General features: G+C 68.1%; 63 protein-coding genes (2 of these 63 cut by a window edge). 31 read left to right on the top strand and 32 right to left on the bottom strand.

Annotated elements, in window-relative coordinates; genetic code table 11:
• From AB0M24_RS26720 to AB0M24_RS26710, 3 genes are all read left to right on the top strand, one after another.
• Positions 1–878, top strand: partial view of a sigma-70 family RNA polymerase sigma factor gene (locus AB0M24_RS26720; RefSeq protein WP_363773289.1) — the 3' portion only. The gene continues 1,324 nt to the left of window position 1, outside the view; the window shows 878 of its 2,202 coding nt (coding positions 1,325–2,202); its start codon lies beyond the left edge, outside the window; it ends in the stop codon at positions 876–878.
• 144 nt (positions 879–1,022) lie between these two features.
• Positions 1,023–1,601, top strand: a complete 579-nt coding sequence (locus AB0M24_RS26715) for a GtrA family protein (protein ID WP_363773444.1) — start codon at positions 1,023–1,025, stop codon at positions 1,599–1,601.
• Positions 1,531–2,064 (top strand): GtrA family protein, encoded by a 534-nt coding sequence (locus tag AB0M24_RS26710; RefSeq protein ID WP_363773286.1) that lies wholly within the window; start codon positions 1,531–1,533, stop codon positions 2,062–2,064. The genes AB0M24_RS26715 and AB0M24_RS26710 overlap by 71 nt, the downstream gene beginning before the upstream one ends.
• Here the strand turns inward: AB0M24_RS26710 and AB0M24_RS26705 are convergent, their stop codons facing one another.
• Complete coding sequence (locus AB0M24_RS26705; protein ID WP_363773284.1) at positions 2,065–3,339, bottom strand: ATP-binding protein; 1,275 nt, start codon at positions 3,337–3,339, stop codon at positions 2,065–2,067. It lies immediately after the preceding gene.
• Complete coding sequence (locus AB0M24_RS26700; RefSeq protein ID WP_363773281.1) at positions 3,339–4,013, bottom strand: response regulator transcription factor; 675 nt, start codon at positions 4,011–4,013, stop codon at positions 3,339–3,341. The genes AB0M24_RS26705 and AB0M24_RS26700 overlap by 1 nt, the downstream gene beginning before the upstream one ends.
• 31 nt (positions 4,014–4,044) lie before the next feature.
• Between AB0M24_RS26700 and hisN the strand changes: the two genes are divergently transcribed.
• Positions 4,045–4,824, top strand: coding sequence for a histidinol-phosphatase (gene hisN, locus AB0M24_RS26695; RefSeq protein WP_363773278.1), 780 nt, complete (start codon positions 4,045–4,047; stop codon positions 4,822–4,824).
• On the opposite strand, the gene AB0M24_RS26690 is transcribed toward hisN, so the two are convergent.
• Genes AB0M24_RS26690 through AB0M24_RS26675 form a run of 4 tightly spaced genes read right to left on the bottom strand, consistent with a single transcriptional unit; the run spans position 4,805 to position 8,442 of the window.
• Positions 4,805–5,059: a hypothetical protein gene (locus AB0M24_RS26690; RefSeq protein WP_363773275.1), complete on the bottom strand. Its 255-nt coding sequence runs from the start codon at positions 5,057–5,059 to the stop codon at positions 4,805–4,807. The two genes, hisN and AB0M24_RS26690, sit on opposite strands and share 20 nt — an antisense overlap.
• On the bottom strand, positions 5,056–7,644 hold the full coding sequence (locus AB0M24_RS26685; RefSeq protein WP_363773272.1) for a glycohydrolase toxin TNT-related protein: 2,589 nt from the start codon (positions 7,642–7,644) through the stop codon (positions 5,056–5,058). Before AB0M24_RS26685 ends, AB0M24_RS26690 begins: the two co-directional genes overlap by 4 nt.
• A 1-nt stretch (position 7,645) precedes the next feature.
• Positions 7,646–7,960, bottom strand: a complete 315-nt coding sequence (locus AB0M24_RS26680; protein WP_363773269.1) for a hypothetical protein — start codon at positions 7,958–7,960, stop codon at positions 7,646–7,648.
• Positions 7,957–8,442: a YbaB/EbfC family nucleoid-associated protein gene (locus tag AB0M24_RS26675; protein ID WP_363773266.1), complete on the bottom strand. Its 486-nt coding sequence runs from the start codon at positions 8,440–8,442 to the stop codon at positions 7,957–7,959. The genes AB0M24_RS26680 and AB0M24_RS26675 overlap by 4 nt, the downstream gene beginning before the upstream one ends.
• A gap of 96 nt (positions 8,443–8,538) precedes the next feature.
• Between AB0M24_RS26675 and AB0M24_RS26670 the strand changes: the two genes are divergently transcribed.
• Positions 8,539–8,976 (top strand): MaoC family dehydratase, encoded by a 438-nt coding sequence (locus AB0M24_RS26670; protein ID WP_363773263.1) that lies wholly within the window; start codon positions 8,539–8,541, stop codon positions 8,974–8,976.
• Positions 8,977–9,461: 485 nt separating this feature from the next.
• Here AB0M24_RS26670 and AB0M24_RS26665 read toward each other — a convergent pair whose 3' ends face one another.
• Complete coding sequence (locus AB0M24_RS26665) at positions 9,462–10,241, bottom strand: 5-oxoprolinase subunit PxpA (protein ID WP_363773260.1); 780 nt, start codon at positions 10,239–10,241, stop codon at positions 9,462–9,464.
• A 96-nt stretch (positions 10,242–10,337) separates the two neighbouring features.
• Between AB0M24_RS26665 and AB0M24_RS26660 the strand changes: the two genes are divergently transcribed.
• The 5 genes from AB0M24_RS26660 to AB0M24_RS26640 all read left to right on the top strand — a co-directional run bounded on the left by AB0M24_RS26660 (position 10,338) and on the right by AB0M24_RS26640 (position 15,181).
• Positions 10,338–11,030: a GntR family transcriptional regulator gene (locus tag AB0M24_RS26660; protein ID WP_363773257.1), complete on the top strand. Its 693-nt coding sequence runs from the start codon at positions 10,338–10,340 to the stop codon at positions 11,028–11,030.
• Positions 11,031–11,128: 98 nt separating this feature from the next.
• On the top strand, positions 11,129–11,395 hold the full coding sequence (locus AB0M24_RS26655; RefSeq protein WP_363773254.1) for a DUF3311 domain-containing protein: 267 nt from the start codon (positions 11,129–11,131) through the stop codon (positions 11,393–11,395).
• Positions 11,395–13,029 (top strand): monocarboxylate uptake permease MctP, encoded by a 1,635-nt coding sequence (gene mctP / locus AB0M24_RS26650; protein WP_363773252.1) that lies wholly within the window; start codon positions 11,395–11,397, stop codon positions 13,027–13,029. The genes AB0M24_RS26655 and mctP overlap by 1 nt, the downstream gene beginning before the upstream one ends.
• Before the next feature lie 71 nt (positions 13,030–13,100).
• Positions 13,101–14,342 carry a hypothetical protein gene (locus AB0M24_RS26645; RefSeq protein ID WP_363773250.1) on the top strand — a complete coding sequence of 414 codons (1,242 nt, stop codon included), beginning with the start codon at positions 13,101–13,103 and terminating at the stop codon, positions 14,340–14,342.
• Complete coding sequence (locus AB0M24_RS26640) at positions 14,339–15,181, top strand: septum formation family protein (protein WP_363773247.1); 843 nt, start codon at positions 14,339–14,341, stop codon at positions 15,179–15,181. The genes AB0M24_RS26645 and AB0M24_RS26640 overlap by 4 nt, the downstream gene beginning before the upstream one ends.
• 261 nt (positions 15,182–15,442) lie before the next feature.
• Here the strand turns inward: AB0M24_RS26640 and AB0M24_RS26635 are convergent, their stop codons facing one another.
• The 4 genes from AB0M24_RS26635 to AB0M24_RS26620 form a co-directional block, all read right to left on the bottom strand.
• The gene (locus AB0M24_RS26635; protein WP_363773245.1) at positions 15,443–15,655 is read right to left on the bottom strand and encodes a hypothetical protein; all 213 of its coding nucleotides are present in this window, start codon (positions 15,653–15,655) and stop codon (positions 15,443–15,445) included.
• 74 nt (positions 15,656–15,729) lie between these two features.
• Positions 15,730–17,541, bottom strand: coding sequence for a phosphoenolpyruvate carboxykinase (GTP) (locus AB0M24_RS26630; protein WP_363773242.1), 1,812 nt, complete (start codon positions 17,539–17,541; stop codon positions 15,730–15,732).
• A gap of 305 nt (positions 17,542–17,846) precedes the next feature.
• The gene (locus AB0M24_RS26625; RefSeq protein WP_363773239.1) at positions 17,847–18,533 is read right to left on the bottom strand and encodes a hypothetical protein; all 687 of its coding nucleotides are present in this window, start codon (positions 18,531–18,533) and stop codon (positions 17,847–17,849) included.
• A 42-nt stretch (positions 18,534–18,575) separates the two neighbouring features.
• Entirely contained in the window at positions 18,576–18,812 is a 237-nt protein-coding gene (locus tag AB0M24_RS26620) for a hypothetical protein (protein ID WP_363773237.1), read from the bottom strand.
• Between the two features lie 103 nt (positions 18,813–18,915).
• Between AB0M24_RS26620 and AB0M24_RS26615 the strand changes: the two genes are divergently transcribed.
• The 3 genes from AB0M24_RS26615 to AB0M24_RS26605 are packed head-to-tail and all read left to right on the top strand — an operon-like array spanning position 18,916 to position 20,493.
• Positions 18,916–19,776 carry a helix-turn-helix transcriptional regulator gene (locus tag AB0M24_RS26615; RefSeq protein WP_363773235.1) on the top strand — a complete coding sequence of 287 codons (861 nt, stop codon included), beginning with the start codon at positions 18,916–18,918 and terminating at the stop codon, positions 19,774–19,776.
• 8 nt (positions 19,777–19,784) lie between these two features.
• Positions 19,785–19,958, top strand: coding sequence for a DUF397 domain-containing protein (locus tag AB0M24_RS26610; RefSeq protein ID WP_363773441.1), 174 nt, complete (start codon positions 19,785–19,787; stop codon positions 19,956–19,958).
• A 40-nt stretch (positions 19,959–19,998) separates the two neighbouring features.
• Positions 19,999–20,493, top strand: a complete 495-nt coding sequence (locus AB0M24_RS26605) for a hypothetical protein (RefSeq protein ID WP_363773233.1) — start codon at positions 19,999–20,001, stop codon at positions 20,491–20,493.
• Here the strand turns inward: AB0M24_RS26605 and AB0M24_RS26600 are convergent.
• From AB0M24_RS26600 to AB0M24_RS26590, 3 genes are read right to left on the bottom strand one after another with little or no spacing between them, the layout of a single operon-like run.
• Positions 20,490–22,310: a dynamin family protein gene (locus AB0M24_RS26600; RefSeq protein WP_363773231.1), complete on the bottom strand. Its 1,821-nt coding sequence runs from the start codon at positions 22,308–22,310 to the stop codon at positions 20,490–20,492. The genes AB0M24_RS26605 and AB0M24_RS26600 overlap by 4 nt on opposite strands.
• Positions 22,307–22,672 carry a nucleotide exchange factor GrpE gene (gene grpE, locus AB0M24_RS26595; RefSeq protein WP_363773228.1) on the bottom strand — a complete coding sequence of 122 codons (366 nt, stop codon included), beginning with the start codon at positions 22,670–22,672 and terminating at the stop codon, positions 22,307–22,309. Before grpE ends, AB0M24_RS26600 begins: the two co-directional genes overlap by 4 nt.
• The gene (locus AB0M24_RS26590) at positions 22,629–24,170 is read right to left on the bottom strand and encodes a dynamin family protein (RefSeq protein ID WP_363773225.1); all 1,542 of its coding nucleotides are present in this window, start codon (positions 24,168–24,170) and stop codon (positions 22,629–22,631) included. Before AB0M24_RS26590 ends, grpE begins: the two co-directional genes overlap by 44 nt.
• Positions 24,171–24,224: 54 nt before the next feature.
• Between AB0M24_RS26590 and AB0M24_RS26585 the strand changes: the two genes are divergently transcribed.
• Positions 24,225–24,662 carry a hypothetical protein gene (locus AB0M24_RS26585; RefSeq protein WP_363773222.1) on the top strand — a complete coding sequence of 146 codons (438 nt, stop codon included), beginning with the start codon at positions 24,225–24,227 and terminating at the stop codon, positions 24,660–24,662.
• Here AB0M24_RS26585 and AB0M24_RS26580 read toward each other — a convergent pair.
• Genes AB0M24_RS26580 through AB0M24_RS26570 form a run of 3 tightly spaced genes read right to left on the bottom strand, consistent with a single transcriptional unit; the run spans position 24,647 to position 26,385 of the window.
• A complete protein-coding gene (locus AB0M24_RS26580; protein ID WP_363773220.1) occupies positions 24,647–25,015 on the bottom strand; it encodes a GntR family transcriptional regulator in 369 nt (122 codons plus the stop codon). The genes AB0M24_RS26585 and AB0M24_RS26580 overlap by 16 nt on opposite strands.
• Positions 25,012–25,689: a hypothetical protein gene (locus AB0M24_RS26575; protein ID WP_363773217.1), complete on the bottom strand. Its 678-nt coding sequence runs from the start codon at positions 25,687–25,689 to the stop codon at positions 25,012–25,014. The genes AB0M24_RS26580 and AB0M24_RS26575 overlap by 4 nt, the downstream gene beginning before the upstream one ends.
• Positions 25,690–25,707: 18 nt before the next feature.
• Positions 25,708–26,385, bottom strand: a complete 678-nt coding sequence (locus AB0M24_RS26570; protein WP_363773214.1) for a hypothetical protein — start codon at positions 26,383–26,385, stop codon at positions 25,708–25,710.
• Positions 26,386–26,496: 111 nt separating this feature from the next.
• Here AB0M24_RS26570 and AB0M24_RS26565 point away from each other — a divergent pair, with 111 nt between their 5' ends.
• Positions 26,497–27,675 carry a sensor histidine kinase gene (locus AB0M24_RS26565; RefSeq protein ID WP_363773211.1) on the top strand — a complete coding sequence of 393 codons (1,179 nt, stop codon included), beginning with the start codon at positions 26,497–26,499 and terminating at the stop codon, positions 27,673–27,675.
• A 9-nt stretch (positions 27,676–27,684) separates the two neighbouring features.
• Positions 27,685–28,341, top strand: a complete 657-nt coding sequence (locus tag AB0M24_RS26560; protein ID WP_030465720.1) for a response regulator transcription factor — start codon at positions 27,685–27,687, stop codon at positions 28,339–28,341.
• Here AB0M24_RS26560 and AB0M24_RS26555 read toward each other — a convergent pair.
• From AB0M24_RS26555 to AB0M24_RS26545, 3 genes are read right to left on the bottom strand one after another with little or no spacing between them, the layout of a single operon-like run.
• Positions 28,338–29,258 (bottom strand): SDR family oxidoreductase, encoded by a 921-nt coding sequence (locus AB0M24_RS26555; RefSeq protein WP_363773207.1) that lies wholly within the window; start codon positions 29,256–29,258, stop codon positions 28,338–28,340. The genes AB0M24_RS26560 and AB0M24_RS26555 overlap by 4 nt on opposite strands.
• A complete protein-coding gene (locus AB0M24_RS26550) occupies positions 29,242–29,721 on the bottom strand; it encodes a pyridoxamine 5'-phosphate oxidase family protein (RefSeq protein WP_363773204.1) in 480 nt (159 codons plus the stop codon). The genes AB0M24_RS26555 and AB0M24_RS26550 overlap by 17 nt, the downstream gene beginning before the upstream one ends.
• The gene (locus AB0M24_RS26545; RefSeq protein ID WP_363773201.1) at positions 29,721–30,248 is read right to left on the bottom strand and encodes a TetR family transcriptional regulator; all 528 of its coding nucleotides are present in this window, start codon (positions 30,246–30,248) and stop codon (positions 29,721–29,723) included. The genes AB0M24_RS26550 and AB0M24_RS26545 overlap by 1 nt, the downstream gene beginning before the upstream one ends.
• 48 nt (positions 30,249–30,296) lie before the next feature.
• Between AB0M24_RS26545 and AB0M24_RS26540 the strand changes: the two genes are divergently transcribed.
• A complete protein-coding gene (locus AB0M24_RS26540) occupies positions 30,297–31,079 on the top strand; it encodes an HAD family hydrolase (RefSeq protein WP_363773198.1) in 783 nt (260 codons plus the stop codon).
• Here the strand turns inward: AB0M24_RS26540 and AB0M24_RS26535 are convergent.
• A complete protein-coding gene (locus AB0M24_RS26535; protein WP_363773195.1) occupies positions 31,024–31,914 on the bottom strand; it encodes a LysR family transcriptional regulator in 891 nt (296 codons plus the stop codon). The two genes, AB0M24_RS26540 and AB0M24_RS26535, sit on opposite strands and share 56 nt — an antisense overlap.
• Positions 31,915–31,989: 75 nt before the next feature.
• Here AB0M24_RS26535 and AB0M24_RS26530 point away from each other — a divergent pair, with 75 nt between their 5' ends.
• Positions 31,990–32,343 (top strand): darcynin family protein, encoded by a 354-nt coding sequence (locus AB0M24_RS26530; RefSeq protein ID WP_363773192.1) that lies wholly within the window; start codon positions 31,990–31,992, stop codon positions 32,341–32,343.
• Here the strand turns inward: AB0M24_RS26530 and AB0M24_RS26525 are convergent.
• Positions 32,340–32,774, bottom strand: a complete 435-nt coding sequence (locus AB0M24_RS26525; protein ID WP_363773189.1) for a PPOX class F420-dependent oxidoreductase — start codon at positions 32,772–32,774, stop codon at positions 32,340–32,342. The genes AB0M24_RS26530 and AB0M24_RS26525 overlap by 4 nt on opposite strands.
• Before the next feature lie 132 nt (positions 32,775–32,906).
• On the opposite strand from AB0M24_RS26525, the gene AB0M24_RS26520 reads away from it, so the two are divergent.
• The 3 genes from AB0M24_RS26520 to AB0M24_RS26510 all read left to right on the top strand — a co-directional run bounded on the left by AB0M24_RS26520 (position 32,907) and on the right by AB0M24_RS26510 (position 35,562).
• Entirely contained in the window at positions 32,907–33,818 is a 912-nt protein-coding gene (locus AB0M24_RS26520; RefSeq protein WP_363773185.1) for an ATP-binding cassette domain-containing protein, read from the top strand.
• Between the two features lie 5 nt (positions 33,819–33,823).
• Positions 33,824–34,573, top strand: a complete 750-nt coding sequence (locus AB0M24_RS26515; protein WP_363773182.1) for a hypothetical protein — start codon at positions 33,824–33,826, stop codon at positions 34,571–34,573.
• 86 nt (positions 34,574–34,659) lie between these two features.
• Positions 34,660–35,562 carry an ABC transporter ATP-binding protein gene (locus tag AB0M24_RS26510; RefSeq protein WP_363773179.1) on the top strand — a complete coding sequence of 301 codons (903 nt, stop codon included), beginning with the start codon at positions 34,660–34,662 and terminating at the stop codon, positions 35,560–35,562.
• On the opposite strand, the gene mycP is transcribed toward AB0M24_RS26510, so the two are convergent.
• The gene (mycP, locus tag AB0M24_RS26505; protein ID WP_363773176.1) at positions 35,528–36,676 is read right to left on the bottom strand and encodes a type VII secretion-associated serine protease mycosin; all 1,149 of its coding nucleotides are present in this window, start codon (positions 36,674–36,676) and stop codon (positions 35,528–35,530) included. The two genes, AB0M24_RS26510 and mycP, sit on opposite strands and share 35 nt — an antisense overlap.
• Before the next feature lie 263 nt (positions 36,677–36,939).
• Between mycP and AB0M24_RS26500 the strand changes: the two genes are divergently transcribed.
• The 6 genes from AB0M24_RS26500 (at position 36,940) to AB0M24_RS26475 (ending at position 42,489) form a co-directional block, all read left to right on the top strand.
• Positions 36,940–37,344: a hypothetical protein gene (locus AB0M24_RS26500; RefSeq protein WP_363773174.1), complete on the top strand. Its 405-nt coding sequence runs from the start codon at positions 36,940–36,942 to the stop codon at positions 37,342–37,344.
• 68 nt (positions 37,345–37,412) lie between these two features.
• Complete coding sequence (gene trmB / locus AB0M24_RS26495; protein WP_363773438.1) at positions 37,413–38,057, top strand: tRNA (guanosine(46)-N7)-methyltransferase TrmB; 645 nt, start codon at positions 37,413–37,415, stop codon at positions 38,055–38,057.
• Between the two features lie 132 nt (positions 38,058–38,189).
• Positions 38,190–39,296, top strand: a complete 1,107-nt coding sequence (locus AB0M24_RS26490; protein ID WP_363773171.1) for a nitric oxide synthase oxygenase — start codon at positions 38,190–38,192, stop codon at positions 39,294–39,296.
• Positions 39,297–39,588: 292 nt separating this feature from the next.
• A complete protein-coding gene (locus AB0M24_RS26485) occupies positions 39,589–40,746 on the top strand; it encodes a histidine kinase (protein ID WP_363773168.1) in 1,158 nt (385 codons plus the stop codon).
• A gap of 107 nt (positions 40,747–40,853) precedes the next feature.
• Positions 40,854–40,976: a hypothetical protein gene (locus AB0M24_RS26480; RefSeq protein WP_363773165.1), complete on the top strand. Its 123-nt coding sequence runs from the start codon at positions 40,854–40,856 to the stop codon at positions 40,974–40,976.
• Between the two features lie 199 nt (positions 40,977–41,175).
• Positions 41,176–42,489, top strand: coding sequence for an amidohydrolase (locus AB0M24_RS26475; RefSeq protein ID WP_363773162.1), 1,314 nt, complete (start codon positions 41,176–41,178; stop codon positions 42,487–42,489).
• A 30-nt stretch (positions 42,490–42,519) separates the two neighbouring features.
• On the opposite strand, the gene AB0M24_RS26470 is transcribed toward AB0M24_RS26475, so the two are convergent.
• The gene (locus tag AB0M24_RS26470; protein ID WP_363773159.1) at positions 42,520–43,197 is read right to left on the bottom strand and encodes an SDR family oxidoreductase; all 678 of its coding nucleotides are present in this window, start codon (positions 43,195–43,197) and stop codon (positions 42,520–42,522) included.
• 14 nt (positions 43,198–43,211) lie between these two features.
• Between AB0M24_RS26470 and AB0M24_RS26465 the strand changes: the two genes are divergently transcribed.
• Positions 43,212–44,387: an MFS transporter gene (locus AB0M24_RS26465; RefSeq protein WP_363773156.1), complete on the top strand. Its 1,176-nt coding sequence runs from the start codon at positions 43,212–43,214 to the stop codon at positions 44,385–44,387.
• Here AB0M24_RS26465 and AB0M24_RS26460 read toward each other — a convergent pair.
• The 5 genes from AB0M24_RS26460 to AB0M24_RS26440 all read right to left on the bottom strand — a co-directional run bounded on the left by AB0M24_RS26460 (position 44,360) and on the right by AB0M24_RS26440 (position 51,148).
• A complete protein-coding gene (locus tag AB0M24_RS26460) occupies positions 44,360–44,896 on the bottom strand; it encodes a DUF3455 domain-containing protein (protein ID WP_363773153.1) in 537 nt (178 codons plus the stop codon). The genes AB0M24_RS26465 and AB0M24_RS26460 overlap by 28 nt on opposite strands.
• Before the next feature lie 124 nt (positions 44,897–45,020).
• The gene (locus AB0M24_RS26455) at positions 45,021–45,563 is read right to left on the bottom strand and encodes a DUF3455 domain-containing protein (RefSeq protein WP_363773150.1); all 543 of its coding nucleotides are present in this window, start codon (positions 45,561–45,563) and stop codon (positions 45,021–45,023) included.
• 120 nt (positions 45,564–45,683) lie between these two features.
• Positions 45,684–47,780: a PhoX family phosphatase gene (locus AB0M24_RS26450; protein ID WP_363773147.1), complete on the bottom strand. Its 2,097-nt coding sequence runs from the start codon at positions 47,778–47,780 to the stop codon at positions 45,684–45,686.
• Between the two features lie 129 nt (positions 47,781–47,909).
• On the bottom strand, positions 47,910–49,925 hold the full coding sequence (locus tag AB0M24_RS26445; protein WP_363773144.1) for a PhoX family phosphatase: 2,016 nt from the start codon (positions 49,923–49,925) through the stop codon (positions 47,910–47,912).
• 56 nt (positions 49,926–49,981) lie between these two features.
• A complete protein-coding gene (locus AB0M24_RS26440; protein WP_363773141.1) occupies positions 49,982–51,148 on the bottom strand; it encodes an MFS transporter in 1,167 nt (388 codons plus the stop codon).
• Positions 51,149–51,215: 67 nt separating this feature from the next.
• Between AB0M24_RS26440 and AB0M24_RS26435 the strand changes: the two genes are divergently transcribed.
• Together AB0M24_RS26435 and AB0M24_RS26430 are read left to right on the top strand one after the other, a co-directional pair.
• Entirely contained in the window at positions 51,216–51,842 is a 627-nt protein-coding gene (locus tag AB0M24_RS26435) for an HAD family phosphatase (RefSeq protein ID WP_363773138.1), read from the top strand.
• 9 nt (positions 51,843–51,851) lie between these two features.
• Positions 51,852–52,598: an SDR family oxidoreductase gene (locus tag AB0M24_RS26430; RefSeq protein ID WP_363773135.1), complete on the top strand. Its 747-nt coding sequence runs from the start codon at positions 51,852–51,854 to the stop codon at positions 52,596–52,598.
• On the opposite strand, the gene AB0M24_RS26425 is transcribed toward AB0M24_RS26430, so the two are convergent.
• Positions 52,576–53,025: a hypothetical protein gene (locus tag AB0M24_RS26425; RefSeq protein WP_363773132.1), complete on the bottom strand. Its 450-nt coding sequence runs from the start codon at positions 53,023–53,025 to the stop codon at positions 52,576–52,578. The two genes, AB0M24_RS26430 and AB0M24_RS26425, sit on opposite strands and share 23 nt — an antisense overlap.
• A gap of 112 nt (positions 53,026–53,137) precedes the next feature.
• A complete protein-coding gene (locus AB0M24_RS26420) occupies positions 53,138–53,269 on the bottom strand; it encodes a hypothetical protein (protein ID WP_363773129.1) in 132 nt (43 codons plus the stop codon).
• A 147-nt stretch (positions 53,270–53,416) separates the two neighbouring features.
• Between AB0M24_RS26420 and AB0M24_RS26415 the strand changes: the two genes are divergently transcribed.
• Complete coding sequence (locus AB0M24_RS26415; RefSeq protein ID WP_363773126.1) at positions 53,417–54,151, top strand: SDR family oxidoreductase; 735 nt, start codon at positions 53,417–53,419, stop codon at positions 54,149–54,151.
• Positions 54,152–54,192: 41 nt separating this feature from the next.
• Here the strand turns inward: AB0M24_RS26415 and AB0M24_RS26410 are convergent, their stop codons facing one another.
• On the bottom strand, positions 54,193–54,641 hold the 3' portion of the coding sequence (locus AB0M24_RS26410) for an inositol-3-phosphate synthase (protein WP_363773123.1). Its footprint extends 634 nt past the window's final position; 449 of the gene's 1,083 nt are visible here — the last part of the coding sequence; the start codon falls outside the window, past its right edge; its stop codon occupies positions 54,193–54,195.

Raw genomic sequence — 54,641 nt, 5'->3', positions numbered from 1 at the left:
CCGCCGACCAGACGGTGAACTGCCCGGCAGGCGGCGGCACCATCACGTGCGCCACCCCGCAGGGCATCGCGCCGGGTGGGCAGGCGACGTTCCTCTTCCGTTTGAAGGCGACTCCGGACGCCCTGCCGGGGACGATCACCGGCACGATCTCCGCGGGCGCCTCGATCTCGGTCGACGTCAGCATCGAGGTCAACGTGCCGCCGATCAACGACGACATCGAGCTCGCCGTGCAGACGCGGCAGGAGCAGCTGTACTGGCACTGGCACCCGCGCGTGGACGTGGGGGTGCGCAACAGGGGTCCGCGCGCGGGCACGATGAACCTCGACGTGTCGGCCCCCTCGAACATCGTCATCTTCACCCCCTTCCGCCAGTGCTCCCGGACGGGTGCGAACTCGATCCGCTGCGTCGCCGACCTGGCCAAGGACGAGAAGTTCTGGATGTCCTTCTGGGCGTTCGGGCGCCAGGGCGGGAGCATCGAGGTCACGGCGACGCTGGGCAACGCGAAGAAGTCCGTGACGGTGCCGGTGAAGGGCTGGCCGGGCCACCCGCCGGTCGACGACCTGCCGAAGCCGCCGCCGTCGGAGACGCCGAAGCCTGACCCGACGACGGTGCCGCCGACCACGACGACGCCTCCGGTGAAGCCGACGCAGCCGACCGAGCCCACGAAGCCGGGCACGCCGACGTTGCCGCTCCCGTTGCCCACGCCGGAGCTGCCGACCGTGCTGCCGCCGTCGACGGGCACGCCCACGCCGTCCGTGCCGCCGTCGACGTCGGTGCCGACCGCGCCGCCTCGCACGGAGGACCCCTGCGAGCCCGGTCTGCTCCCGTGGTTGCTCCCGGACCTGCTGGGCAAGCCGTGCCCGCCCGCGCGAAGTTGATCAAAAGTTGATCTTTACCAAGATCGATACCGTCACTGAACGTGCAGGTCAGATGCCTCTGGGTGGCGTTTGGTAACACCCGGAGGCAGGCGCCGTTACCTTGATCCGTAAGCTGGCGCGGTGCTGCCAGTCGTTCGCCGTGCCATGAGCCGGATGCCAGAACCACTCCAGTTCCTGCTCCACAAGCACCGCGAACTGATCAGGTTTGCCCTGGTGGGCGGCACAACGTTCCTCATCGACAACGGCGTCTGGTACGCGCTGAAGCTCACCGTGCTGACGGACAAGGTCGTCACGGCGAAGGTCATCGGCGTGCTGGTGGCGATCATCGCCTCGTACGTGCTGTCGCGCGAATGGTCGTTCCACACCCGCGGCGGCCGCGAGCGCCACCACGAGGCCGCGCTGTTCTTCCTGGTCAGCGGCCTGGGCGTGGGCATCAACATCCTGCCGCTGTACCTGTCGCGGCACCTCTTCGGCCTGCAGGCCCCGTTCGTCTCGGCGTTCACCGAGGAGATCGCGGACTTCGTCTCGGGCTCGATCATCGGCATGCTGCTCGCCACGGGCTTCAAGTTCTGGGCGATGCGGCGCTGGGTGTTCCCGGACGCAGGTGCACGACCTGACCGGCGCGTTCACCCGATCTCCGTAGACTCACCCCGTGTCCCTAGCCGAAACAGTGGTCTCCAGATTTCCGGAACCGATCCGGTCGATCGCGCTGAAGCATCGTGAACTAGTCAAGTTCGCCCTGGTCGGGGGCACCTGCTTCGTGATCGACACGGTCCTGTTCTTCGGGATCAAGACCATCATCCTGCCCAACAACCCGGTGACGGCGAAGATCATCGCGACCCTCGTTGCGACGATCGTGTCGTACATCCTCAACCGGGAGTGGTCGTTCCGCACGCGCGGTGGTCGCGAGCGGCACCACGAGGCAGCGCTGTTCTTCCTGATCAACGGGGTCGGCATCGTGCTGAACTCGGTGCCGCTGTACGTCTCGCGGTACCTGTTCCACCTGCAGGAGCCGCACGTGTCGCGGTTCACCGAGGAGGTCTCGGACTTCCTCGCCGCGCAGATCATCGGCACGCTCGTCGCGATGGCCTTCCGCTGGTACGGGTACAAGAAGTGGGTGTTCCCCGAGGAGGGCGCGCGGGGGCCGCGGCCGCTGGACGAGGAAGAAGCGCTCGGCCACTCCTGATCAGCGGGGTGTGCTCGGCGCCTTCCACGGGATGCCGACCACGTCCTGAGCCTTCGGGACGGGCAGGAACACCGCGAACGTCGCCGGCCGTGCCGTCGACAGCTCCAGCCGTCCGCCGTCCGCGTCGACCAGTGCTCGGGCGAGTGCCAGACCCACGCCCGTCGAGCCGCCGCCGGACACACCGCGCTCGAAGATGTGGGCCGCGAGCTCGTCGGGCACGCCCGCGCCGCCGTCGCTGACCTCGACGACAACCGTGCCTTCCTCGCTGCGCGCGGAGACAACCACGGGGCCTTCGCCGTGGCGCAGCGCGTTGTCGAGGAGCACGCCGATGGCTTCGCGCAGCCGGGCCGGGGTGGCGCGGGCCAGCAGACCGTCCGGGACGCGGACTCTCAGCGTGCGGCCGTGGCTCTTCACCTGCTCGCGCCACTCCTCGGCGATGAGGTTCAGGGCCGGGCGGAGCTCCAGCGGTTCGGCGCCCACGGCTCGGGCGGCGCGGGCGGCGGCGAGGAGCTCGTCCAGCACCGCGGCGAGGCGTTCGGCCTGTTCGAGGGCCGCGCGGGCTTCGGCTGCCGTGTCGGGTTCCGGGTGCTCGGCCAACGCCTCCAACCGCAGCTGAAGGGCGGTCAGGCGGCTGCGCAGCTGGTGGGAGACGTCGCCGACCAGTTCGCGTTCGCGTTGGACGAGACGGGCCAGGGCTGTGGCGGACGTGTCGAGGGCCTCGGAGACCGCGTCCAGCTCGGAGATGTTGTAGCGCTGGTCGTCGATGCGGAAGTCGCCGGCACCCAGGCGGGACGCGCGGGCGGCGACGTGGCCGAGCGGCTTGGCAAGCGTTTGCGCCGTCACGAGGGCGACGACCGTGCCGGTGCCCACGGAGAGCGCGAGCAGGAGCAGGACAAGGCCCGCCACCTGGGCCTGGGTGGTGTGCATCGGGCCGGACGGGATCTCCAGCCGAACCGTGCCCTGCTGGGCGATCGGCAGTTCCGCGGCGAGCGGGTCGTCACCCGGTGAGGGGCCGCTGACCGTCGTGGCGCCACCGGACACCACTGTCAGGCGGCCGTCGGTCGGGATGGCGATCCGGACCGCCTCGATGTCGATGCCCTGCTGGTTGGCGAGCTGGTTGTCGAGGTCCGTCGCGATGCGCTGGGCCTGTTCGGTGAGGGCGCCGCGCGCCTGGTCCTCGACGAGCGTCAACGCCGAGTAGCCCAGCGGAAGGCCCAGGACGATGCCCGTGACGGCGACGGCGAGCAGGATCGCCCGCAGAATCCGGCGGCGCATCAGTCGGCGTTGAAGCGGAAACCGCGGCCGCGCACGGTCGCGATGCGCTTCTCGGCCGAGTTCGGGGTGCCGTCGCCGAGCTTCCTGCGCAGCCACGACATGTGCATGTCCAGCGTCTTGCTGCCCTTGAGATCCGGGTCGTTCCAGACCTCCGACAGGATCTCGTCGCGGCTCACGACCTGGCCCGCGCGCTGGATGAGCACCTTGAGGAGCTCGAACTCCTTGTTCGCGAGCTGGATCTCGCCACCGTCGACCGTGACGCGACGGGCGGCCAGGTCGACGCGCACGCCGTTGACCTCCAGCGTGCCGGGCGCGCGGCGGCGCAGCAGAGCCCGGATGCGGGCCATCAGCTCGGCGAGCCGGAAGGGCTTGGCCACGTAGTCGTCCGCGCCCGCGTCGAGCCCGACCACGAAGTCGACCTCGTCGGCACGAGCGGTGAGCATCAGCACCGGGATGCCTCTGCCGTTCTGCCGGAGTCTGCGGCACACCTCCAGGCCGTCCATGCCCGGCAGGCCGAGGTCGAGGACCAGCAGGTCCATCCCGCCGACCATGGCCGCGTCGAAGGCACTGGGTCCATCGGTGACGACCTGCACCGAATAGCCCTCCCGCGTCAGCGCGCGGGAGAGCGGTTCCGCGATGGCCGGGTCGTCCTCGGCCAGCAACACCACGCTCACGGCCCCAGCGTATTCGTGGAACGATCGCCGCGTGTCACGCCACGATGCTGATCTCGAACTCGCCCTCCGCCTCGCCGACGCCGCCGACGCGATCACCTCCGCCCGATTCCGCGCCCACGACCTCGCGGTGGAGCGCAAGCCGGACCGCACGCCCGTCACCGACGCCGACGTCGCTGTCGAGGACGCGGTGCGCGCGGTGCTCGCTGCCGACCGCCCGGACGACGTCGTCATGGGCGAGGAACGCGGCGGCACGCTGGACGCCCAGCGCGTCTGGGTGCTCGACCCGATCGACGGCACCAAGAACTTCCTGCGCGGCGTGCCGGTCTGGGCGACGCTGATCGCGCTGGTCGAGGACGGTGTGCCGGTGGTCGGCGTCGTGTCGTCCCCCGCTCTCGGGCGCCGCTGGTGGGCGGCTGCCGGTGGGGGCGCCTTCATGTCGGATCACGCCGGTGAGCGCGCCATCTCCGTCTCGGGCGTGCGCGCTCTTGAGGACGCGTACGTGTCGACCACCGACCTCAAGTCGTGGGTCGAGTACCACACGCGCGATGCGTTCCTGCGGCTCGTGGACGCCACCTGGGAGAGCCGTGCGTTCGGCGACTTCTACCAGCACTGCCTGGTCGCCGAGGGCGCACTCGACCTCGCGGCCGAGTGCGTGGCGAACCCGTGGGACATCGCCCCGTTCCAGGTGCTGGTGACGGAGGCGGGTGGCCGTTTCACCTCACTCGCGGGTGAGGAGCGCTACGACGGCGGTGACGTGCTGTCGTCGAACGGCCACCTGCACGACGCCGCGCTCAAGCTGGTTGGACGCTGAGACTTCCGCGCGCGACCTGGGCCCACGCCAGCCGTCCGAAGAGGTAGTGGCACGCCACGCTCTCGTCGTCGAACCGGGCCCAGTCGTAGCGGTTGCCCTGCTCCTGCCAGAACACCTCGTGACCGTTGTCGTCGGTGAGGAGGCACCAGCGCTGGTCCGCCTCCTCGCCGATGCTGACGACGTCGTCCGGCACGCCGATCTTCGTCAGCCACTCGGGCAGCGTCTCGACGTTCATGCGGTGATCTCCGTGAGGTAGCCGAGCGCGACGAGGTCAGCGACGGGGTAGGTGGTGCGGTACCTGCTTCCGCCGCCGGGCTGGCCGAACCAGGGTGCGCTGATGGTGCGGTGGACGGGCAGGTCCTTCGTGACGCGATACCTGCGGTAGCCCTCGTCCGCGGCCTGCGGGGGCAGCGAGCGTTCCTTGAACGGGGTGCCGGCCTTGGACAGGACGCGGCCTTCCTCCGTGCCGAACCTGTCGAGCTCGGCGCCCGCCTTGAGAACCTCGGGCTGGCTGTCCTCGTAGCCGCCTTCGCGCTCGACCGGCCAGCGCGGGGTGCCGTCCTCGTGCTGGAACAGGCTTTCCCAGTCGCGCTCGTGCATGCCCGCCTGGGGGTCGTAGTTCTCCAGGAGCGCCTGCACGGTCGGGTGGTCCTTGCCGAGGCCTTCGGAGTGGGCCTTGGGTTCGGAGGTCCGTGGATCGACCAGGTCGGCCTGCGGGTGGTCCTGCGGGGCGAACCTGGGAATGACCTGCTCTGGCTGCTGCTGCGGCGGCGGGAGCTGCCTGGCGGGCTTCGGGGCGAGGCGCGGGGCACGGCCCGTCGACAGGAAGATCGCCATGAACCAGCTGCCCGCCGCGGCGGCGGTGTAGGTGTGGCGGGCGACGTCGAACGCGACGCCGGACAACGCCTGGTTGTGCTCGCGGCTGTCGAGGCGGTCGGTGAGGGAACCGCTCTGGTGGCCGCCGCTCAGGTCCACACCGGCCATCGGGGCCGAGGTGACGGTCTGGCCCAGATCCACACCCGCACCAGGGGCGGAAGGTGCGGCGATCGTGTCGCCCACCTTCTGCGTGCCTGAGCCTTCAGTCTCGAAGTCGGCGAGCGTCGGGTCCTTGAGGAGCGCGTCCTTGGCAGGGTCCTTGGCGAGTGCGTCCTTGCCGCCTGGCTGGGCCTGGCCGGGAGCCTGGTTACCGCTCTGCGACTGGCCCGGCTGACCTGGGGTCTGGCTCTGCTGGCTGACGGCGGAAGCCTGTCCGCCCGGCGAAGTCGGCCCCGCCTGACCACCCAATGCCTGGCCTGCGGACGACACCGCACCTGGCACACCGGTCTTGCCCGCCGTGGCCTGTGCACCCTGCTTGGCCTCGCCGACCTTGGCTTCCGAGGCAGCCTTGGCGTCCGCGGCCTTGCCCGCCTGCTGGCCGGCCTGGCCCTGCTGAGCGGCCTGTCCTTGCTGCCCCGGACCCTGCTGGCCGACAACAGCACCGACCTGAGCACCGGCCGCGGGAGCAGCCGACGGAACACCGCCGAGCGCGCCACCCACCGCACCACCGACGGCACCGACCGCGCCACCCACCGGACCACCCATCGGAGCGCCGCCGCCCATCGGGTTGCCGAGGGCCGGACCCGCCTGAGCAGCGGGAGCCGCAGGAGTGGCGCCGGGCGCCGCGGCCGCCTGGCCGGGCACTTCGCCGCCGCGGATCAGCGGCTGGTCCAGCACGGCGGCCGAAGCCTGGGTCGTGCCCTCGGCGACCGGGCCGAGGGTGCCCTGGACGCTCGGAATCGCGTCCGCCACCGGAGCGACTGCGGGCTGGACGGTCTGCGCGACCTCGGCGACCAGGCCCGGCAGCACCTGAGGACCGCGACCGGAACCTTCACCACGGCCAGGACCATCGCCGGGGCCTTCGCCGTGACCAGGGCCGTCGTGGCCCTTGCCGGGACCGTCCACGGCGTCGAACACAGGACCGGTAGCTTCGCGGCCGCCGGGCACCGCGTCGACGACCGGCTGCACGATGGCGGCGGCGGGCGCGGTCGCGGGCTTGGCGGCGTCCAGCACGGGCGCGGCGGCATCGGTCACGGCGCCGACCACCGGCGCGACAGGTCCAGTCGCGGCATGAACGACAGGCGCGATCGGGGCGGTCGCGGTGTGCACGACCGGGGCGACCGCTTCGGTGACCGGAGCGACGACCTGGGCGACCGGCTCGACGACCGGCGCGACGATACCCGCGACCGGAGCCAGGACGCCGGGGAGCACACCACCGCCGCCGCCGCCGGGGCCGTGGGCGCCCGGCGCGGTGTTGACCGGCGGGTTGGCCTGGCTCATGTCCACGCCGCTGCCGAGGTTGATGGCCGAGGAAAGAGTGTTGTGGAGGTTCGCGACGTTGGCCGCGGTACCCCTGGTCAGCGTGTCGAGGCCGAGCAGCGCGTTGGGGTTGCCGGTGGAAGCCGAGGCCTGGGCCGCGTCGTTGTTCTTGGCCAGCGTGACCAGCTCGCGCACGATCTGGACCTTCGCGGCACCCACCTGCTGGGCGGCGTGGTCCAGCCGGTCGGCGGCGGCGTGGCAGCCCCGCGCGGCCCGTTGCAGGTCGCCGTCCGGTGCCACGACCTTGGCCCAACGGCCACGCGCGGCGTCACCGGTCCCGCCCTTCACGCCTTCGAGGGCGCGGTTCGCAGCCCCGTCGGAAGACGTGCCGAGAGTCTTGATCTTGTCGCCCGCGTCGCGCCAGGCCGTGGCGCTGGAGCGCAGCTTGTCCTCGTCCGCCTTGGGCCACGACACACCGGCCTTGGCCGCGACCTCGGTGAGTTCGACGGGAAGCTCGATGCCCATGTCAGCCGTCCAACCTTCTCATCGCGGACGCGTTGCTCTGCTCGACGTGCCGGTACGTCTCGGCCGTGGCGGCGAGCTTGTCGCCCACATCCCCCAACGTCGTCGAGAGCCCCGACAACGCCCCTGCCGCATCACCGGAAGGCTTCTCGTGCGTAGCGGCAAAACTCCGCCCCACCGCGTCATCCCCCCAGCAAGCCCCGAACCCGGCCAGCGCCCGATCCAGCGCGCCCGCGATCTCCTTGGCCTGCCCGGCAAACCCGCGCAACTCCCGCGCCCCGGCGTCCAACCGCTCGAGATCGGCCTCGTACCCGGTCATCGAACCCTCCTGTTGATGAGCTCGGAGTCGAGCCAGCTCTCCCGCTGTTCGTTGTCCTCGTCGTCATCCACCCGACGCCGGAACGGCTGCCGCCCCAAATCCACAGTCTCGGTGTCGTCCGCCTCGTACTCGGCGGGCTTCAAGTCCGCAGTACCGGCGACCAGAGCCGCAGGATCCGTCGAGGGAGGCAACACCGCGCTCAACGTCTGATACGTACCTTCCGCAGCAGAAGCAGCAGCCGCAGCAACAGTCCGCACGATCAACTCGGCCAACTGCTCGGGCCGATGCCGCCGATACGCCAACTCGGACAGCTCCAGACCAGCGAGCTTCCCCCCGGCCCCCACGACCGCGGTGACCGTCCCATCCGGACTGGACGCCGTCCCGGACACAGCAGCGAGCTCGCGCTGAACCGACGCCAGCTGCTCACGGCTGCGCCGGTAGTCGGCGAGCAGCTCCTCGACCTGCGCACGGTGGTCGTCCACCGAGTCCCCCTCACACGCATAGCCCTGGGCTCGGGCTCTTGGACGCCGTCGCCCTTAGATCGGTTCCCAGCGGATTCAGTTACGTACGATCAACGCGTGATCGCGTTCGAGGATCTGCCCGCAGGCCGAATCATCCCGCTCGGCGAGGTAATCGTCGACCGGAACGACATGGTGGACTTCGCGAGAAAGTTCGACCCGCAGCCGTTCCACTTGGACGAGGAAGCGGGCCAAAACTCGATTTTCGGCGGTTTGTCCGCCTCAGGCTGGTACACGGCCTCCCTGTGGATGCGCAGCTGGGTGGACGCCGTCCTGTCCAACTCCACCTCGCAAGGCTCGCCGGGCGGCCGCGAACTCTCCTGGCTGGCCCCGGTCTACGCAGGCGACAAACTCACGTTCGCCGCCGAGGTGCTGAGCGCGCGCCTGTCGAAGAGCAGGCCAACCCTGGGCCTGGTGGAGTTCGCGGGCACGGCGCACCGGGCTGACGAGCTGGTCTACAAGTTCGTAGCCACAGGAATGTTCACAGCGCGCGGCTGACCAAGCGAAGGCGAAGCCGAGCCAGGCGACGCCGAAGGCGAGCTGCCTGGGCGATGGCGAAGCCGAGCTGCCCTGGCGACGCCGAAGGCGAGCTGCTTGAAACGTGCGCTCCGGCGGGCCCCGTCACGAGTCGTGGCTGAACGTTTGCCGCGCCGGGGAGGGGAGGTCAAGTCGACACGCTTTTCGTCGACTTGACCTCCCCTCCCTGGTGTGGCTCGCTCGGACGCGACTCGTGACGGGACCCACCCCACCACCGCAACCAACAACGCAACCGGCAGCCGCCCAACGCAACAGGCGTGCCATCAACCCGCGAGCGGCGCTGGTGGGTCTTTGATCAGATTGGCGGGGTCTGGGGCGGAGCTCCCAGAAAGCAACCGCCAGATACGCACGGCACGCGCCCACCTACGGACACGAAACAGGCAGACGCCAACCCAACAGGGAGACGGCAACGGCAACCGGAGCGCGCGCCGCCAGGCGCCCCAACCTCAACCAACCTGACGAGCGTGCCGCAGCGGCGACTCCACCCGCGCCACCACAACTCCCGCTGCCTCCAAAGCCACCCGAACCGCACGAGCAATCTCCACAGCATTAGGCGTATCCCCGTGGACGCAGATCGAGTCGGCTGCAATGCGCACCGGACGCCCACTGACGCTGCGGACCCAGCCCTCGGTCGCGAGCTGGACGCAACGGGCCGCGATCTCGGCAGGGTTGCGCAGGACAGCGCCAGGTTCGCCACGCGGCACCAGCGTTCCGGCCGACGTGTAGGCGCGGTCCGCGAAGGCCTCGTGCCAGACGCGCAGGCCGGCGACCGAGGCGCGTTTTAGCCAGACTGCGCCCGGCGGGCCTAGTACTGCCAACGTCGGATCGAACAGACGAACCGCATCCACCACAGCGTCAGCCTGCGCCTCATGCCGAACCAGCGCGTTGTAAAGAGCCCCATGCGGCTTCACGTAAGACACGCGCGTACCACCAGCGCGAGCAAAGACCGACAGAGCTCCGAGCTGGGCCAACACCTCGTTCGTCAGAGTGTCCGGAGCGACGTCGATGAACCGACGCCCAAACCCGGCCAGATCGCGATATCCGACGTGCGCCCCCACAGCCACCCCCGCGGAAGCAGCAGCGGCACACACCGACCGCATCGTGTCGGCATCACCGGCGTGGTAGCCACATGCAACGTTTGCGCTGGTCACGACCTCGAGCAACGCCCGGTCGTCGCCCAACGTCCAGTGGCCGAAGCCCTCGCCGAGGTCTGCGTTCAGGTCCATGGCCACCCTCCAACACGTGCAGGTTTGTTGGATCGTAGGATTGTTGAACGATTTGACGATACTGCAATCGAACGATCCTGCAAATAGACTTGGCAGGTGACCGAGACGTGGGTGTCGACGCTGGCACAGGGCAAGGCGGGCCTTGAGCGCGCGAGCACCGCGCAGAAGGTCGCGGACATGCTGCGCGAACGGGTCCTGGACGGCGAGCTCGCGCCAGGTCTGAGGCTGAGCGAAGAAGCCATCGGCGGAGCGCTGGGGGTCAGCCGCAACACGCTGAGGGAAGCGTTCCGGCTGCTCACCCGCGACCGGTTGCTGGTGCACGAGCACAGCCGGGGCGTCTTCGTGCGCAGGCCCACCGGCGACGACGTCCGCGACCTCTACGCCGCGCGGCGGGTGATCGAATGCGGTTCGCTGAGGTTGTGGAACGACGTCACCGAGGCTCAGCGCGAAGCCGTGCGGGCGCCGGTCCGGCAGGCTGTCGCCAGGGCGGAGAAGAACGACTGGACCAGGGCCGGTCAGGCGAACATCCAGTTCCACCGCGGCATCGTCGGACTCGCGGGCAGCACCCGGCTCAGCGACGAGTCGGACCGGCTCTTCGCCGAGTTGATGCTCGCCTTCCGGGTAGCTCAGGAGATCAACGACTTCTACCAGACGTACGTGCCGTGGAATCGCAGGATCGTTGAGTTGTTGAACAATGGGGAGATTCAACAGGCCGTCGACCAGCTGGCGGAGTACTTCGACGCCGCCGAAGAGGACCTCGTCGGCCGCCTGGAAGTTGAGCAGTCCTAAGGGACTGTTAAGCAGAGTGCAACGATGCGATCTCGACGCTGACGACACGTGTGATCAGGCCTAACATCCGCGCAACACCGCGTACACGGAGGGCCACCATGCCGTCGGATCACAAGACCGGCTTGCGCTGGAGCAACTGGAACCTGCTGCTGATAGTCCCGCTGCTCATGCTCATCACGCCGTGGTTCAACCAGGACGAGCCCCGCCTGTTCGGGCTGCCGTTCTTCTACTGGTACCAGTTCGCGTTCGTGCCTCTCGGCGTGCTCTGCGTCGGCCTCGTCTACCTCAAGACCAAGGACGAGCCCGTCGTCACCGGCAAGCCCGACAAGCTCGGCGTCGACGACCTGGACGAGGGAGCGAAGTGATGCAGTGGACCGAGCTGATCGTTTTCAGCGTCCTCTTCCTGCTCGTCACGGTCATGGGCTTCGTGGCGGCGCGGTGGCAGAAGGGCGAGACCCTCGACCACCTCGACGAGTGGGGCCTCGGCGGCCGGAAGTTCGGCAGCTGGATCACGTGGTTCCTGGTCGGTGGTGACCTCTACACCGCGTACACGTTCGTCGCGGTGCCGGCACTCATGTTCGGCGCGGGCGCGACCGGCTTCTTCGCCCTGCCGTACACGGTGATCCTCTACCCGATCGTGTTCCTTCCGCTCGTGCGCATGTGGTCCGTCAGCCGCGTGCACGGCTACGTGACGCCGGCGGACTTCGTGAAGGGCCGCTACGGCTCGCACTGGCTGGCGCTGATCATCGCCGTCACCGGCATCGTCGCGACCATGCCGTACATCGCGCTGCAGCTCGTCGGCCTCGAAGCCGTCCTGCGCAGCATGGGCCTCAACGGCGGCGGCATCCTCGGCCACCTGCCGCTGTTCATCGCCTTCGTGATCCTCGCGCTGTACACCTACAACTCGGGTCTGCGGGCGCCGGCGCTGATCGCGTTCGTCAAGGACATCCTGATCTACATCGTCATCCTCGTGGCGATCGTCTACCTGCCGTCGAAGTTCGGTGGCTGGGGCGAGATCTTCGGTGACGCGCAGGCGAAGTTCGACGCGACGCCGAGCAAGACCGACGGCATCCTGCTGACCGGCACGAACCAGCTGCAGTACGCGACGCTGGCGCTGGGCAGTGCGCTCGCGCTGTTCCTGTACCCGCACTCGCTGACCGGCATCCTCGCGAGCCGCGGCCGCAACGTCATCAAGCGCAACATGGTCGCGCTCCCGGCGTACTCGCTGGTGCTGGGTCTGCTGGCGCTGCTGGGCTTCGTGGCGATCAGCGCGGGCACCAAGCCGATCGTCAACCAGGCGACCGGCCGTCCCGACACCAACACGATCGTGCCGGAGCTCTTCGGGCAGAACTTCCCGAGCTGGTTCGCGGGCATCGCGTTCGCGGCCATCGGCATCGGCGCGCTGGTGCCGGCGGCGATCATGTCGATCGCGGCGGCGAACCTGTGGACGCGCAACGTCTACAAGGAGTACATCAAGAAGCACGCCAGCCCGGCCGAGGAAGCCAAGCAGGCCAAGCTCGCGTCGCTGGTCGTGAAGTTCGGCGCGGTGGCGTTCATCGTGTTCGTCGACCCGCAGTTCTCGATCGACCTGCAGCTCATCGGCGGCGTGATGATCCTGCAGACGCTGCCGGCCGTCGCGATCGCGCTGTACACGCGCTGGTTCCACATCTACGGCCTGGTCGCGGGCTGGGTCGCGGGCATGGGCTACGGCATGTGGCTGCTCTACAACATCGCCAACCCGGCCGTCGGCAAGCAGCACTTCGCCGGTTCGGCACTGCCGCTCGGCAACATCTCGATCCTGGGCTGGCACCCGTTCGGCGGTTCGACGACGCAGATCTACGTCGGCATCGTCGCGGTCGTCGTCAACCTGCTGGTCGCGGTGATCGTCACGCTGATCGCCAAGCAGGCCAAGGTGTTCAACGGCACGGACCAGACCGATCCGTCCGACTACCACGTCGACGAGGACAGCCCGCGGGTCAAGCCCGTCGCGACCCACTGAGACGCAGCAGTTAACGGTATGGGCCACCCGTCGGTTTCGACGGGTGGCCCTTTTCCGTTGAGATGGAGACCGTGAAAATCATCGCCGGACTCGTGATCGCGGCAGGGCTCGCGGTCGTGCCGGGCGTCGCCCACGCCCAGGACGCCAACTGCTACGACACCTCCGTCGGGCTGACCGTCGAGGAACAGCGGCTCGACGACACCCTCGTGGCCGGTGGTCCTGCCGTCGGTCCCGCGCTCGTGAAGCTCGCCGGGTTCGACGGCCGCGTCACCGAGTTCACCTCGAAGCTCTGCCGTCAGATCGTCCTCAAGCAGGCTCAGCAGTTCGCCGAACGCGAGGGCAACGCGCTGTGGAAGGCCGCTGTCGCCCGCGCGCAGAGCACGAAACCGTTGGCACACGACGCTTACGACGACCGCCCGCTCTACTGGGCCCGGCTGCAGCTCTCCACCGCGTTGCGCCAGTGGAAGCCGAAGTTCGCGCTCTCGGTGCACGACCGCGCTCAGCTGATTCAGAAGTTCGACTGGGCCTCGCGCGGACTGAGCGACTCGGCATTCCCAGCGAAGCCCGGCGTGCGCAAGATCGCAGTGACCGGCTTCGACCCGTTCCAGCTCACCGGAACGAACGTGCGGCGCGCCAACCCGGCCGGTGCGGCGGCGCTGCAGCTCGACGGCAGGGAGATCACCACTCCGCAGGGCAAGGTCGTCCTTCAGGCCGCGGTGCTGCCGGTGCTGTGGGGCGGCTTCGACGAGGGCGTCGTGGAGCGGTTCTACGGTTCGGCGTTGGAGCAGAAGCCGGACGCGTTCGTGACGATCAGCCAGGGCAGGCCAGGCAAGTTCGACATCGAGCGGTGGGCGGCGCGTTGGCGGGGTGGCTTCCCGGACAACAACAACGCCAGCTCCTACGGCACCGTCCCTGACGCCGGCGGGTGGCCGCAGCCGACCACCGAGTTCATCGAGACGTCGCTGCCGTTCCAGAAGATGATCGACGCGGGCACCGGTCCGTTCCCGGTGACGTTGAACCGGAGCTTCTGCGAATGGGTCGTCGTGGGCTCACAGCAGGACTGCCGCACCGACGACCCGACGCCAGGGCGTGTCGCGGCTGTCGGCGGCGGCGGCAACTACCTCTCCAACGAGAGCATGTACCGGGCCAACCGCATCCGAATCGGTTACGGCGCAACGAATGTCCTCGGCGGACACCTCCACACGCCGGTGCTCGGACAGCCCGCCGACCCGGCCGCGCTGACGGACGCGGCGTTCGAAAAGCAGCGTCGGGACATCGCCGATCAGGTCAAGGCCCTAGTCTCTGTGGTGTGAATCGTGTGCGGCTGGCGGTGGCAATCATCCTGAGCGCGAGTGCCCTCAGCGGGTGCGCCATCCAGGTCGGAGGTCAGGCCATCCCAGGCCCGATGCCGTCCACCGCCGCCGCAGACGCACCGACACTGCCGAAAGTGGGGCAGTGCATGAACTCCTCGGAGCTCAAGCCGGTCGACTGCGCCGCGAGCCACGACGCCGAGGTGATGAACGTCGGCGAGATGAGCGGCCTGCCGACGAGCTACCCGGACTCGCAGGCGCTGCGCAAGGCCGCGCTGCCCCCGTGCTACGGCGCGATCAACGACTACCTGGGCAGCGCGGACGCCGGCGCGACCCGCCTGCAGGTGTGGGCGTTCTGGCCGAACGAGGCGGGCTGGAAGAAGGGCGAGCGCTGGCGGCTGTGCACCGTCGTCGAACTCGCCCCCGAAGGAAAAGCCCTGGCGCGCAAGGGAAGCCTGAAGGGCGTCCTCAAGGACGCGAGCTTCAACACGTACCAGATCTGTCTCGGCGGCTCGCCGTCCAAGGACCCGGACGTGAAGCCGACCGCGTGCAACGGCACGCACATGGCCGAGGCCGTGCCGGCCGGCATCGTGCCGCTGGGCAACTACAAGGACCCCGCGCCGTCCAAGGACCAGATGAGCGACGTCGCCAAGGACAAGTGCACCAAGGCCGTGCACGACTACGTGGGCTCGGACAAGCGCACCGACGTCTTCCCCGCCTGGCGCATGCCCGGATCCCAGGGCTGGTCAGAGGGTTGGACGTACGCCATCTGCTATGCGGAGGCCACCAGGGCCTTCGGCGGCACGCTCCTCGGCCTCCGCGACAACCCGCTCCCGAACTGATCCGGCGACCACGACCATCAGCACCGCGGCGAGGGACAGCACCAGCATCGCGATTCCAGCGATCCCCACGGCACACCTCCCTACCGTCCGGTGACGATCTTTGTGACCGCCATCACATACCTAAGACGTTCCCGGTAGGGGTCAGGTTCATTCCTGGTTCAAGACCTTTTTCGGCTTGTCCACAGCTATCCACAACATGTGCACAGAGCCGTCCACACCTGTGGACAACTTCGTCTCAAATGGACGGTGAGCTGCACCGATTCACAAGAAATTGCTGCACAGGACGACGCCCGCAGCGGTGCCGATCGCCAAACCGAGGACGAAGACGACCGTGTACCGCCACCACGGGGTGCGGGCCGGCGGGGCGGGCGGCACGGGGTAGTAGCGCACGATGCCCGTCGTGGGACCGACCTCGACATCGCGCTTGGTGCCGTCGAAGTGGAGTCCGCCGAGGAAGTCCTCGTCCTGCGTCACACCACTAGTAGTACCTCAAAAAGGTGACCCACCGGTCGCCGTTGACCGGTAGGTCACCAAACACCTCAGAAGAATCAGCCGAGGCGCTGCTTCAGGGCCGCCAGCTGGTCGCGCAGCGTGGTCGGGACCTTCTCGCCGATCTTCGCGAACCACTCCTCGACCAGCGGGATCTCGGCACGCCACTCGTCGGCGTTGAACTCCAGCGAGGCCTCGATGTCCTCACGCGACGCGTCCAGGCCCTCCAGGTCCAGGTCGTCCGCGGTCGGCACGTAACCGATCGGGGTCTCCTGAGCGGCGGCCTTGCCCTCGATGCGCTCGATGGCCCACTTCAGCACGCGCGAGTTCTCGCCGAATCCGGGCCACAGGAAGCGCTTGTCGTCACCGCGGCGGAACCAGTTGACGTAGAAGATCTTCGGCAGCTTGTCGGCGTCGGCGCGCTTGCCGAGGTCGACCCAGTGCTGGAAGTAGTCACCGGCGTTGTAGCCGATGAACGGCAGCATGGCCATCGGGTCACGACGCACGACGCCGGTCTTGCCGACCGCGGCGGCCGTGGTCTCGGACGACAGCGTGGCGCCCATGTAGGTGCCGTGCTGCCAGTCGCGCGACTCGGTGACCAGCGGGATCGTCGTGGCGCGGCGGCCACCGAAGAAGATCGCGCTGATCGGGACGCCGTTCGGGTCCTCCCACTCCGGCGCCTTGATGTCGCACTGCTCGATCGGCGTGCAGTAACGGGAGTTCGGGTGCGAGCTGAGCTCCTCGCTGTCCGGCGTCCAGTCCTGGTGCTTCCACGAGGTGAGGTGGGCCGGGGGCTCGCCCATGCCCTCCCACCAGATGTCGCCGTCGTCGGTCAGCGCGACGTTCGTGAACAGCGAGTTGCCCTTGGCGATGGTGCGCATCGCGTTCGGGTTGGTGTGGTAGTCGGTGCCGGGCGCGACGCCGAAGAAGCCGTTCTCCGGGTTCACCGCGTAGAGGCGGCCGTCCTCACCGAAGCGCATCCAGGCGATGTCGTCGCCGAGCGTCTCGACCTTCCAGCCGGGGATGGTCGGCTCCAGCATGGCGAGGTTCGTCTTGCCACAGGCCGACGGGAACGCGGCGGCGATGTAGTACGCCTTGTTCTCCGGCGAGGTGAGCTTGAGGATCAGCATGTGCTCGGCGAGCCAGCCCTCGTCGCGCGCCATGACGCTCGCGATGCGCAGGGAGTAGCACTTCTTGCCGAGCAGGGCGTTGCCGCCGTAGCCGGAGCCGAAGCTCCAGATCTCGCGGGTCTCCGGGAAGTGCGAGATGTACTTGGTGTCGTTGCACGGCCACTGCACGTCCTGCTGGCCGGCCTCGAGCGGCGCGCCGAGCGAGTGCAGCGCGGGCACGAAGTCCGCGTCGTCACCGAAGACCGCGAGGGCCTTGGTGCCCATGCGGGTCATGATGTGCATCGAGACGACGACGTACTCCGAGTCGGTGATCTCGACGCCCAGCATCGGCTTCTCCGCGTCGAGCGGGCCCATGCAGAACGGGATCACGTACATCGTGCGGCCACGCATGCAGCCCCGGTAGAGCTCGGTCATGATGGCCTTCATCTCGGAAGGGTCCATCCAGTTGTTCGTCGCGCCCGAGTCCTCCTCGCGCACCGAACAGATGTAAGTCCGCTCCTCCACGCGAGCGACGTCGCTCGGGTCCGAGGCCGCCCAGAACGAGTTCTGCTTCTTCTTGAGCGGAACGAACGTGCCGGCGTCCACGAGCTTCTGCGTGAGACGGTCCCATTCACCCTGGGACCCGTCCGCCCAAACAACCTCATCGGGGCAGGTCAGCTCAGCGACTTCCTGAACCCATGCGAGCAAGCGCGCGTGGTTGGTAGGTGCGTGTTCGAGACCGGGAATGGTCACTGCCGTCATCTCGTCTCGTCTCCTGACTGAACGCCTCGGCTGCCCGAGGACGCGTGGGTCGTCCGGTGTGCGGGGACTTCGTCGTCCTCGGGAATAGCTCCAGACGCCCGGTGGGGCCGGGCGTGCGTGGAAGGGGATGGATCGAGGTTAGCCCGGTGAATGGCAGGTAAAGCACCCCCAGCCTGTCGCTTCCCTCACAAAACCGATTCTGGAATCGATTCAGCACTCGGACGGCGTTAAGGCGCGCTTGAGGTGGGAAAAACACAAGAGGCCCCGGTGCGGTTCTCACCACACCGGGGCCTGTGACCTGGGCTTCAGTTCGGGCTGATCCACTGCCCGGTGGTCGAATCGATTCGGACGACCCCGTCGAACCGTTCTTCCTCGAACCAGTCGTCCGAGTCGTCCAGAATGCCGCTCTTGGAGTCCGTCACGTACCGGCCGTCGGACTCGATGTGCCCGTGCTCGACCTCGACCCAGTCGTCACCGCGGTGTTCCGACATCGTGACCTCGCCGGACCGTGTGATCTCGGTCGCCACGTCGGCCTTGCCGTCGCCGTTCTTGTCGGTGAACAGCCAGGTGTCGCCGTCGTCGTCTTTGACCACCGCCGTGTCGGCCCGGCCGTCGCCGTCGGTGTCCTCAGTCGCCTGGCCGACCTTTCGATCGCCTTCGTCGGTGTGCACGACAATGGTGGTCTGCGGCGCGGAATTCGTCTTTTGTTGCGTTGAGTCGTTCGGGTCGACGGCAACCCACTCGCCGGAATTCTCCTCGAACCGAGCCTGGCTCAGGAGATTGCCGTCCTTGTCGAACGTGCTCATCAGATCGGCGTCACCGTCGCCGTTCGTGTCGGTGAACGCGAGATGACCGCCGTCATCCGTCTCGACCACGGCCGAGTCGTTCGTGCCGTCCTGGTCGAGGTCGAAGGTGACGTCGGCGGTGTACTCCTCATCCTCGACGGTGACCTTCAGCTCGGCGTCGGCCGCACCGTTCTCGTCGATGTACACCGGGACACACCTCCTACCGCTCATGTACCGGTATGACCCACGTTATGCCGGTTCGGTTCCCCCGCCAACCGTGTGACGCGCGCGGAGGTCGATCTCGGACTGGCCGATGGCGGCGTCGAGGGCCGCGCGGAACTGCGCGATCTCACGACCTTCGAGGGTGAACGCCGGGCCGTCGGGGCCCGCGATCTCCACCGCTCCGGCACTCACGCTGACCTCGCAGACCGCCCGGTCCGCGTAGCTGTCGCTGCAGTGCAGGAGCCACTCACGCCTGACGCCCATGGCTTCACCCTCATCTTCACCCCAGGCGGCTCTGTATATGCTTAACTTTAGGCTTTCTTAAGCGTTAAGTCGCTCGCCTAAGCGAATGAGAGGAGGCAACCAAGTGGGCCAAGCACGGCAGACTGTGGAACGCCTCCAGCTCGGACTCACGCTGCAACGGCTCCGCCTCGCAGCCGACAAGACGCAGCCGGAAGCCGCCAACGTGATCGGCAAGAGCGCAGCCCGGCTCAGTCAGGTGGAGAACGGCAAGGGCGCGCTGAAAGCGGAAGAGCTCGCCCGGTTGCTCGACTTCTACGGAGTGACGCCGGAGCAACGGGCGACCGTGCTCGCACTCGGCCGGGCCTGCCGGCGCCGGCAGCCACGCCTCGGGTACCTGGACACTCTGCCCGACTCCTACCTGCGGTTCACCGACATGCTGGCCGCGGCGAGACGGATCGGCTGGTACGAGGCCGGCGGCATCATGCCAGGACTGGTCCAGTCGGAGCCTTACGTCAGGGCGCTGATGGAGGCGAGCAGCGGAATCTGGACGGAGGCCGAGAAGCAGGAGCGCATCGACTTCCGCCTGGATACACAACGGCGGGTGCTCGAATCCCCCAACGCCGAGCAGATCGACATCGTGTTCACCGAGGAAGCGCTGCTCCGCGTCGTCGGCGACCCGGCTGTGATGAGCAAGCAGGTTCGGCACCTGCTGCACTTACCCGATCAGCACCCCGGCCTGAGCATCCGCATCGTGCCCCTGGACGTCGGGAACAACCCCTGGCTGGGTGGCGGCATGGTCACGCTGGAGTTCGCCAACGCCGACCCGATCACGTTCGTGCCCTCCGTCTGGGGGCCGGCTCTGTATTTCGACCAGCGTGTTGACACCGCACCCATGCGGCAGCTCTTCGCGACCGTCCTGGACATCGCCCTGACTGCAGAGGCGAGCAGTGCGGCCCTGGTCGAGTTTCTGGCGAGGAGATCCTGAAATTGTTCGTGTGGGCCAAGAGCAGCCACAGCTCGGCCACCAGTGACAGCTGTGTGGAAGTGCGTCTGGGGAGTGGCATTGTCTCCGTCCGGGACTCGAAGAACGCGGATGGTCCGCTGTTCGACGTGTCTTCTGGCGCGTGGCGGGCGTTCGTGAGCACGGTGGCGCAACGAACGGGGTGAGTTCGCGCGTCTGAGTGGCGACATCGGACTGGGGGTTCGCATGACGTCGGCAACCACTGCGCGCAGACGGGCTCGGGTCGCGTTGAGCATCGTCCTCGTGGCGGGTCTTGCGCTGTCCGTGTTCGCCGGTCTTCAGCACTCGTTCGTGGGTTTCATCGTCGTCGCCTGGGTCGCCGCGTTGCTGTACTGGCTGCCCTTGCTGGCCGGCGGCATGGGGCTCGAGCTGGACGGCGAGCGGTACCTGACGGGCCGGACGGTGAGCGGGCGGCGCACTGTCGACCTTCAGCGGCTGGTTCGGGTCAGGCGGTTCGTCATGCCCGCGCAGTCCGTTGCCTTTCGCATGGTCGAGCTCGTGGACGCGGACGGGGTGAGGCTCGTCGTCAACGAGCGGACCGGCAACCGGGGTGTGCGGGAGGCGGTGGAAGCCCTGCTGCCCAACGCGAAAGTCGTCAACCGCGGTTGGTCCTACCTCGGTGGGTTGCTGTGCGTGGTGCCGCCTGCGCTGATCGCTCTGGTGCTTTACGCGGTGAGCTAGGCGCGGTCGCGGACCGAGCGGATTCGGCCGAGCAGTTCCGCGGCCTTGGCACGGCCCTGTTCGACCTCGGCGAGTTGGCGGGTGACGGACTGGAGCTCGCGGCCCCGTTCGCCTGCTTCCATGCGGAGGGCTTTGTCGACCTCGCGGAGTTCGGCTTCGATGGCCTCGATGCGCTTGGCCAGAGCCTCGTCCAGAGCGAGGGACAGGGCCTGCTCGGCTTCGATGAGCTGTTCGGCGGCCAGTTGGTCCACTGTGGAGCGTGCGTCGGCGATGGCGTCGGAGAGCCATTGTTTGACGTGTTGCTTTTCGGCCGTGTGGGTTCGGGTGCGCGCCATCCACCAGCCGGCGCCCAGGCCCAGGGCGATCGTCACCGGGAGGACGATCGGGTTCAGGACGGCGATGCCGAGGCCGGCGAGGGGCATCACGGCCAGTTTGCCGGCGCCCAGGCCGCCGGAGACGCCCATGAAGACCAGGAGTTTGTCCTCGGCTGTGGGTGGGCGCTTTTCCTTGGGGCGCAGGACGACCGGAGGCTGCTCGCCGCGGGCGAACTGGCCGCGGATCAGGGTCAGTTCCTCAGGGCTGAACAGGGTCGCCAGGACCACGTCGGTCAACTGGGAGAGGCGGGCCGACAAGGCGGTGGAGATGCGGCCTGAGACGACCTGCAGGGCCGTGTCGACCTGTTGGGGCAGCGAGGCCAACGCGGTGCGGTCGGCGCCGTCGATGGCTTGGCGGTACCAGGTTTGCAGGTCGCGCATCTGGCGCGAGATCTCGTGGGAGTTCTCGACGCGGGCGCGTTGGATCTCGCCGCGGAGACGGACCTGCCAGCCTCGTGTGGAGGAGCGGCGTTCGGTTTGGAGTTCCTCGCGGCGGGCACGCAGCACCGCGGCTTCGTCTTCGCCCACGGACAGGGCGCGCTTCTCGTGTTCCAAACGCACGCGAAGCTCGTCCAGGACGGTCGAGAGTGCGCGCAGGGCGTTGGCCTCGGCGAGCATGCCGGCGCGTCCGGTCACCAGCTCCTGCAAGGAAGTCTGCAGCGCGATGATGCCCGAGCGTTCGCGGAGCATGGCGGCGGCGTCCGGGTTCGGCGCACCGGACGCCATCTCGAACATGCGGGACGACACCGGGTGGAACACCGCTTCGGCGAAGCGCGGGGCGTGTTCGGCGAGCAGGGCGCGGTCGGCGTCGAGGACCTGGCGCCAGCCGCGGTACTGGTCGGTCTTGGTCAGGCAGAACACGACGGTTTCCACGCGGTCGCCGACGCGCTTGAGGAAGTCCAGCTCGCCGCGCGTGAACGGGGACGAGGCGTCGACGACGAAGACCAGGGCGGTGGCGGAGGTGACTGCTTCCAGAGCCAGTTCGCCGTGCACGGACTCCAGGCCGCCGACGCCCGGAGTGTCCACAACGGACATGCGTTCCAGCAACGGGATCGGCGCGTCGACCTCGACGTAGCGCGGAGGGAGCTCACCGGGTGGCAGGTCGTGCGCGGCGGAGACCCAGTTGATCAGAGCGGGCAGCGGGAACGTCACCGGGGCGAGCAGGCCGGGGTAGCAGGCGCGGGCGGCCCACGACGGGCCGTGCTGGAACACCAGGTACGTGGAGGTGGCCACGTCGGCGTCGACCGGGGACAGGCCTGGCGTGGCCAGCAGAGCGTTGACCAGCGAGGACTTGCCGCGGTTCGTCTCGCCGACGATCACCACCGACGACACCTCGGGAGCGGCGTTGCGGGCAACCCAGTCAGCCAGCGCCGGGTCGAGCTCGCGCACGAGAGAAGTGAGACGTTCGCGCGTCTGGCGGACGGTCTGCGGAAGTGTGCTCATCGGGCCGTGTAAACCGTCACGATCGGAGCCCTCAGAACACGGCCGCGGTCGCAGAAGCCGGGCACCTCGGTCTCCGCCACAAATCCGAGCAGCGAGACGTCATCGGTCGGCACCGTGCCGCCGGCCTCGTGCTGCGACGGGTCGAAGCGCTCACCATCCGCGCGGACGGCCACGACTCCTATCGAGGACAGGCCTTCCTCGATCCGCTCGACCACTCCTGAACTGGCGCGGTCCAGCGCGTACAGGCACAGCTGCACCAGCGCGCGGCGTTCGGCCAGCGCCTGGTCGAGCAGCTCGTCGGCAATGGTCTCCACACCGTCATCCGACGCCACCCCGGTGGGATCGGTTCCCCTCGCGCTCATCGGTGCCCCCAGCACGTAGTTGCTGCCAGATGAGGAAATACGCCCTGTGGACGACGTGCGCCACTCGAGCCTGCGCCGGCGTCGCGCCGAAGGAGGCGAACGAACGCCACCAACCAGCGCGTTCCAGCGAATACGCGACCAGTTCCGGCAACGGACGGCCGGTCAGCCCCAGTCGGCCGGGTACGTCCGGAGTGCTGCCGACGCGCAGTACCTCCTCCGTCAGATCCGGAGCCAGCGAAACCGCGCCCGACGACACCAGCGTCAACGCCTCCAGCAACCGCAGCTGGTGGGCCTCCGGACGAGCCAGCAACACCTCGATCGCGTCGTGCACGCGCTGCCGTTCACCGGGATCACCCGAGGCCAGCGACGTGACGGACGCCAGCGCCGCGGCCGCCTTGATGCCGTCGGCACGGGCCCGGAACACCGCGTCCAACCGACCACGAACCGCTGCGAACCCAGAGGCGTCGAACAGCACGCGCCTCAGAGCACCCGCGGTGAGTGAAGGCTCGGCGTCGAGAGCCGCCAGCGCGCGACCGATGCCGTACAGGTCCAGCTTCTCCAGCAACCGCGACCGCACACCGGCCGCGACCTCGCAGTCCCACGACGTGAAGAGATCGCCGGACATCAGCATCATCGTGCGGGTGTCGGCGTCCAGCGCCGCCAGCTGCCGCAACGCCTCCGCGTCGGCCGAGGTGAACTCACCGGTCTCCGCGGACTCGGCGAGCAGGCTGATCACCGGCAGGACGTCGGCAACGCGCGGCTTCAGCAGCTGAGCCTGTTTGCCCGCCAGGATCTCCGCGGCACGCCACACGTCACCGTCAGAGCCCTCAACGGTTTCCGGCGCCACCGCGTCGACCTTGTTCAGCGCGGCGATGGCGTTGACCGGCCCGGCCTCACGAGAAGCGGTCGCCGCGGTGAAAGCGGCCAGCGTCGAATGATCATCCGCACGAACGCCCTGCGTCACGACGTAGAGAACAGCTTCGGCGCCCGCGACGGCATTGGCGGACACGGGATCCAGCAGTTCTTCGGTCCGTGCGACCGAAGCAGCGTCCAACGACCCGAGCCCAGGGGTGTCGATGACGGTGAAGTCGCGCAGCACGGCGTTCGTCAGGTACGCCTCGATGTGCGAAACGCCTTCCACACCAAGAGAAGCCGGGATCATGCCGGACGCGTCGAACGGCAGCACCTGGCGTCGCCCGTCCCGCAGCACCACTTCGATGCGGTCGACGGTTCCGTACTGGTAGCGCGTCACGAGCCGGGTGCACTCACCGACGTCGGTGGGCGCGACCCGACGCCCGATCAACGCGTTGACCAGGGTCGACTTGCCTGACTTGATCCGCCCGGCCACCGCGACCTGCAACGGCGCGTGCAGGCGCCGCAGCACTTCCTGGAAACCGTGCGCTGTCTGCTGGGAGACCTGTGGTTGCAAGGCAACACACAAGTTGGCCACGGCCGCGCACAGCGGTCCGGCCAGTTGTTGTCCTTGCAACGCCGTCACGAGCACTGATCGTGCCACGGTTTGTGCGCGTGCGTACGCGGGTAGCCACACCACATGGGTGACAGCTACGTGACGTTCCTGGTGCTGGGGATCGTCCTGGTCGTGGTCGACGGCCAGCTGATCTACCACAGCGGCAAGGGATATCTGAAGCGCGCTGCGTACGACGACGAACAGGTCGGCGGCATGATGAAGCTGACCGCCGTGCTGTTCCACCTCGTCGTGCTCGGCCTGCTGGCGCTGGTGTCGATCATCGAGATCGAGACCGGCGATCCGGTGAAGAACGTGGTCGTGAAGCTGGGCATCGTGCTGTTGCTGCTGGCACTGGCTCACGGCGTCACCATGGCGATCCTGGCCAGGATTCGGGATCGCCAGTTGCAGCAGCAGCTCGCGGACCAGATGGCCGAGGAACACCGGATCTACGAAGAGCGTCACGCGCACGTGGGCGAACCGCGACCCGCGCCCAAGATCGAGTCGCCTTACTCAGCCCCGTAACGGGCACGCACGGCGTCCAGCGCCTCCCCCTCGCTGGCGCCGAGCGACCGAGCGACGGCGACGAACTCCGCCGCGGCGGCGGAGAGCGGGTCCGGTGCATGCGAAGGCAGGGCGGCCACCACGGTGCCCTGCCTTCGTCCTGTCGTGATCACGCCCGAGGTCTCCAGCTCCCGGTACGCCCGCGCGACGGTTCCCGCTGCCAGTCCCAGGTCGGCGGCAAGCTGCCGGATCGTGGGTAAACGCGACCCGACCGGCAGCACACCGCCGCCGATCAGCAGGATCAGCTGGTCGCGCACCTGACGCCAGGGCGGAACCCCGTTGTCGACGTCGACGACGATTCTGGGAGCACTCACGGCGTGATTTTCGCCGGATCCGGCTTGGTGTTGGCCATCCCGATCCACAGGAGCAGACCGACGAACCCCGCTCTGGGCTCCAAGGTCACCGCGACCGCCACCGCCGCGCCGAGCCCTGCCGACACGTGCACGCTGCGAGTGCGCAGAACCTTGTCGACGACCCCGTCACCGGTCGCCGGCCGGGCAACCGCGGCCCAGGTGATCACGGCGACCGCCACCACCGACAGCGCCAGCCACCCCAGGAGGTCCCAGCGCTGGTGGAGGCCGAGGTAGACCGCGGAGCAGATCGCGATCACCGCGTACAACAGCACCACCCACCCGGAGGCGATGTCGAAGAGCCCGCGCCGGGTGAGCGTCGCCTCACGACGCGCGTCCCGGCGGGGCCGCAGTGCGATCAGCTCAGCCAGCAACGTGCCGGTGAGCACGACCACCAGGAGCTGAGTGGTGTTGTTCCCCCACTGCGGCAGCAGCCACAACGCCCCGTACAGCCACGGGTAGAGCAACCGCCGCCGTTTCAGATAGCGGACACCCTCCTCGACCTGCTGCTGGTTCGGTTCGGCGATGCCCCACTTCTTCAGCAGGCGCTCGCCGTTCCCCTCCCTCGGCCACAGCACCAGCAACGCGACCAGGCTCGTCCCCACGAACCCGACCAGTGGAACCCACGGAACGTCCACGCTTCCCCCAAAGCTGGTTCACCAGAAGATCTTCTTGGCCACGTAGTTGGTGTTGGACATCGCGATCCACGCCAGCAGGCCGGCGAAGACGAAGCCCCCACCCGCCAGCGCGCCCACCACGGCCGCGCCGAGGCCCGCCGACACGTGCACGCTGCGGGTGCGCAGGGCCCGGTCGACCGTCTCGTCACCGTCGGCCGGTCGTGCCACCGCCGCCCACATGACCAGCGTGACCGCGCCGACGGACACGACGAGCGCGGGTATCTGACCGATCCGCAGGTCGACGACCAGCACGACGAGCCCGATCACCACGATCACCGCGTACGCGATCAACACGTACTGGTTGGCGATGTCGAACAGGCCGCGCGGCGTGAGCGAGGCCACCCGCTGCGTCCCGCCGCGGTGCAGCTGCGTCGCGATCAGCTCGGCGAGCAGCGTGCCGGCGAGCACGATCGCCGCGAGCGAGCCGATGCCCTGGCCGCTGACGAGCGGCACCAGCGTCAACACCGCGTAGAGCACCGGGTACAGCACCCGGCGCCGCTTCAGGTAGCGGATCGCGTCGTCGATCTGCGCGGGCGTCGGATCCTGCACCCGCCAGCTCTTCAGCAGCCGCCTGCCGGTCGACTGCGTCGGCCACAGCGCCATGAGCAGCAGCAATCCCACCCCAGCGGCGATCACCATGTCCAGCAGCACGCGCACCCCCGACGACTTTGTATCAACTCCTTGACACAATAACTCACACTGAAGTCGTACGCTGGGTCCACCCGTGGCGCGACGCGCGAAAGTTCGACCCGCACCTAACCTTGTCCGGTGCGGCGGTTCAGCCTGTGGATGAAGGCTCACCCGGCGTTCGGGGACTCCCTGATCGCCGGGCTTTTGTTGATCTCGGACATGGGGCTGGCAGTGGCGGCCGCCGAACAGGGCGTGTCGTTCTCGGCGTTCTTCGCGGTGACGTTGCTGCTGCTCGGGCCGCTCCCGTTCCGGCGGTACCACCCCGTCGGCACGAGCTACCTGATCCTCGCCGGCGGGTTCCTGCAGCTCTTCACACACGGCGGCATGCAGAACGGCATCCCGGTGCGGCTGTCGGACTTCGCGCTGGCCATCGCGCTGTACACACTCGTCGCGTACGTGGGCCGCAAGTCGGGGTTGATCTACTCGGGCTGGCTGCTCGCGGGCACGCTGCTGTGGGCGGTCTTCCAGATCGCCGAGCTCCAGGCCATCTTCCTCGTGTTCATGGTCTTCGTGATCTTCGGCTTCAGCTGGGCGATGGGCGAGTTCATCGGGGCTCGCCGCGCGTACCAGAGCGAGATGGAGCAACGGCTCAAGCTGCTCGAGACCGGCCTCGACCAGCAGGCCAAGATCGCGGTCGGCGAGGAGCGGTCCCGCATCGCCCGCGAGCTGCACGACGTGGTGGCGCACGCGGTGAGCGTCATGATCGTCCACGCGGACGGCGCCGCCTACACGATCAGGTCGCAGCCGGAGGTCGCGGAGAACGCGGTCCGCACGATCGCGGACACCGGACGTCAGGCGCTGACCGAGATGCGCCGGCTTCTCGGCGTGCTGCGCAGCGAGGACGCCGAGACGCAGTGGGCCCCGCAGCCTGACGCGCGCGGTGTCGTCGAGCTCGCCGAGAACACCCGCGCGGCCGGTGTGCCGGTGCGGCTGGAGATCACCGGCGACGTGGACGACCTGCCCGTCGGCGTGGGCCTGAGCGTCTACCGGATCGTGCAGGAAGCGCTGACCAACACCATCAAGCACGCCGGCACGGGTTCGACGGCGCTGGTGCGCCTCGCCCGTTCACCGGAGGAGCTGCGGCTCGAAGTGATCGACAACGGCTTCGGCACACCCCACGACGTGGTCAAGGTGTCGGGCGGCAACGGACTGATCGGCATGAGGGAAAGGGCTGCGGTGCTGGGCGGCGAGTTCGAGGCGGGCCCCAACCCCGGCGGGGGCTGGCGCGTGCGCGCGAGCTTCCCCCTGGCCGCATAGGGTGATCGAGTGATTCGGGTGCTGCTGGTCGACGACCAGGAACTCATGCGCATGGGCTTCCGCATGGTGCTGGGAGCGCAGGAGGACATCGACGTCATCGGCGAGGCCGCGGACGGTCTCGACGCGGTGCAGATGGCCGACAAACTGCGGCCCGACGTCGTGCTGATGGACGTCCGCATGCCCGTGCTGGACGGCGTGGAGGCGACCAAGAGGATCACCGAGGCCGACACGGCCAAGGTGCTGGTCATGACCACGTTCGACATGGACGAGTACGCGTTGTCCGCCCTGCGCAACGGCGCCAGCGGCTTCCTGCTGAAGGACACCCCGCCGTCCGACCTGGTGTCGGCGCTGCGGGCGGTGGCCTCTGGCGACGCGGTGGTCTCGCCGTCCGTCACGAAGCGGCTGCTGGGCCGGTTCCTCGGCGACGGCGGCGGTGAGCTGCGCGACGCCACCGTGCTGGACGTGCTGACCGAACGCGAGCGCGAGGTGCTCGTGCTGATCGCGAAGGGCCTGTCCAACACGGAGATCGCCCGCAAGCTCTTCCTGTCGGAGGCGACGGTGAAGACGCACGTCGGCCGGATTCTCGCCAAGCTGGAGCTGCGAGACCGGGTGCAGGCCGTGGTGCTGGCCTACGAGACCGGTCTCGTCCGCCCCGGCGACGCTTAGCGGTAGTTCGCCGGATCCGCTTCCACGGTCGTCCCGGCGATGCGCGGCTTCACCACGTCGTCCCACCAGCGGCCCCAGTCGGGCTGGGTGCCGTCGAGGTCGGTGAAGCCGTACTCGCGCTTGAGCTTCCACGACGACAGGCACTGTCCGGCGAACCTGCGGCGATCCTTGTCCGCGGCGACATGTGCGATGCCGCGGCCGAGGTAGTGCGGTGTCTCGGAGATCGCGTAGTCCGGCACCTTCTCGATCGCGTCACGCCAGTTCTGCTCGGTGACGCCGAACGTCTCCAGCATCTGCTCTGACCGCAGGAACCCCGGCGTGGCCGCGATCGCCGTCACGTTCGGGTGGTCCTTGAGGTCCTTCGCCAGCACCTCTCCGAACCTGCGCACGGTGTTCTTCACCGCGTCGTAGGCGAGGTTCACGAAGTACGCCTCGCCGTCCTCGCCGTCGGTCACCTCGACCACGAGTCCGTCGTCGGAGCGGATCAGGATCGGCATCAGCTTGTGCAACGCGACGAGGTGCGTCTCGACGCCGTTGCGCCACATGTGCAGCTGCTTGTCGAGGTCGTGCTCCCAGAACTTGCCCCACTCGACGAGGTTCTCGCCGCCCCACGCGTTGTCGACGAAGACGTCGAGCTTGTCGATCTTCGCCGCCAGTGCGTCCACATCGGACGGATCGGTGAGGTCGCAGCGGACGGCGATGCCCTTGCCACCGGCCTCGGTGACGAGGTCCGCGGTGTCCTCGATCGTCTCGGCACGGCCGACCTCGGACTGCTGCGTGCGCGTCGTGCGTCCCGCCACGAACACGGTCGCGCCGGCTGCTCCCAGCTCCACCGCGATGGCCCGCCCCGCCCCACGAGTGGCGCCCGTGACGACGGCGACCTTCCCGCTCAGGTCGGGCTCACTTCTTGGTGACACGCCGAATTCCCCTTCCTTCGTGCCAGGACACGACCACCATCCCGTCACCCTCGACGGTGAGCGACACGACCTCGGTGACGTTCAGCCGGAAGAGGTCGAGCTCGCCGCCCTCCGGCATCCACCCCGTGCGGTCGTACAGGTCCTTGAGGTAGTCGTCCTTCTCCGTCCAGAACTCCGCGGTCCCGCTGATCTTCGCGTCGCCCGCCGCGGTCATCGAGGCCGTGGTCGTGTTGCAGTGCAACGAAAAGCGCGGGTCCCGCCGCAGATCGCGCGACTTCAGCGAGTCGAGCATCATGCCGACCCACAGCTCGCCGCGCGTGAAGTCCGGCTCCACGCCGCTGATCCGCGGTGAGCCGTCCTTGCGCAAGGTCGCGATCAACGCGTGCCGGTCCGCAGCGAACCTGCTCTGCGCGAACGCGGCCAGGTCGGGCTGCTCGGCCGCGAACTCGGCCCAGGTAGCCATCAGCGCATCCCCTTCAGCACCAGATCGATGTCTTCTTCCATGCGTGCCACGAGCTCTCCACGTGGCCTGATCGACCAGTCCATCGCGATCCCGTACACCAGCGCGGCCAGCACGCGAGCCGCGTTGGACGGCAGCTTCTCCGCCGCGCACAGGATCTCCAGCTCCGCCTCCAGCACCGCGTAGTGCCTGGCCAGCAGCGCCCGGAGCTCTGGGTCGATGAGGTCGACGCCCAGCTGCGCCAGGTTGTTCGTGGCGGTCGCCGGATCGGCGAGCCGGTCGAACCAGGTCAGCAGCGCTTCTCTGACGTTGCCCGCCTCGCGCATCCTCCGGGCGACCTCTTCGGTGCCCGCTCTGGTGAGCGCCTGCAGCAGGCCGCTCTTCGACCCGAACCGCTTCGCCACCGCGCCGACCGACACCCCGGCCTCCGCCGCCACGTCCGCGACCGTGAACTCGGGCCCTTTGCGGTCGATGACGGTCTCGGTCGCCGTGAGGATCCGCTCGTCGGAGATGGTTCTCGGCCGTGCCACCTCATTAGTGAACCACAATTCACTAACATTCGCATAGGATGGTGACACGTGAGCTGGAGACCGCGCCTGGTCGCGCTGGACATCGACGGAACCCTGACCCACGTCGGCTCGAACGACATCTCGCCCGCGGTGAAGGCCGCCGTCGCGCGCGCTGCCGAACACGGCACGCACGTCGTGTTGTGCACGGGCCGCAGCCTGATCGGCACGACCCCGATCGCACCTCAGATACCCGCCTCGATGGCGCTGTGCTCGAACGGCGCGGTGTGGTGGGACCCGAAACTGGACGAGATCACCAAGCGCGCGACGTTCGACCCCGGTCCGACGATCAAGGCGCTGCAGGCGTTGCTGCCGGGCTCGGTGTTCTCGGCCGAGCAGACCGGTGTCGGCAGCCTCTCGCTCGGCCGGTTCCTGCCGGGCGACCTGTGGGGCGTGGTCACCGACGCGACGTTCGAGGAGATCACCGCCGTGCCCACGCCGCGGCTCGTGATGCGCTGGCACGACCGAACGCCCGCCGAGCTGGCGTTCGCCGTGCGGGAGCTGGAGCTGCCCGACGTCTCCTGGCACGTCGACCACACCGAGCCGTGGCTGACCGCCGTGCCGCCCAACGTCACGAAGGGCTCGGCGTTGGAAGAACTCAGGATCTCGTTGGGGATCTCGGCCGACGACACGCTCGCGATCGGTGACGGCACCAACGACGTCGAGATGCTGCGGTGGGCTGCTTGCGGAATCGCGATGGGTCAGGCACCGGCGACCGTGCAGGCCGCTGCCGACGGGGTTACCGGGACGGTGCTGGAAGACGGGGCGGCGCAAGCGCTTTCGCGGTTCTTCTGACCACGTCGCGCAGCCAGCGCTGGGCGGGATCGGCGTCGAGGCGCGCGTGCCAGTGCAGGCGCACCTCGACCTCCGGCAGGTCCGCGTGGATCGGGAACCAGCGGAGGGTCTTGGGGTGTTCCTCGGCGAGACGCCGGGGGATCAGTCCTATGTAGTCGGTCGAGGCGACCAACGTCGCCGCGGCCGCGTAGAACGGCACGACCGCGCCGACGTGGCGTTGCAGACCTTCGGCTTGCAGTGCCTCGTCCAACGGTCCGTGCACGCGACCTCTGCGCGACACGCTGACGTGCGGGTACTTGCAGAGCTGCTTGAGCGTGGGCCGCTTCAGCGGGTGGTCGAGGCGGACGATGCCGACCATCCGTTCTCGGAACAGCACCTCGGACCTGATGTCCGCGTCGGAGTCGGCACCGGCGCCGATGTCCAGGTCGACGGTGCCGTCCCTGAGCACCTCGACGCTCTCGTCTCCCTCCGCGACGAACCGGAGCACGACGTGGGGTGCCGCTTCCGCCACCGCACCGACCAGCGAGGTCACCACACCGTCGCCGACCCGGATGGTGAACGTGCGGCGCAGCTCTGCGACGTCCACGGCTTTGTCGTTGACCAGCGCCGCCGCCTCGTCCAGCAACGACCGCACTCGCGGCGCGATGCGGAGGGCGAACGGAGTGGGCGCGAGACCCCGGCCGGCGCGCACGAGGATCGGGTCCTCCATCTCCCGCCGCAGCCGGGAGAGCGCTCTGCTCGTGGCCGGGATGGAGAGGTGAAGCCGCTCGGCCGCCGCGGTGACGCTGCCGTCCTGGATCAGGGCGTCGAACACCCGGAGCAGGTTCAGGTCCATGTTTGCACCGTACGCAACTCTGTCTTGTCAAAGTTGCGTGGCACGAAATAAGTGCTGGTCCATAGCGTCTTTGGCATGACATTCGAAGCGAAGCTGACCGCGTTCATGCTCATCAAGACCACCCCGAAGTGGCTGTCGCTCGCGGTGCCGGACCGCATGCAGGCGTTCGAGACGGAGATCCTGCCGAAGCTCAAGGACATCGAAGGCGTGCGATCGCGCTTCTTCGACACGGAGTTCTACGGCGCGAAAGTGACCGACGTCTGGATGTGGGAGGCGCGCGACCACGAGTCGTACCAACTGCTCGTGGACGCACTGCGGGAGACGCCGTTCTGGGACACCTACTTCGAGGTGGTCGACCTGCTCGTCGGCGTGGAGAACGGGTACGCGCTGAACTACGGCGTGGACCCGCTCGCCACGATCGGGCACTAGTCGGAGATGTTGTTCTTGGCGACGACCTTGTCGATCTTCACCCGGATGACCATCTCGCCGGGCACGCCGTTGCGCTCGGCGTAGGCGTCGGCCTGGTGGTCGCCCATGTAGCGGGCCGCGGTGCGGCCCGCCCAGTACTTCAGCTGTTCGGGGTCCTCGTCGATCTGCGCGCGGCCCGTGATGGTCACGAAGTTGAACGGCGGCGTCTCGTCGTCGAAGCAGAGGGCCACGCGGCCGTCGCGCAGGATCGACTTGCCCTTGATCGTGTCGCGCGAGGTCAGGAAGACGAGGTCGGGGCCGTCGAGGTCCACCCAGACAGGGGCGACGTGCGGCGAACCGTCCTTGCGGGTGACCGCGAGCTTGCCGGTGCGCGCGGGCTTGGCCAGCACGAACTCGCGCCACCAGCCTTCAGGAGCTTCCGTGTAACCCATGAGGAGCATTCAACTACGACTGAGGTAGCGGCACCGCACGACTGAAGTTGACGCTCGGCGTGGACTGCTGGGCGATGTGGCCGACCCCCTCCGAGCGGGAGAGTTTCCCCTGTCACCGAGAGGGGAAAGCTGATGATCGAGGCAATCGGCCTCACCAAGAGATACGGCAGGACGGTCGCGGTCGACGACCTGTCGTTCACCGTCCAACCTGGACGGGTGACCGGGTTCCTCGGTCCGAACGGCGCCGGCAAGTCCACCACGATGCGGATGATCCTCGGGCTCGACCGACCGACGGCAGGCCGCGTGCTGATCGACGGGAAGCCCTACGCCGAGCTCAACCGTCCACTGCGGACGGTCGGCGCACTGCTCGACGCCAAGTGGGTGCACCCCAACCGGTCCGCCCGCGCTCACCTGAAGTGGCTCGCCGTCTCCAACGGACTGCCCGCCAAGCGCGTGGACGCGGTGCTCGAAGCCGTCGGCCTCACGCAGGTCGCGGGCAAGAAGGCGGGCGGGTTCTCGCTCGGCATGTCGCAGCGGCTGGGGATCGCCGCGGCACTGCTCGGCGACCCGAAGGTGCTGCTGTTCGACGAGCCGGTGAACGGCCTGGACCCCGAGGGCATCCTCTGGATCCGCACGTTCATGCAGAACCTCGCCGCCGAGGGCCGCACGGTTCTGGTGTCGAGCCACCTGCTGTCCGAGATGGCCCTGACGGCCAGCGAGCTCGTGGTGATCGGCAAGGGGAAGCTGATCACGCAGAGCACCACGTCGGAGTTCATCGACCGCTCGACGGGTAACTCAGTGTTCGTGCGCAGTCCTCAGCTCTACAAGCTCGGCCCGCTGCTGACCGACAAGGGCTTCACGGTTCGTGACGGTGGCGAGAGCGCGTTGTCCGTATCGGGTGCGACTAGTGACCAGATCGGTGACATCGCCGCTGCTAACGGTGTTGTCCTGCACGAACTGAGCCCGCAGCGCGGTTCGCTCGAAGAGGCGTTCATGCAGCTGACCGGCGATGCTGTCGAGTACCACGCAGAGATCGGGAAGTGAGTGCGATGACCCTGTTGGCAGTGGAGAGAATCAAGCTCTTCTCGACCCGTTCGCCCTACTGGTGCGCGGCGCTCGCGATCGCCATGGCCGTCGGCTTCTCGGCTCTGCTCGCCGCCAACGCCGAGACCGTGAGCGTCGACCTGACGCAGGCCGGCAGCCGGCTCGCGCTGGTCGTGGTGCTGGTGCTGGGCGCGCTCGCGGTCACCACCGAGTACCGCTTCGGCACGATCCGGGCCACGTTCCTCGCGGTGCCGAACCGCACGTCCGCGCTGGTCGCCAAGACCGCGGTGGTCGCGTTCGTCGCCGGTGTGATCGGTGAGGTCGTCGCGTTCGGTTCGTGGGCGATGGCGAAGGTGATCAAGCCGAGTGCCGACCTCGCGATCAACTCCAGCGCGGAGTGGCGCAACGTCGCCGGTGTCGGCCTGATGTTCGCGATCGGCGCGATCCTCGCGGTCGCGGTCGGCATCCTGGTTCGCCAGACCGCCGGTGCCGTGGCGATCCTGCTGGTCTGGTCGATGCTGCTGGAGAACCTGGTCGGGATCATCCCCAAGGTCGGCGTGAAGATCCAGGCGTGGCTGCCGTTCATGAACGCGGACCACTTCCTCTCGGTCAACCCGCCCAGCCGCGCCGAGTCCGAGGCAGCGGGAGCAGTCGTCTACAAGCTGAGCCAGTGGGGTTCGCTCGGCTACTACGCCGGTATCGCTGTCGCGCTGCTGGTGGTCGCGTTGATCGTCGCCAAGCGACGGGACGCGTGACTCAGTAAGGGGGAGCGAGGCGTTGGGTCATCCGTCGGGGGACGGCCCAACGCCTCGATCAGTCTTTCGAGCGAACGGGAGCGGTCATGATCCAGGCAGTGCGGTTGCGCAAGCAGTACGGCCGGACGAAGGCGGTCGACGACCTGTCGTTCGTCGTGCGGCCCGGTCGCGTCACGGGCTTCCTCGGCCCGAACGGCGCCGGCAAGTCCACGACCATGCGGATGATCCTCGGCCTCGACACCCCCACCGGCGGGGACGTCACGATCGACGGGAAGTACTACTCCGAGCTCAAGCAGCCGCTGCGCAAGATCGGCGCGCTGCTCGACGCGAAGTGGGTGCACCCCAACCGTTCCGCTCGCTCGCACCTGAAGTGGATGGCCGTCTCCAACAAGATCCCGGTCAGCCGCGTCGACGAGGTGCTGGAGATCGTCGGCCTCACCGAGGTCGCCGGCAAGAAGGCCGGTGGGTTCTCGCTCGGCATGTCCCAGCGGCTCGGCATCGCGGGCGCGCTGCTCGGCGACCCCGAGGTGCTGCTGTTCGACGAGCCCGTCAACGGCCTCGACCCGGAGGGCATCCTCTGGATCCGGCAGTTCATGCACCGGCTCGCGGACGAGGGCCGCACGGTGTTCGTGTCGAGCCACCTGCTCTCGGAGATGGCGCAGACCGCGCAGGATCTCATCGTCATCGGCAAGGGTCAGCTGATCGCTCAGACCACCACCGAGCAGTTCATCAGCGACGCCACCCAGGACCACGTCCGGGTGCGCTCACCGCACGCCGTGAAGCTGCGCGAGATTCTCGTGGCGCACGCGACGGTCACCGAGGACGCCGTCGACGGAGCCCTTGTGGTGCACGGGGTTCCGGCGCAGCAGATCGGTGAGATCGCGGCGGAGAACCAGATCGTGCTGCACGAGCTCAGCCCTCAGCGCGGGTCGCTGGAGGAGGCGTTCATGCAGCTCACCAAGGAGTCGGTGGAATATCACGCGCACTGACCACCTGCGATCGCCGAGACCTGATGGCGGGCAAGGCGATCAGCAGTGCGGTCATCAGGGCGGTTCCGCCGGCCACACCGGCCACGAACGGCAGCTTGTCCTTCAGCTCGACGTCCGGCCGCTGCTCCGGACGTTGGGCGGCGAGCGTCGGAGTCGGTTGCGCGGTCGAGGGTTTCGGCTCCGGCAGCAACGGGTTGCGCTCCACCGGCGGGAGTTGCGCGGTGAGCGCACCCATCGGGTTGACCATGCCGAACCCGGTCGTGGCGTCACGGCCGGGTTCCGCCATGTCCTTCGCGGTCTTGATCAACGCGTTGACGACGTCCTTCGCGGGCATCTCCGGGTGCTTCGCCCGCACCAGAGCCGCCACGCCGGAGACGATCGCCGACGCCGCGCTCGTGCCGTCCATCTCGGCGTACCCGCTCGCGTAAACGCTTTCCGGCGCCGCCGTGACGATGCCTTCCGCAGGTGCCGCGAGCACGGTGTCCGCGCCGACGTTGGACGACTTCCACGGCTTGCCCTCGCGGTTCGTCCCCGCGACCGCGATCACGCCACCGATGTTGGCCGGAGCGGAGACCTCCTTGCCGTCGTTGCCGGTGGCGGCGACGAGCACGACGTCCTTCTCGATCGCGTAGTTCACGGCCTTGACCAGCGACGGCGTCATCGAGCTGGAGAAGCCGAGCGACATGTTGATGACCTTGGCGCCGTGGTCGGCGGCCCACCTGATGCTCTCCGCGACGACGTCGAGCGAGAACTGCTCCTTCTCGGAGCTCGAGATCGGCAGGATCTTGGCGCCGGGCGCGATGCCGAGCGCACCGCCGTTCTTGCCGGTCGCGGCGATGATCGCGGCCATCCCGGTGCCGTGGCCGTCGGTGTCGGTCGTGCCGTCGGTGCCTTTGGAGCTGCCGAAGCCGGTTCCGGGCAAGACGCGTCCGGCGAGATCGGGGTGCTTGGCGTCGACACCGGAGTCGATCACCGCGACGACCACGCCGTCACCGCGCGCCTGATCCTGCGCCGAGTAGATGTCGAGGGCGTCGAGATGCCACTCCTGCTCCTCGATCGTCTGCGCGGCGAGCAGCAACGGCAGCACGACGGCGAGCGCGGGAAGGAGGGGCACGCCAGCTACATCGTGTTTCCATCCCGCAGCGCAACGTGCCTGGGGTCACACGTTGCGTAAGAGTGGTGTTAACAAGCCATGAAATGGCACTTTCTGGACATCACCGGCGTTTGAGTTCGCGTTCAATGGGGTTATCCCGGTGCCGGAGGTGGCCAGTGGCGGTTCGTGTCGAAGCAATGCTCAGCCTCGAGTGGGCAAGCGCGCTCGAGGTTCCCAACTCTCCTGACCTCGCCAGCACACCGGCAGAAGCTCGTCGTTCCTGGGTGAACAAGGCGAGTGAGAAGCAGGTCCTCGCGACCTACCGCGCGGTGAACGCGGTGGGTGACGCGCCCGCACCGTGGTGGCTGCGCGCACTGGACCGCGGCAAGCTGAAGTCCCGTGCCGAAGGTCACGCCGTCGAGGACGCCGTGACGGCACTGCTGGCGGACCGTCCCGGCTGGGTGTTCGTGCCGTGGGTCGACCTGGGCGAGGTCGGGTTCTGGGAGTTCGTGCCGTCCGAGAGCGGTGTCTACGGGCCTGCCACGCCGACAACGGTGCAGTTCACGGACTCGCACCGCGGTTTCGTCCACCTGGTCCCCGCGCACCGCGGGCACGGTCGTCCTCAGCCCATCGACTTCACCGTGGCCGACCTGCGTGACCAAATCGAGGACATCGAACTCATCGCCTAGTCTGTACGGCTGTGACCAGGCCTGAGCACCACCGTTCCATCGTCAGCTTCGTCCAGCGCGGCGAGCGCATGACCGTGGGGCAGGAGCGTGCCTGGGACACGTACTGGGAGAAGATGGGCAACGACGTGAAGTCGTTGCCCGAGGGACCCCTGGACTTCGACACGTGGTTCGGCCGTTCCGCGCCCGTGCTGCTGGAGATCGGGTCCGGCATGGGCGAGACGACGTCGCAGCTCGTGGCCGCCGCGCCGGAGCTCAACTACGTGGCCGTCGAGGTCTACAAGCCCGGCCTCGCCCAGCTGCTGCTGCGCGGCGAGCACCTCGGCGGGCTCGACAACCTGCGCGTACTGCGCGGTGACGCCGTCGACCTGCTGACCTCCCACATCGCACCCGCGTCGTTGCACGGCGTGCGGATCTTCTTCCCGGACCCGTGGCCGAAGAAGAAGCACCACAAGCGCCGGCTCGTGCAGCCGGAGTTCGTGTCGTTGCTGGCGTCGCGGCTGGAGCCGGGTGGCGTGCTGCACCTCGCGACGGACTGGGAGAACTACGCGGACCAGATGCTCGAGGTGTGCTCGGGCGAGCGGCTGCTGACGAACATGTACGACGGCTGGGCGCCTCGGCCGGACTGGCGGCCCGTCACGAAGTTCGAGCAGCGTGCCGTGAACGAGGACCGCGTTTCCCACGATCTGATGTTCAAGCGGAACGACCTCACCTGATAGAGGTCTCAAGCAGGCCGTTCCGCCACTGGGGGTCTAACTCTCACCCAATTGGGTGGCGGGTGTTGATCACCCGAAATGCCCCGAGTGGCAGTGACGCGTGAAGCCGTTCCGGCCATAGGTTTCCGCTCCGTGACCCCCGACGTCCTCCCCGTCGCGGAGGAGTTCGTCCGCATGTTCCACGCGGCGCACTCCGACGCAGGCTCGCTGTCCGCCCGCATCGCCCAGGTGCGCGCCGAGATCGCCGAGACCGGAACCTACCGCCACACCACCAACGAGCTCGCGTACGGCGCGCGGATCGCGCTGCGAGATTCCGGTTGGTGCACCTCAGGTGTTCCGTGGCGACGACTCAAAGTCCGCGATCTGCGCGGCTATCGCAACGCGGCCGCCGTCGCCGGCGAGTGCGTGGAGCATCTGAGGCTCGCGACCAACGGCGGTGAGATTCGGCCGCTGGTCACGGTTTTCGCGCCGGACGCGCCCGGCTCGCCGGGGCCGGTGATCTGGAACGAGCAGCTGATCCGGTACGCCGGGTACGCCGACGGGATGGGGGACCGTCGCTACACCCAGTTCACGGAAAGCATGCAGGGCATGGGATGGCGGCCACCGGCCCGTCGTTCGCGCTTCGACCTGCTGCCGTTGGTGGTGGAGACGGAGCACGAGGGACCGCGGCTGTTCACGTTGCCGTCCGAGATCGTGCACGAGGTGCCGCTGGAGCACCCGACGTTGCCGTGGTTCGGCGAGATGGGCCTGCGCTGGCACGCGGTTCCGGTCATCTCGAACATGAAGCTGTCGATCGGCGGCGTGAACTACCCCGCGGCGCCGTTCAACTCGTGGTTCGTGGGCGCCGAGATCGGCACGCGCTCATTGGCAGAGGAAGGTGCTTACGGTGTGGCGCGCTCGGTTGCCGAGGCGTTGGGTTTGGACACAACGTCTGAACGCACGCTGTGGCGGGACTTCGCGACCGTTCACCTGAACGCTGCAGTGCTGCACTCGTTCGACAAGGCGTCCGTCACCATCACGGACCACCACGCGGAAGCCTTGCACCGCCTCGCGTGGCTGCGCTCTCGCCAACGACCGTCCGCCGCACGTCCGGCGTTCCGGCTGGACACCGCAGCCGCGGCGCGCGCACGGAACGGTTCTCCGGCGCGCTTCACGGCCGCGTTGGACGAAACCCGTCCACAACCGACGAGCAGGCTGGCGGAGCTGCTCCGCCAGCAACACTCCCTGACCAGCGTCTGACTTCCCCATCACACGCTGGTTCGGGCTCTAGTGCTTCGAGTCGATCATCACGCCCGAAAGAGCCATGAGCGCAAGGACCAACAGGCCGACCACCGCGGCGGCCCAAGTGAACACAACTGACAACATGGCGTCCTCCGTTTCCCCGACTGCTCCTCCAGAGTCCGTGACCGGGGCGTGATCCGGCATCCGCCGGGAGGGTATTTCCGCAGGTCGCCCACTCAGCCTTCTGGCTGATGCCGGGGTAGCCCCGAGTCGGACGCGGGATCAGCCTTCCGGCTTTACGGTGTACGGCGTGGAGAGCACGGACTTGAACTGGCGGTTGCTCGCCAAACGCCAGTGGCCGCTGGCGCTCTCGCTCACAGTCATCGCCCTGTTGGAGACCCAAGCCATCGAGACGGGTCTCGGGTGGTGGCAGGTTCCCGGTGTCCTGGTGATCTGCGTGATCGCCGTGCTGGCACCCCGCAGACCGTTCGACGCGGCACTCGCGCTGGCCTTCGCCATCGCGTGCGTGGCCGTCTACATGCGGTTTCTCGGCGTGCCCATCAAGCTGCACATCTTCGCGAGCGGCGCGAGCATCGCGATGACCGGTGCCGCGATGGCCACGATCGCGACCCTGGTGCGGGTGTCGTCCCGTGTTCGTTCGGTGGTCGGCACGCTGCTGGTGATCGCCGCGATGGTCGTCGCCGAGGTGCTGGGCTGGCCGGTCGTGGCGCCGGTCGAGTACGGCGAGTGGAGCCCGGACACGTTCAACTTCTCGGTCGCCGCGTTCGTCCTGCTCGTGCTCTCGGTGGGAACCGGCCTGTATTTCCGGGCAAGGGACGCGGAACGTGCGTCTCAACTGGCTGCTTCCGTTGCGGCGGCGCAGAACGCGGAGCGGATGGCGTTGGCGCGGGAGTTGCACGACGTCGTGGCGCACTACGTGACGGCGATCGTCGTGCACGCGCAGGCGGGTCAGCTGAACCGCGAAGTCGACGTGCTGCCCTCTATTGCCGCTTCCGGCACCGAGGCTTTGACCGCGATGCGTCGTCTGGTCGGGACCATGCGGGACGGTGAGTCCGCCGGGCCGGCCGCGTCTTCGTCGTTGATGAACGACGTGAGCTCGCTGGCTTCGGAGTCCGAGCTGCCGGTGCGGTTGTCGTACGACCTGAAGGACGCGGTGCCGCAGGAGCTCGCCCGGTCCGTGCTGCGGTTGGTGCAGGAGTCGTTGACCAACATCCAGAAGCACGCGTCCGCCGTGTCCTCAGTGGACGTTTCACTGTCCTCGAGCGACGGTGTGCTGTTCCTGCGCGTCGAGGACGACGGCGTGGCTTCGGGCGTTCCCGTTGGCGGCTCAGGAGGTTACGGGATCGTCGGCATGCGCGAGCGCGTCGAACTGCTGGGTGGGAAGTTCTCCGCAGGCCGACGCGAACCGACTGGGTGGACGGTTCGCGCCGAACTGCCGATCTCTTAGCGTTCGTCGCGGATGACGTCGAACTCCTGCGTCATCTCGACATCGCTGAACTGGTCGTCGTTCTGAGGGTCGATGTCGGCCACTGATGCCTCCGCATGATCACGCCCGTGTCCCGTGCGAGTGTGATCATGCCAACTCAGCGCCGAGTCGGCGGCTTGGGGGTGGCGGGCTTCTGTGCGCGGCGGAAGTCTCCACTGGACGTGCACGGCTTCTTCGACATGATCATGTGACGCCTCTGCTCGTGTCGTGGTTGCTCCGGGATGCACAAAGGGCCCGCCGGTTTCGTGCTCGGCGAGCCCTTTGGTCAGGGGCAAGTTTGTGGCCGGGGCGGACCCTGGGGGTCGGCCCGCGCCCGACGGGGACAGGATTCCCAGCGCTTCCGGATCCATGCATGCTTGTGATCGGCGTCACAGTGTCAGAATTCTCCGCATGTCACTGCGCCTGCACGCCCCGGTGGTCCTGCCCTGCGACCCGTCCTGCTCGGTGTTGCGGGATGCCGTCGTGGACGTGGTCGACGGTCGAGTCACCTATGTGGGTGGTGCCGCGGATGCGCCCGCCTTCGACGGCGAGGTGCGGCAGCTGTCCGGGATCCTGCTGCCCGGCCTGGTGAACACCCACGCGCACAGCCCGATGACGGTGCTGCGCGGCCTGGGTTCCGACCTGCCGTTGCTGCGGTGGCTGCAGGAGGCCATGTGGCCGAACGAGGCTCAGATGACGGCGGCCGATGTCGGCACCGGCATGTTGCTGGGTGCCGTGGAGATGCTGCGGCACGGGGTGACCACGTCCGCCGAGATGTACTTCCACGGGCCTGAGCTGGTGTCTTCGGTGCTGGCCGCCGGGTCGCGGGTGGTGTTCGGCGGGGCGATCCTCGACGTGCCCGGGATGGACTGGCGTTCGCTGACCGACGAGATCTCCGCGTGGATCGACGCCGACGGCCGCGTTTTCGGACCCGGTGGCCGGATCGAGCTGGCGTATGGACCGCACTCCGCGTACACGCTTTCCGCTGCTCAGCTGACCGCGGTGGCTGTTGAGGCTCGTGCGCGCGAGGCGTTGCTGATGGTGCACGTCGCCGAGTCGCCGTTCGAGGACGAGGCGCAGCGGGCCGAGTACGGGTCGGTGCCCGCGTTGTTGAAGGCTTCGGACGTGCTGGGTGGGCGGGTGTTGTCCGCGCACTCCGTTCATCTGTCCGACGACGACATTGCCCTGTACGCGTCGTTCGGGGTCGGGGTGGCGCACTGTCCCGGGTCCAACGCCAAGCTCGCCTCGGGGATCGCGCGCGTGCCGGAGATGCTGGCGGCCGGGGTGTCGGTCGGCCTCGGCACCGACGGGCCCGCGTCCAACGACGACCTGGACCTGTTCGAGGAGGCACGGCTCGCCGGGCTCTTCGCGCGGGTGTCGAAGATGGACGCGACCGCGCTCGGCGCCGCGCAGGCGTTGTTGATGGCCACTCGGGGCGGGGCTTCGGCGCTGGGCCGGTCGGACATCGGCGCGCTGGAGGCCGGTCGGTGGGCCGATGTCGTGCACATCGCCGCTGACGACCCGGCGTTCGCGACCGGGTTGGACGCGCCGGACTCGCAGCTGCTGGCGAACCTGGTGTGGGGGTCCGGTTCGCGCCGGGTCACCGACGTGTGGGTGGCCGGCGACCACGTCGTCGCCGGTGGGGAGTCCACTCGGGTGGATCGGCAGGAGGCGCAGGCCGGAGTCACCGCGGTGGCGCAGCGACTCCGGAACGTCAACCTCTGACCACAGCCTGTTGATGAGGCTGTGGACAACTCACCTCGGCCGGGACCGGACGATGAGCTCGGTGATGTGGGCGTCGGGCGTCGCCAGCACGGCTGACGCCACCGCCCGGCCCACCGAGGCCGGGTCGATGTACTGCGAGGGCTCGTAGTCGCCGCCCTCCTGGCGGCGCACGTCCTCCTGCATCGGCGTGGCGGTGCGGCCCGGGTAGACCGAGGTCACGCGCAACGCCGGCTCGTCGCCTCGCAGGGCGTCGGCGTAGGCGCGGAGAGCGAACTTCGAGGCCGCGTACACGCCCCAGCCCGGGTTGGCGTTGCGGCCGGCGCCCGAGTTGATCAGGACGATGTGGCCCGAGGCGGCCCTGAGCTGGGGCAGCACCAGGTTGGTCAGTTCGGCGACCGCGAAGACGTTCACGTCGAAGGTCTGACGCCACACGTCCATCGAGGCTTCGGCCAACGGACCGAGCATCGCGACACCGGCGCTGTGCACGAGCACGTCGAGACGCTGCAGCGGGGCGAGGTCGGCCGAGGCGACGTTCGTGAGGTCGAACGGCCAGGCCTGAGCGCCGGGCAGTTCCGATGCCAGCAGGGACAGGGACGTTTCGTCGCGTCCGCCTAGCAGCAGGTCGTGGGTTGGGGCCAGACTGCGGGCGATGGCCGAGCCGATTCCGCTGGATGCCCCGGTGACGAGGGCGACCGGACGATCAGTCATGGGGGAACATTAGCGTGCCTAAGAAGTTGATCCTGCCGTACTTGTGCCTGCTCTACTTCATCAACTACCTGGACCGGGTCAACATCGGGTTCGCCGGGCCCAACGGGATGTCCGAGGAGCTGAAACTCAGCGCGACCGTGTTCGGGTTCGCGTCCGGGGTGTTCTTCATCGGGTACCTGATCCTGGAGGTGCCGAGCAACCTGGCGTTGCACAAGTTCGGCGCACGCAGGTGGATCGCGCGGATCATGATCAGCTGGGGGATCGTGGCGAGCGCGATGGCGTTCGTGCCCAACGGGACCGTGCTGATCGTGCTGCGGTTTCTGCTGGGAGTGGCGGAGGCCGGGTTCTTCCCCGGGATCATCCTGTACCTGACGTACTGGTTCCCGGAGAAGGACCGCGCGCGGATCGTCGCGTTGTTCATGGTGGCGGTGCCGATCTCGACCGCGCTCGGGGCGACGCTCAGCGGGTTGCTGATCCAGGTCACGGACTGGCGCACGATGTTCCTGATCGAGGGGCTGCCGGCGATCGCGCTGGCGTTCGTGACGTGGTTCTGGTTGCCGGACAAGCCTTCGGAAGCCCTCGACGAGCCGGCGAAGGAGCACTGGCCGCTCAAGAAAGCGCTCACACACCCGCGGATCCTGGCGTTGAGCTTCGTGTACTTCGGGATCGTCTACGGGCTGTACACACTGGGCTTCTTCCTGCCGACGATCATCAAGGGCCTGGCGCCGGGAGCGAACATCGTCGAGCGCGGGCTGATCAACGCGATTCCATACGTCCTCGGCGCGGTCGCCATGATCCTGTGGGCCAGGCACGGCGACCGCACCGGAGAACGGAAGTGGCACGTGGCCGCGCCGATGTTGCTCGGTGGAGCGGCCATCCCCGTCGCGCTCTACCTCGACAACCCCGTTGCGGCGATGGTCGCGGTGAGCGTGTGCGCGATCGGCGTCTGTGCTGCTCTGCCCACGTTCTGGGCGTTGCCGACGAGCTTTCTGGGAGGGACGGCCGCGGCGGGCGGCATTGCGTTGATCAACTCGCTGGGCAACGTGAGCGGGTTCGTCGCCCCTTACGTCACCGGGTGGCTGCGCGACGTCACCGGGACGCAGAAGACCGGGCTGTGGGTCGTCGGCATCACGATGGTCGCGGCAGCCGTGGTGGCGCTGGTTCAGCGAGCGGGTGCGGAGAAGGTGTAGATCGCCTCGTAGTGCACGGACGTCTGGGCGCCTTCCTGGCAGCTGCCCGCCGGTGCGAGGCCGCCCTTGGTCGAGAGGCGCTGCACGTAGCTGACCTTGCCGAACACGCCGTCACCACGCACAGCCTTGGCCTTGAGCAACAGCTCGGGCACGGCACCCGGAACCTCGTTGCGGGCGCCGTCGACCGGGGCGGCCTCGACCGCGCTGCCGTCGACGGTGGACACCCAGATCGGGCCCCGGGAGTGCAGGGCGACCGCCCGGCCGAGGCGATCTGCCAGCGTGGCGGCGGGTTCGAGGCCCTTCCACGCATTCGCCGTGCAGGTGTACGTCTGCACACCCTTGGCGTAGAACTTCGCGACGAGCTTGTTGCCCGCGGGAACCTGAACCGCGGGAGCGACCTTCGTGTCGGCGGTGTCGAGCGACGGGGTCGGCGCCGCGGTGGAGCCGGCGCCTCCGATGCCGATACCGAGAAGAGTTGCGGAAACCAGCAGCAGACCAGCACGCTTCATTACTCACTCCAAAGTAGACAGTGCGACGTGTCTCTCGTTTGAGCGGTGCAGCCACCAGGGCCTACGGACTGACGACCGCACCGGTTCAAACGACTTCACGAAGTGAGACGGCGTGCGCTCAGCGTCAGGACGCCGGAGCGAAGAAGGTGTAGAGGGCCTTGTAAGGCACGGAGATCTGAGCACCGGCGGTGCAGCCACCGGACGGGGCGACGCCGCCCTCGGTCGCGAGCCGCTGCACGTAGCTGACCTTGCCGAACAGGCCGTCGCCGCGCACCGCTTTGGTCTTCAGCAGGAGCTCCGGAACGGCGCCCTTGACGTCGTTCTTGGCACCCTCGACCGGGGTCGCCTCGACCGCGCTGCCGTCCACTGTGGACACCCAGATCGGGCCGCGGGAGTGCAGGATGATCGGCTTGCCGTCCTTGTCCACCAGCGTCGCGGCGGGCTCCAGGCCCTTCCACGCGTTCGCGGTGCAGGAGTACGTCTGGACACCTGTGGCCTGGTACTTGCCGACCAGCTTCTGACCGGCCGGGACCTGGACGGCGGCCGCGACAGGAGCGTCCGGCGAGGCCTGGGCAACCGGGGTGGGCGTCGCGGTGCCGGCGGTGGTACCGCATGCGGCGAGACCCAGAAGAGCAGCGGTACCAACGAAAAGTCCGAGCTTGCGCATGACTCACTCCAAAGTAGACAGACCAAAGTGGACCTTGGCTGTCCGCGGTGCAGCCACCCATCACACGGATGGATGGCCGCACCGGTTCAAAATCGAACTACGAGTGAGTCAGACCACAGATCAGTCGCAGATGCGGCGACGGTCCTTGCGCCACACCACGGCGACGGACGGACGCGGCTGCGAGGTGCCACCGTCCGGCCAGTGCGACATCGGGTTGTTCGCCGAGGCGCCGTCGAGCTCACCGGGGTGCTGCACGGACACCAGCACGAAATCCTCGGTGACGACCGGACCGCAGGTCTCCGCACCCTTGGGCACCGTGAGGAACTGCTTCACGAGACCGCGGCGCTTGCCCTCGACCGGCACCGCGAACAGGCCGTCGTTGGACCCCAGGGCGTTGCCGTCCGTGGAGATCCACAGGTTGCCGTGCGAGTCGAACGCGACGTTGTCCGGGCACGAGATCGGGCTGACCTGTGACTTGTCGTAGCCGCCGAAGTACGTGCCGGGGTCCTTCGGGTCACCGCAGACGAGCAGCAGCTTCCACGAGAACGTCAGCGCGGTGTTGTCCGAACGCCGCTCCTCGATCTCCAGGACGTGGCCGTGCTTGTTGGCGACGCGCGGCGCGACCTCGGTGGCGCCTTCCTTGCCCGCCTTGCCGCGGTCGGTGTTGTTCGTCAGCGCGGCGTAGATCCGGCGGTTGTGCAGCGAGGGCTCGACGTCCTCGGGGCGGTCCATCTTCGTGGCGCCGACCTTGTCCGCGGCCAGCCGCGTGAAGACGTAGACCTCTTCCGCGGTGAAGCCCTCGACGAACGACTTGTCGCCGGCGGCCAGCGGGATCCACTTGCCGGTGCCGTCGAACTCGCCGTCTGCGGGCAGCTTTCCGGTGCCGTCGATCTCGGCAGCCGGGCTGTCGCCGGTGAACTGCGCGACGTAGAGCGTGCCCTTGTCCAGCAGGCGCTTGTTGTGCTCGCGGGCGCGCTTCGAGTCGCCCTTCTGCATCTTCTCGTCCGAGACGAACTTGTACATGTAGTCGAAGCGCTCGTCGTCGCCCATGTACGCGACCACACGGCCGTCCTTGGCGACGATGATGTTCGCGCCCTCGTGCTTGAAGCGGCCGAGCGCGGTGTGCTTGACCGGCGTCGACTTCTTGTCGAGCGGGTCGATCTCGACGATCCAGCCGAAGCGATTCGCCTCGTTGGGCTCCTTCGACAGGTCGAAGCGCTTGTCGAAGTTCTCCCACTTGCGCAGCGACGCGCCGCCGCTGATGCCGTAGCGGGCGAACTTGGCCTTGGTGTCCGGGTCGGTCACCAGGCTCGCGTTCGCGAAGTACTGGTTGAAGTTCTCCTCGCCGGACAGGATCGTGCCCCACGGCGTGACGCCGCCGGAGCAGTTGTTCTGCGTGCCCAGCACCGTCTTGCCGGACGGGTCCGCGGAGGTCCGCAGGTACTTCGAACCGGCGGCGGGGCCACGCACCTCGAACGGCGTGGTCAGCGTGATCCGGCGGTTGTACTTCGCCTTGTCGTCCGGGCAGACGAAGAGCTTGCCGGTGCGACGGTCGCGGTCGACCATCACGACCGACAGGCCGTGCGCGGCCCACGCGATCTTGGCGTGCTTCTCGGTGACCTTGTCGGCCGCCCAGTCCTTGAACATGAACGACTCGGTCGTGTACTCGTGATTGCTCACCATGAGCCAGCTGTTCGGGTCGCCGGGCACCGGGACGAGACCGCAGAAGTCGTTGTTGAAACCGAACTGCTGCGCCTGCGCCTCAGGCGTCTGGTTGTCGAAGTCGAACTTCGGCGCACCGTCCAGCACCGCGTCACCCCAGCGGATGACGACGTCCTGCTGGAACCCCTCGGGAACGGTGATCTGGTCGAGGGTGTTGGGCGCCACCGACTTCCAGTTCAGGCCGTTCGGGTTGCGGCCGTTGATGTTCACGTCGACGTCGACGTCGACGTGAACCGGGTCGGCGGCGGCCGAGCCGGCCATCGCGGCCGCACCGGCGCCCGCGACCGCGAAGACGGCGCCTGCCTTCAGCATGCCGCGGCGGCTCACGACGTCCTTGACGACGTCACCGAAGTACGCGTTCTGCGACGTGTTGGGCGCCTCGTGAGCGCACGCGTTGCCGCAGCGGAACTCGCAGGTGACGGCCTGACGCCCGAGCGGGTGGTTCGTCGGGAGCAGGGGCAGCAGGCGGCGGCCCCGATCGGTGGATGAAGACACGCAGGCCTCCGAGATCGGTCAGTGTGGGAACTGGCCGAACCTAAGAGCCCAACGAGATCGCCTGCCGTCCAGCAGATGAACGGCAGGCGAACTCGTACTACGCCCGAACGATCACAACACGGTCCGTGGTCAACCGATTTCACCCAGCTGACGACGACCCTTGCGCCACACCGCCACGACCGACGGACGAGGCCTCGCGGTACCCCGGTCCGGCCAGTTGGAGGCGGGCTTGTCGGCACTCGCGCCGTCCACCTCGCCGGGGTGCTGGACGCACACGGTGATCACCCGCTCGCCGATCACCGGACCGCACGTCTCGCCACCGCGCGGCACCGTGAGGAAGAGCTTCAGGTGGCCGCGTTCCGGCCCTTCCAGCGGCACGGCGTAGAGACCGTCGTTCAGCCCGTCGAGCTTGCCGTCGGCGTCGGTGGAGATCCACAGGTTGCCGTACCGGTCGAACGCGACGTTGTCCGGACTGGAGATCGGGCTGACCTGCGACTTGTCGTAGCCGCCGAAGTACGTGTTCGGGTCGTCCGGGAAGCCGCACACCAGGAAGAGGTCCCAGCTGAACGTCAACGCGAGCGCGTCACCCCGCCGTTCGGTCACCTCCAGCACCTGGCCGTGCCGGTTGTTGATCCGCGGGTTCGGCTCGGTCGGGCCTTCCTTGCCCGCCGTGACGCCGCGCTCGACGTTGTTGCTCAGCGCGCAGTAGACGGTGCCGGTGCGCGGGTGGCACTGGATGTCCTCGGGGCGGTCCATCTTGGTGGCGCCGACCTTGTCCGCCGCGATGCGCGTGAAGACGTACACCTCTTCCGCGGTCATCCCGGGCACGAAGGACTTCTTGCCCGCCGCGAGCGGAATCCACTCGCCGCTGCCGTCGAACTTCCCGTCGCTGGGCAGCTTTCCGGTGCCGTCGATCTCGGACACCGGGCTGTCGCCCTTGAAGCGCGCCACGTAGAGCGTGCCGTCGTCGAGCAGCGTCATGTTGTGCCGGCGCGCGGCCTTGCTGTTGCCGTGCTTCATCTTGCCGTTCGAGATGAACTTGTAGATGTACTCGAACCGCTCGTCGTCACCGGAGTACGCGACGACCCTGCCGTCCTGCGCGACGCGGATGTTGGCGGTCTCGTGCTTGAAGCGGCCGAGGTGCGTGTGCTTGATCGGCGTCGAGTCCGGGTCGTTGGGATCGAGCTCGATGATCCAGCCGAACCTGTTGACCTCGTTGGGTTCCTGCGCGAGGTCCCAGCGCTTGTCGAAGCGCTCCCACTTGCGGGTGGTCGCGGTGCCGGTGACGCCGTAGCGGGTCAGCTTCGGGTCGTTGCGGCCGGCGGCGTTCGCGAAGTACTGGTTGAAGTTCTCCTCGCCGGACAGGATCGTGCCCCACGGCGTGACGCCGCCGGAGCAGTTGTTGATCGTGCCGAAGACCTTCTTGCCGGTCGGGTCGACGGAGGTCTTCAACAGGTCGCTGCCCGCGGCCGGGCCACGCACCTCGAACGCCGTGTTCAGGGTGATCCGGCGGTTGTACCTGCTGAAGCGCGGCTTGTAGTGCCCGGAGAACAGCGACCGCTTGATCATGAAGACGGACAGGCCGTGCGCGGCCCAGGCGACCTCGACCTGGTTGCGGGTGGGGTTGTTCGCGTCGTAGCCGCTGAACATGAACGGCTCGCTGGTGTACTCGTGGTTGGTGACCATGATCCCGGTCAGCTCCAACGGGTCCAGCGGCAGGATCGCGGCGAAGTCGCAGTTGAAGCCGAACTGCTTCTCCTGCTTGGCGGCGGTCTGGTTGTTGAAGTCGAACTCGGGGACGCCGGGGAAGAGCGGGTCGCCCCAGCGGATCACGATGCCCTGCTCGTACCCCTCGGGGATGACGACCTCGTCCTTGGTGTTGACCTCGACCGGCTTGAAGTCGAGTCCCCTGGGTGGGCGGCCCTGGGACTCGGGTGCCGCGGCGGCGGTCGCCGGAACAGCGACAGTGGCGGCGGCTGCGACGACCGCGCCCGCCTTGAGCGCCGTGCGGCGGCTGATCAGATCACCGAGATAGGCGTTGTCGGATGTGTTCGGGACGTCGTGGAAGCACGCGTCCCCGCAGCGGTATTCGCATGTCACCGCTGCTCTGCCGACGCGGTGGTTGACGAGCGGCAGAGGGATCATGTGGTGGCCTCCTACGGTCGGTGCGGGAACCGCCACCGACCGTAGTTCAGCCGTTGTTAACCCACTAGCTGCTCGCTCGCAATCACGACTTCCGTAGGGACCTCACGGGTGTCGGTGCGGTTGAAGGTCAGCAGCACGGCCGCGACCGCGCACAGGACCGCTGCCACGACGAACGGCTGCGCGAGGTGGCTCACGAACGTCGCCGCCAGCGCCCCGCCGAGCCACCGCAGGAAGTTGTACCCGGCGCTCGCGACCGGCCGCGGCGCGTCGCTCACGCTCATCGCGGTGCCGGTGAACAGGGTGTTCAGCAGGCCGCTGACCAGGCCGCTCACGATCACGGCGACCACCAGCAACGGCTTGCTCGGCACCGCCATCAGGAGCATGAGCAGGGCGAACGCGAGGACCGATCCGATGATCGCGTGCTTCTCGCCGACGCGGTCCGCGAGGCGCGGCGCGAGGAAGACGCTGGAGACCGCGACGCACACGCCCCAGCCGAAGAAGATCAGTCCGATCTCGACGGCTCCCCACTGGAGCACGAACGGCGACCAGGCCAGAACCGTGAAGAACGCGGCCGTGTAGAGGGCGGCACCGATCGAGGTCCTGAGCAGAACCGGGTGCTTGAGAGCCTTCAGCGGGTCGAGCAAGCCGATCTTCGGACGTTCCTGGTGCGAGTCCCTGGCCAGGAAGACTGCGCAAAGGATCAGCGCGACGGCCATCAGCACGGCGGTGCCGAGGAACGGCCCGCGCCACGAGAAGCTGCCCAGGAGCGCGCCGAGCAGCGGTCCGACGCTCAGACCGAGGCCGAGCGCGGCCTCGTAGAGCAGGATCGCGGCCTTCTGCCCGCCGCTGGCCGCGCCGACGATGACGCTGAGCGCGGTCGCGATGAAGAACGCGTTGCCGAGCCCCCAGACGGCTCGCAGTCCCACGAGCTGGCCGATGCTCCCTGCCGCCGAGCACGCCAGCGTGGCGATGACGATCAGCGCGAGCCCGCCGACGAGCGTGCGCTTGGCGCCGAAGCGGGCCGTCGCGGCGCCCGTGAAGAGCATCGCCACGACCTGGACGCCGAGGTAGGAGGAGAAGAGGAGGGTGACCTGCGACGGTGTTGCGTGCAGACCCTCCGCGATGGACAACAGGATCGGGTCCACGAGCCCGATCCCCATGAAGGCGATGACCGCGGCGAACGCCGTGATCCACACCTGCTTGGGCTGAGCTTTGAAATTCACTTAGCTATCCTAACCTTCTTTGGTTAGCATGGCGAAGTATCGTGCGCCACAGGGTACGGTTCGTGGCGTGGATGCGGTGATCTTCGACCTCGACGGCGTGCTGATCGACTCCGAGCAGGTGTGGGACGAGGTGCGCCGGGAGTTCGCTCGGGTGCACGGTGGCGTGTGGACCCCTGAGGCGACTCGGGCGATGCAGGGGATGTCGACGCCCGAGTGGGGCGCGTACCTGGTCGATCTCGGCGTTCAGCTGTCCGCTTCGGAGGCTTCCGCCGGCGTGATCGCCGAGATGGAGAAGGCGTACGCATCACACCTTCCAGTGATTCCTGGCGCTGTGGACGCGGTTCGGGCCGTGGCCGCGCGCTTTCCGGTCGCGATCGCCTCTTCGGCACCGGCCGTGCTGATCAAGGTGTTCCTGGACGTGACCGGGCTGCCGGTGCCCGTCGCGGTGTCGTCGGAGGAGTGCGCTGCCGGCAAGCCTTCGCCGGACGTCTACCTGCTGGCGGCGTCACGGCTCGGCGTTTCTGCGGCTTCTTGTTACGCCGTCGAGGATTCGACGAACGGGCTGCGCGCCGCCCTGGCCGCAGGGATGACCGTGCTCGCCGTGCCGAACCCGCATTTCCCACCTGCTGAGGAAGTGCTGTCGAAAGTGACGGTTCTGTCTTCTATCGCTGACTTGCCGGGCGCGCTGACGTAACTTCCGCGCATGCTGCTGCGGGACAAAGTCGCCCTGATCACGGGCGCCTCAACGGGAATCGGTGCGGCCGCCGCTCGCTTGTTCGCGGCCGAGGGGGCTTCGGTGGTGCTCGCCGCCAGGTCGTCGGACAAGATCACTTCGTTGGCCTCGGAGATCGGCGGGGTCGCGGTCGTCGCGGATGTCGCTTCTGATTCGGACTGCGCACGTGCTGTTTCCACTGCGGTGGAACGGTTCGGGCGCCTCGACGTGGCGTTCAACAACGCGGGCGTCGGCCCGGACGGCATGGTGCTGACCGACAGCACCGCTTGGGACGCAACGCTTTCAGTCAACTTGACCGGTGTCGCGCAGTGCATGCGGCACGAGATCCGCGCCATGGTTTCCGGAGGCGGCGGCGCGATTGTCAACAACGCCAGCACAGCCGCGTTCTTCGGCACGGCCTTCGCCTCGGCGTACTCGGCCGCGAAGCACGGCGTGATCGGCCTGACCAAGACGGCGGCCGCCGAGTACGGCCGGGCGGGCATCCGCGTGAACGCCGTGAATCCGGGTGTCGTCGAGACTCCGCAGACCGAGCCGTGGTTCTCGATCCCCGGCGAACGCGAGCGCGCCGCAACGTGGAACGCCTTGAAGCGCTTGGCTTCTCCCGCCGAAGTCGCCGAAGCCGCGCTGTGGCTGCTGTCGGACCGGGCGTCGTTCGTGACGGGCGCGGTCCTGGCGGTCGACGGCGGCTACACGGCTATCGCGCCGGGCGTGGGCTGACGTAGCTGATCGCGGCCATCCCGATCGCGATGCAGGTGCACGCGATGACGCCCTTGGGCCAGTAGATGTGGCTGTCGAGGAACAGGAAGCTGCCTGTGAGCAGGAAGGCAGCTCCTGGAATCGCCTTGAGCTTGTGCTGGAACAGCGCGCAGACACCTATGGCGATGCTGGCCGCGAAGAACGACCACGCCCCGACGTGCCCGAGCTGGTTGCCGATCGCGAAGACGGGCTGCGCGGCCTCGCGGGCGTTGTTCATCGTCATCGCGCCGCCACCGATGCCCGCCAACGCGTCGAGCGCGCCGTAGAAGACGACGTATCCGAACGCCGCGATCCTGGCCGGGTAGCGCACCCACTTCGGGGAGTCTTCGAGCAGAACCCATTGCGCGGCACCGAGGAGCGGGAAGACCACCGCCAGGATGATGTGCATGTCCCGCTACCACTGCGCGGTGTCCACGTCGAGGTGGTGCGGGTGGGTCAGCCCGATGCCGGCCAGGACCAGGCCGGGGAGGGCGACGAGAAGCGTGCGCACTCCGGGGACGTTAGCGCTGATCGTTCACGGTGTTCCACTCGAAGCCCGCGACACTCCAGCCCCGGTTGAGGTCGGGAACGCTGTAGGCACCGGCGACGATCAAGGCGACTCCGGCCAACGCTAACAGTGCTTTGCGAACCATCGGCCCGCTCCTTTCCATTGGAAGCGCCGATCGTGCGGGGTGGAGGCGGGGACCGGTCCCCAGTAGCGACAGCAGAAGTTGGGCTCAGACGTGCAGGCAGCCACGGGTGCTATCGCTGGTGGCGGACGCGGTCCTAGCGTGGCGCTCATGACGCAACGAGTTGCTGTGGTCACCGGCACGGCGCAGGGCATGGGGCTGCGGATCGCGGACGTGCTGCGCGAGGACGGGTTCGCCGTCGTCGGGTTCGACCTGCAGGAGAGCAAGGACGGGGTCGTCGGCAACGTCGCCAGCGCCGAGGACGTGCAGCGGCTGACCGACCACGTCATGAGCACCCACGGACGAGTGGACGTGCTGGTCAACAACGCCGGGATCGCGGGCATCGTGCCGTTCGAGGACACCAGCCTCGAGCAGTGGGAGCGGATCATAGCCGTCAACCTGACCGGGCCGTTCCTGCTCACCAAGGCGCTGGGCAAGATCATGCTGGCACAACACTCCGGCAGCGTCGTCAACATCGCGTCCGTCGCCGGGCTGCAGGGGGTCGCGGACCGGGCCGCGTACAACACCACGAAGCACGGGCTGATCGGGCTGACTCGCACGCTCGCCGTCGAGTGGGGCGGGCGGGGGATCCGGGTCAACGCCGTGTGCCCCGGCTGGGTCAAGACCGAGATGGACGTCGAGTCGCAGGCCGGCGGTTACTACATCGACGAGGACATCACGAACCACGTGCCGGCCAACCGGTTCGCGGTGCCCGACGACATCGCGCAGGCCGTCAGGTTCCTGGCCAGTGACAACGCGCGGTACATCAACGGTGTGGCGCTGCCCGTCGACGGCGGGTGGACCGCGGACGGCAGCTGGCAGAAGCTGCGGCTCTCGAAGCGCTGACCAAGAGGCCGCCCTCGAAGAAGAGGGCGGCCTCCAGCAAGTCACTCGCCGCGGATGAAGGCCTCGACGGCCTCGTGCGCCTCGGGGTCGGAGTACTGCACGGGCGGGGACTTCATGAAGTACGACGACGCCGAGAGGATCGGGCCGCCGATGCCCCGGTCCAGGGCGATCTTCGCCGCGCGGACCGCGTCGATGATGATGCCCGCCGAGTTCGGGGAGTCCCACACCTCGAGCTTGTACTCGAGGTTCAGCGGCACGTCGCCGAACGCGCGGCCCTCAAGGCGCACGTAGGCCCACTTGCGGTCGTCGAGCCACGCCACGTAGTCCGACGGGCCGATGTGGACGTTGTCCTTGCCGATGTCGCGGGACAGCTGCGACGTCACGGACTGCGTCTTGGAGACCTTCTTGGACTCCAGGCGCTCCATCTCCTTCATGTTCAGGAAGTCCATGTTGCCGCCCACGTTCAGCTGCATGGTGCGGTCGAGCTGGA

The organism is Lentzea sp. NPDC051838, assembly GCF_040681245.1.
In the GTDB taxonomy this organism is placed as follows: Bacteria; Actinomycetota; Actinomycetes; order Mycobacteriales; family Pseudonocardiaceae; genus Lentzea.
This window is presented reverse-complemented; position numbering and strand designations above follow the sequence as displayed.

Coding starts and splice junctions, on each gene's coding strand:
- AB0M24_RS26715 (WP_363773444.1), top strand. CDS start 1,023: ATGAGCCGGATGCCAGAACCACTCCAGTTCCTGCTCCACAAGCACCGC.
- AB0M24_RS26705 (WP_363773284.1), bottom strand. CDS start 3,339: ATGCGCCGCCGGATTCTGCGGGCGATCCTGCTCGCCGTCGCCGTCACG.
- AB0M24_RS26690 (WP_363773275.1), bottom strand. CDS start 5,059: ATGAACGTCGAGACGCTGCCCGAGTGGCTGACGAAGATCGGCGTGCCG.
- AB0M24_RS26685 (WP_363773272.1), bottom strand. CDS start 7,644: ATGGGCATCGAGCTTCCCGTCGAACTCACCGAGGTCGCGGCCAAGGCC.
- AB0M24_RS26680 (WP_363773269.1), bottom strand. CDS start 7,960: ATGACCGGGTACGAGGCCGATCTCGAGCGGTTGGACGCCGGGGCGCGG.
- AB0M24_RS26665 (WP_363773260.1), bottom strand. CDS start 10,241: ATGGACCTGAACGCAGACCTCGGCGAGGGCTTCGGCCACTGGACGTTG.
- AB0M24_RS26655 (WP_363773254.1), top strand. CDS start 11,129: ATGCCGTCGGATCACAAGACCGGCTTGCGCTGGAGCAACTGGAACCTG.
- mctP (WP_363773252.1), top strand. CDS start 11,395: ATGCAGTGGACCGAGCTGATCGTTTTCAGCGTCCTCTTCCTGCTCGTC.
- AB0M24_RS26630 (WP_363773242.1), bottom strand. CDS start 17,541: ATGACGGCAGTGACCATTCCCGGTCTCGAACACGCACCTACCAACCAC.
- AB0M24_RS26620 (WP_363773237.1), bottom strand. CDS start 18,812: ATGGGCGTCAGGCGTGAGTGGCTCCTGCACTGCAGCGACAGCTACGCG.
- AB0M24_RS26605 (WP_363773233.1), top strand. CDS start 19,999: ATGACGTCGGCAACCACTGCGCGCAGACGGGCTCGGGTCGCGTTGAGC.
- AB0M24_RS26600 (WP_363773231.1), bottom strand. CDS start 22,310: ATGAGCACACTTCCGCAGACCGTCCGCCAGACGCGCGAACGTCTCACT.
- grpE (WP_363773228.1), bottom strand. CDS start 22,672: ATGAGCGCGAGGGGAACCGATCCCACCGGGGTGGCGTCGGATGACGGT.
- AB0M24_RS26585 (WP_363773222.1), top strand. CDS start 24,225: ATGGGTGACAGCTACGTGACGTTCCTGGTGCTGGGGATCGTCCTGGTC.
- AB0M24_RS26550 (WP_363773204.1), bottom strand. CDS start 29,721: ATGGCTACCTGGGCCGAGTTCGCGGCCGAGCAGCCCGACCTGGCCGCG.
- AB0M24_RS26535 (WP_363773195.1), bottom strand. CDS start 31,914: ATGGACCTGAACCTGCTCCGGGTGTTCGACGCCCTGATCCAGGACGGC.
- AB0M24_RS26530 (WP_363773192.1), top strand. CDS start 31,990: ATGACATTCGAAGCGAAGCTGACCGCGTTCATGCTCATCAAGACCACC.
- AB0M24_RS26525 (WP_363773189.1), bottom strand. CDS start 32,774: ATGGGTTACACGGAAGCTCCTGAAGGCTGGTGGCGCGAGTTCGTGCTG.
- AB0M24_RS26520 (WP_363773185.1), top strand. CDS start 32,907: ATGATCGAGGCAATCGGCCTCACCAAGAGATACGGCAGGACGGTCGCG.
- AB0M24_RS26515 (WP_363773182.1), top strand. CDS start 33,824: ATGACCCTGTTGGCAGTGGAGAGAATCAAGCTCTTCTCGACCCGTTCG.
- AB0M24_RS26510 (WP_363773179.1), top strand. CDS start 34,660: ATGATCCAGGCAGTGCGGTTGCGCAAGCAGTACGGCCGGACGAAGGCG.
- trmB (WP_363773438.1), top strand. CDS start 37,413: ATGACCGTGGGGCAGGAGCGTGCCTGGGACACGTACTGGGAGAAGATG.
- AB0M24_RS26475 (WP_363773162.1), top strand. CDS start 41,176: ATGTCACTGCGCCTGCACGCCCCGGTGGTCCTGCCCTGCGACCCGTCC.
- AB0M24_RS26470 (WP_363773159.1), bottom strand. CDS start 43,197: ATGACTGATCGTCCGGTCGCCCTCGTCACCGGGGCATCCAGCGGAATC.
- AB0M24_RS26460 (WP_363773153.1), bottom strand. CDS start 44,896: ATGAAGCGTGCTGGTCTGCTGCTGGTTTCCGCAACTCTTCTCGGTATC.
- AB0M24_RS26455 (WP_363773150.1), bottom strand. CDS start 45,563: ATGCGCAAGCTCGGACTTTTCGTTGGTACCGCTGCTCTTCTGGGTCTC.
- AB0M24_RS26445 (WP_363773144.1), bottom strand. CDS start 49,925: ATGATCCCTCTGCCGCTCGTCAACCACCGCGTCGGCAGAGCAGCGGTG.
- AB0M24_RS26430 (WP_363773135.1), top strand. CDS start 51,852: ATGCTGCTGCGGGACAAAGTCGCCCTGATCACGGGCGCCTCAACGGGA.
- AB0M24_RS26425 (WP_363773132.1), bottom strand. CDS start 53,025: ATGCACATCATCCTGGCGGTGGTCTTCCCGCTCCTCGGTGCCGCGCAA.
- AB0M24_RS26420 (WP_363773129.1), bottom strand. CDS start 53,269: ATGGTTCGCAAAGCACTGTTAGCGTTGGCCGGAGTCGCCTTGATCGTC.
- AB0M24_RS26415 (WP_363773126.1), top strand. CDS start 53,417: ATGACGCAACGAGTTGCTGTGGTCACCGGCACGGCGCAGGGCATGGGG.